General features: G+C 57.8%; 57 protein-coding genes and 1 pseudogene (2 of these 58 only partly in view). 29 read left to right on the top strand and 29 right to left on the bottom strand.

Translation table 11 applies throughout. The annotated features are described in order from the left end of the window. Positions 1-1065 carry the 3' portion of an alcohol dehydrogenase catalytic domain-containing protein gene (locus tag VQ830_RS10695; protein WP_337268084.1) on the top strand. Its footprint begins 21 nt before the window's first position, so 1065 of the gene's 1086 nt are visible here — the last part of the coding sequence; the start codon falls outside the window, past its left edge; it ends in the stop codon at positions 1063-1065. A gap of 114 nt (positions 1066-1179) precedes the next feature. Here the strand turns inward: VQ830_RS10695 and VQ830_RS10690 are convergent, their stop codons facing one another. Continuing rightward, entirely contained in the window at positions 1180-2079 is a 900-nt protein-coding gene (locus VQ830_RS10690) for a LysR family transcriptional regulator (RefSeq protein WP_337268170.1), read from the bottom strand. Here VQ830_RS10690 and VQ830_RS10685 point away from each other — a divergent pair. The 5 genes from VQ830_RS10685 to VQ830_RS10665 all read left to right on the top strand — a co-directional run bounded on the left by VQ830_RS10685 (position 1994) and on the right by VQ830_RS10665 (position 5055). Continuing rightward, on the top strand, positions 1994-2179 hold the full coding sequence (locus VQ830_RS10685; protein WP_337268182.1) for a hypothetical protein: 186 nt from the start codon (positions 1994-1996) through the stop codon (positions 2177-2179). The genes VQ830_RS10690 and VQ830_RS10685 overlap by 86 nt on opposite strands. 34 nt (positions 2180-2213) lie before the next feature. Further along, entirely contained in the window at positions 2214-2972 is a 759-nt protein-coding gene (locus tag VQ830_RS10680) for an SDR family oxidoreductase (protein WP_337268083.1), read from the top strand. Positions 2973-3077: 105 nt separating this feature from the next. Next, complete coding sequence (locus VQ830_RS10675; RefSeq protein WP_337268082.1) at positions 3078-3716, top strand: NADPH-dependent F420 reductase; 639 nt, start codon at positions 3078-3080, stop codon at positions 3714-3716. Positions 3717-3780: 64 nt separating this feature from the next. Further along, entirely contained in the window at positions 3781-4617 is an 837-nt protein-coding gene (locus VQ830_RS10670; protein WP_337268081.1) for an alpha/beta fold hydrolase, read from the top strand. 48 nt (positions 4618-4665) lie between these two features. Continuing rightward, positions 4666-5055: a limonene-1,2-epoxide hydrolase family protein gene (locus VQ830_RS10665; protein ID WP_337268080.1), complete on the top strand. Its 390-nt coding sequence runs from the start codon at positions 4666-4668 to the stop codon at positions 5053-5055. A 98-nt stretch (positions 5056-5153) separates the two neighbouring features. Here VQ830_RS10665 and guaA read toward each other — a convergent pair whose 3' ends face one another. The 3 genes from guaA to VQ830_RS10650 all read right to left on the bottom strand — a co-directional run bounded on the left by guaA (position 5154) and on the right by VQ830_RS10650 (position 7931). Then, positions 5154-6716 carry a glutamine-hydrolyzing GMP synthase gene (guaA, locus tag VQ830_RS10660; protein ID WP_337268079.1) on the bottom strand — a complete coding sequence of 521 codons (1563 nt, stop codon included), beginning with the start codon at positions 6714-6716 and terminating at the stop codon, positions 5154-5156. 130 nt (positions 6717-6846) lie between these two features. After that, a complete protein-coding gene (locus VQ830_RS10655) occupies positions 6847-7485 on the bottom strand; it encodes a 5'-methylthioadenosine/S-adenosylhomocysteine nucleosidase (protein ID WP_337268078.1) in 639 nt (212 codons plus the stop codon). Then, positions 7482-7931 carry a PaaI family thioesterase gene (locus VQ830_RS10650; RefSeq protein ID WP_337268077.1) on the bottom strand — a complete coding sequence of 150 codons (450 nt, stop codon included), beginning with the start codon at positions 7929-7931 and terminating at the stop codon, positions 7482-7484. Before VQ830_RS10650 ends, VQ830_RS10655 begins: the two co-directional genes overlap by 4 nt. A gap of 268 nt (positions 7932-8199) precedes the next feature. Between VQ830_RS10650 and VQ830_RS10645 the strand changes: the two genes are divergently transcribed. After that, positions 8200-8514 (top strand): DUF6074 family protein, encoded by a 315-nt coding sequence (locus VQ830_RS10645; protein WP_337268076.1) that lies wholly within the window; start codon positions 8200-8202, stop codon positions 8512-8514. A gap of 101 nt (positions 8515-8615) precedes the next feature. Here the strand turns inward: VQ830_RS10645 and VQ830_RS10640 are convergent, their stop codons facing one another. The 4 genes from VQ830_RS10640 to VQ830_RS10625 are packed head-to-tail and all read right to left on the bottom strand — an operon-like array spanning position 8616 to position 13674. Next, positions 8616-9713: a DUF1513 domain-containing protein gene (locus VQ830_RS10640; protein WP_337268075.1), complete on the bottom strand. Its 1098-nt coding sequence runs from the start codon at positions 9711-9713 to the stop codon at positions 8616-8618. A 3-nt stretch (positions 9714-9716) separates the two neighbouring features. Beyond that, on the bottom strand, positions 9717-10817 hold the full coding sequence (locus VQ830_RS10635; RefSeq protein ID WP_337268074.1) for an imelysin family protein: 1101 nt from the start codon (positions 10815-10817) through the stop codon (positions 9717-9719). Next, positions 10817-12352 carry a di-heme oxidoreductase family protein gene (locus VQ830_RS10630; RefSeq protein ID WP_337268073.1) on the bottom strand — a complete coding sequence of 512 codons (1536 nt, stop codon included), beginning with the start codon at positions 12350-12352 and terminating at the stop codon, positions 10817-10819. Before VQ830_RS10630 ends, VQ830_RS10635 begins: the two co-directional genes overlap by 1 nt. Positions 12353-12399: 47 nt before the next feature. Beyond that, complete coding sequence (locus VQ830_RS10625) at positions 12400-13674, bottom strand: imelysin family protein (RefSeq protein ID WP_337268072.1); 1275 nt, start codon at positions 13672-13674, stop codon at positions 12400-12402. Between the two features lie 205 nt (positions 13675-13879). On the opposite strand from VQ830_RS10625, the gene VQ830_RS10620 reads away from it, so the two are divergent. Next, the gene (locus VQ830_RS10620; protein ID WP_337268071.1) at positions 13880-14392 is read left to right on the top strand and encodes an HPP family protein; all 513 of its coding nucleotides are present in this window, start codon (positions 13880-13882) and stop codon (positions 14390-14392) included. A gap of 3 nt (positions 14393-14395) precedes the next feature. Here the strand turns inward: VQ830_RS10620 and VQ830_RS10615 are convergent, their stop codons facing one another. The 5 genes from VQ830_RS10615 to VQ830_RS10595 form a co-directional block, all read right to left on the bottom strand. Next, positions 14396-15685: an RsmB/NOP family class I SAM-dependent RNA methyltransferase gene (locus VQ830_RS10615; protein ID WP_337268070.1), complete on the bottom strand. Its 1290-nt coding sequence runs from the start codon at positions 15683-15685 to the stop codon at positions 14396-14398. A 132-nt stretch (positions 15686-15817) separates the two neighbouring features. Then, positions 15818-16180 carry a septal ring lytic transglycosylase RlpA family protein gene (locus VQ830_RS10610; protein WP_337268069.1) on the bottom strand — a complete coding sequence of 121 codons (363 nt, stop codon included), beginning with the start codon at positions 16178-16180 and terminating at the stop codon, positions 15818-15820. 398 nt (positions 16181-16578) lie between these two features. Beyond that, positions 16579-17460, bottom strand: coding sequence for an SDR family oxidoreductase (locus VQ830_RS10605; RefSeq protein WP_337268068.1), 882 nt, complete (start codon positions 17458-17460; stop codon positions 16579-16581). After that, positions 17457-18611, bottom strand: a complete 1155-nt coding sequence (queG, locus tag VQ830_RS10600) for a tRNA epoxyqueuosine(34) reductase QueG (RefSeq protein ID WP_337268067.1) — start codon at positions 18609-18611, stop codon at positions 17457-17459. The genes VQ830_RS10605 and queG overlap by 4 nt, the downstream gene beginning before the upstream one ends. 10 nt (positions 18612-18621) lie before the next feature. Next, positions 18622-19314: a glutathione S-transferase family protein gene (locus VQ830_RS10595; protein ID WP_337268066.1), complete on the bottom strand. Its 693-nt coding sequence runs from the start codon at positions 19312-19314 to the stop codon at positions 18622-18624. Positions 19315-19459: 145 nt separating this feature from the next. On the opposite strand from VQ830_RS10595, the gene VQ830_RS10590 reads away from it, so the two are divergent. Next, positions 19460-20260 carry an undecaprenyl-diphosphate phosphatase gene (locus VQ830_RS10590; protein WP_337268065.1) on the top strand — a complete coding sequence of 267 codons (801 nt, stop codon included), beginning with the start codon at positions 19460-19462 and terminating at the stop codon, positions 20258-20260. A 477-nt stretch (positions 20261-20737) separates the two neighbouring features. On the opposite strand, the gene VQ830_RS10585 is transcribed toward VQ830_RS10590, so the two are convergent. After that, positions 20738-21718, bottom strand: coding sequence for a complex I NDUFA9 subunit family protein (locus VQ830_RS10585; protein ID WP_337268064.1), 981 nt, complete (start codon positions 21716-21718; stop codon positions 20738-20740). A gap of 109 nt (positions 21719-21827) precedes the next feature. Beyond that, positions 21828-22115 (bottom strand): DUF1330 domain-containing protein, encoded by a 288-nt coding sequence (locus VQ830_RS10580; protein ID WP_337268063.1) that lies wholly within the window; start codon positions 22113-22115, stop codon positions 21828-21830. Between the two features lie 137 nt (positions 22116-22252). On the opposite strand from VQ830_RS10580, the gene VQ830_RS10575 reads away from it, so the two are divergent. The 6 genes from VQ830_RS10575 (at position 22253) to betC (ending at position 29791) form a co-directional block, all read left to right on the top strand. Then, entirely contained in the window at positions 22253-22930 is a 678-nt protein-coding gene (locus VQ830_RS10575) for a FadR/GntR family transcriptional regulator (protein WP_337268169.1), read from the top strand. After that, entirely contained in the window at positions 22927-24207 is a 1281-nt protein-coding gene (locus VQ830_RS10570) for a CynX/NimT family MFS transporter (RefSeq protein WP_337268062.1), read from the top strand. Before VQ830_RS10575 ends, VQ830_RS10570 begins: the two co-directional genes overlap by 4 nt. Positions 24208-24340: 133 nt before the next feature. Then, positions 24341-25852, top strand: a complete 1512-nt coding sequence (locus tag VQ830_RS10565; RefSeq protein WP_337268061.1) for a S10 family peptidase — start codon at positions 24341-24343, stop codon at positions 25850-25852. An 84-nt stretch (positions 25853-25936) separates the two neighbouring features. Then, positions 25937-26734, top strand: coding sequence for a trehalose-phosphatase (gene otsB / locus VQ830_RS10560; RefSeq protein ID WP_337268060.1), 798 nt, complete (start codon positions 25937-25939; stop codon positions 26732-26734). 32 nt (positions 26735-26766) lie between these two features. Continuing rightward, positions 26767-28143 carry an alpha,alpha-trehalose-phosphate synthase (UDP-forming) gene (otsA, locus tag VQ830_RS10555; RefSeq protein WP_337268059.1) on the top strand — a complete coding sequence of 459 codons (1377 nt, stop codon included), beginning with the start codon at positions 26767-26769 and terminating at the stop codon, positions 28141-28143. Positions 28144-28276: 133 nt separating this feature from the next. Then, a complete protein-coding gene (gene betC / locus VQ830_RS10550) occupies positions 28277-29791 on the top strand; it encodes a choline-sulfatase (protein ID WP_337268058.1) in 1515 nt (504 codons plus the stop codon). A 73-nt stretch (positions 29792-29864) separates the two neighbouring features. Here the strand turns inward: betC and VQ830_RS10545 are convergent, their stop codons facing one another. From VQ830_RS10545 to VQ830_RS10530, 4 genes are all read right to left on the bottom strand, one after another. Further along, on the bottom strand, positions 29865-30491 hold the full coding sequence (locus VQ830_RS10545) for a TlpA family protein disulfide reductase (protein ID WP_337268057.1): 627 nt from the start codon (positions 30489-30491) through the stop codon (positions 29865-29867). After that, positions 30484-30978 (bottom strand): DsrE family protein, encoded by a 495-nt coding sequence (locus VQ830_RS10540; RefSeq protein ID WP_337268056.1) that lies wholly within the window; start codon positions 30976-30978, stop codon positions 30484-30486. The genes VQ830_RS10545 and VQ830_RS10540 overlap by 8 nt, the downstream gene beginning before the upstream one ends. A gap of 195 nt (positions 30979-31173) precedes the next feature. Further along, on the bottom strand, positions 31174-31572 hold the full coding sequence (locus tag VQ830_RS10535) for a DoxX family protein (RefSeq protein ID WP_337268055.1): 399 nt from the start codon (positions 31570-31572) through the stop codon (positions 31174-31176). Between the two features lie 89 nt (positions 31573-31661). After that, positions 31662-32507: a DODA-type extradiol aromatic ring-opening family dioxygenase gene (locus tag VQ830_RS10530; protein WP_337268054.1), complete on the bottom strand. Its 846-nt coding sequence runs from the start codon at positions 32505-32507 to the stop codon at positions 31662-31664. Between the two features lie 109 nt (positions 32508-32616). On the opposite strand from VQ830_RS10530, the gene VQ830_RS10525 reads away from it, so the two are divergent. After that, the gene (locus VQ830_RS10525) at positions 32617-33537 is read left to right on the top strand and encodes a LysR family transcriptional regulator (protein WP_337268053.1); all 921 of its coding nucleotides are present in this window, start codon (positions 32617-32619) and stop codon (positions 33535-33537) included. A 55-nt stretch (positions 33538-33592) separates the two neighbouring features. Here VQ830_RS10525 and VQ830_RS10520 read toward each other — a convergent pair whose 3' ends face one another. Beyond that, the gene (locus VQ830_RS10520) at positions 33593-35176 is read right to left on the bottom strand and encodes a peptide chain release factor 3 (RefSeq protein ID WP_337268052.1); all 1584 of its coding nucleotides are present in this window, start codon (positions 35174-35176) and stop codon (positions 33593-33595) included. Positions 35177-35260: 84 nt separating this feature from the next. Between VQ830_RS10520 and dut the strand changes: the two genes are divergently transcribed. Beyond that, complete coding sequence (dut, locus tag VQ830_RS10515; protein WP_337268051.1) at positions 35261-35725, top strand: dUTP diphosphatase; 465 nt, start codon at positions 35261-35263, stop codon at positions 35723-35725. Positions 35726-35878: 153 nt separating this feature from the next. Continuing rightward, a complete protein-coding gene (gene cysK / locus VQ830_RS10510; RefSeq protein ID WP_337268050.1) occupies positions 35879-36841 on the top strand; it encodes a cysteine synthase A in 963 nt (320 codons plus the stop codon). A 52-nt stretch (positions 36842-36893) separates the two neighbouring features. Here the strand turns inward: cysK and VQ830_RS10505 are convergent. The 5 genes and pseudogenes from VQ830_RS10505 to rsmI form a co-directional block, all read right to left on the bottom strand. After that, a pseudogene (locus tag VQ830_RS10505) lies at positions 36894-38425 on the bottom strand (YifB family Mg chelatase-like AAA ATPase). A 145-nt stretch (positions 38426-38570) separates the two neighbouring features. Further along, positions 38571-39527 (bottom strand): glutathione synthase, encoded by a 957-nt coding sequence (gshB, locus tag VQ830_RS10500; protein ID WP_337268049.1) that lies wholly within the window; start codon positions 39525-39527, stop codon positions 38571-38573. 169 nt (positions 39528-39696) lie between these two features. Beyond that, positions 39697-40212 carry a cupin domain-containing protein gene (locus VQ830_RS10495; protein ID WP_337268048.1) on the bottom strand — a complete coding sequence of 172 codons (516 nt, stop codon included), beginning with the start codon at positions 40210-40212 and terminating at the stop codon, positions 39697-39699. A gap of 104 nt (positions 40213-40316) precedes the next feature. Further along, a complete protein-coding gene (locus tag VQ830_RS10490; RefSeq protein ID WP_337268047.1) occupies positions 40317-40700 on the bottom strand; it encodes a YraN family protein in 384 nt (127 codons plus the stop codon). After that, complete coding sequence (rsmI, locus tag VQ830_RS10485; protein WP_337268046.1) at positions 40693-41610, bottom strand: 16S rRNA (cytidine(1402)-2'-O)-methyltransferase; 918 nt, start codon at positions 41608-41610, stop codon at positions 40693-40695. The genes VQ830_RS10490 and rsmI overlap by 8 nt, the downstream gene beginning before the upstream one ends. Before the next feature lie 248 nt (positions 41611-41858). Here rsmI and dnaN point away from each other — a divergent pair, with 248 nt between their 5' ends. From dnaN to VQ830_RS10460, 5 genes are all read left to right on the top strand, one after another. Continuing rightward, positions 41859-42977, top strand: a complete 1119-nt coding sequence (gene dnaN, locus VQ830_RS10480) for a DNA polymerase III subunit beta (protein ID WP_337268045.1) — start codon at positions 41859-41861, stop codon at positions 42975-42977. Between the two features lie 114 nt (positions 42978-43091). Then, positions 43092-43685, top strand: coding sequence for a phospholipid N-methyltransferase PmtA (gene pmtA / locus VQ830_RS10475; protein ID WP_337268044.1), 594 nt, complete (start codon positions 43092-43094; stop codon positions 43683-43685). A gap of 3 nt (positions 43686-43688) precedes the next feature. Continuing rightward, positions 43689-44276: a histidine phosphatase family protein gene (locus tag VQ830_RS10470; protein ID WP_337268043.1), complete on the top strand. Its 588-nt coding sequence runs from the start codon at positions 43689-43691 to the stop codon at positions 44274-44276. A gap of 1 nt (position 44277) precedes the next feature. Beyond that, entirely contained in the window at positions 44278-44985 is a 708-nt protein-coding gene (gene pyrF, locus VQ830_RS10465; protein ID WP_337268042.1) for an orotidine-5'-phosphate decarboxylase, read from the top strand. 172 nt (positions 44986-45157) lie between these two features. Then, complete coding sequence (locus tag VQ830_RS10460; protein ID WP_337268041.1) at positions 45158-45961, top strand: class II glutamine amidotransferase; 804 nt, start codon at positions 45158-45160, stop codon at positions 45959-45961. On the opposite strand, the gene coaBC is transcribed toward VQ830_RS10460, so the two are convergent. Beyond that, positions 45951-47159, bottom strand: a complete 1209-nt coding sequence (gene coaBC / locus VQ830_RS10455) for a bifunctional phosphopantothenoylcysteine decarboxylase/phosphopantothenate--cysteine ligase CoaBC (protein ID WP_337268040.1) — start codon at positions 47157-47159, stop codon at positions 45951-45953. The genes VQ830_RS10460 and coaBC overlap by 11 nt on opposite strands. A 77-nt stretch (positions 47160-47236) precedes the next feature. Next, a complete protein-coding gene (locus tag VQ830_RS10450) occupies positions 47237-48109 on the bottom strand; it encodes a LysR family transcriptional regulator (RefSeq protein WP_337268039.1) in 873 nt (290 codons plus the stop codon). Between the two features lie 92 nt (positions 48110-48201). Here VQ830_RS10450 and VQ830_RS10445 point away from each other — a divergent pair, with 92 nt between their 5' ends. After that, positions 48202-49476: an MFS transporter gene (locus tag VQ830_RS10445; RefSeq protein WP_438617643.1), complete on the top strand. Its 1275-nt coding sequence runs from the start codon at positions 48202-48204 to the stop codon at positions 49474-49476. Positions 49477-49565: 89 nt separating this feature from the next. Here VQ830_RS10445 and ubiB read toward each other — a convergent pair whose 3' ends face one another. Next, on the bottom strand, positions 49566-51140 hold the full coding sequence (ubiB, locus tag VQ830_RS10440; RefSeq protein WP_337268038.1) for a 2-polyprenylphenol 6-hydroxylase: 1575 nt from the start codon (positions 51138-51140) through the stop codon (positions 49566-49568). Between the two features lie 64 nt (positions 51141-51204). Continuing rightward, positions 51205-51981, bottom strand: a complete 777-nt coding sequence (ubiE, locus tag VQ830_RS10435; RefSeq protein WP_337268037.1) for a bifunctional demethylmenaquinone methyltransferase/2-methoxy-6-polyprenyl-1,4-benzoquinol methylase UbiE — start codon at positions 51979-51981, stop codon at positions 51205-51207. 148 nt (positions 51982-52129) lie between these two features. On the opposite strand from ubiE, the gene mutM reads away from it, so the two are divergent. The 5 genes from mutM to dnaA form a co-directional block, all read left to right on the top strand. Then, positions 52130-53020 (top strand): bifunctional DNA-formamidopyrimidine glycosylase/DNA-(apurinic or apyrimidinic site) lyase, encoded by an 891-nt coding sequence (gene mutM, locus VQ830_RS10430; RefSeq protein ID WP_337268167.1) that lies wholly within the window; start codon positions 52130-52132, stop codon positions 53018-53020. Positions 53021-53035: 15 nt separating this feature from the next. After that, positions 53036-53809 carry an enoyl-CoA hydratase gene (locus tag VQ830_RS10425; protein ID WP_337268036.1) on the top strand — a complete coding sequence of 258 codons (774 nt, stop codon included), beginning with the start codon at positions 53036-53038 and terminating at the stop codon, positions 53807-53809. A gap of 116 nt (positions 53810-53925) precedes the next feature. Further along, the gene (locus VQ830_RS10420; protein WP_337268035.1) at positions 53926-54075 is read left to right on the top strand and encodes a hypothetical protein; all 150 of its coding nucleotides are present in this window, start codon (positions 53926-53928) and stop codon (positions 54073-54075) included. A 79-nt stretch (positions 54076-54154) separates the two neighbouring features. Continuing rightward, positions 54155-54433: a 30S ribosomal protein S20 gene (gene rpsT, locus VQ830_RS10415; protein ID WP_337268034.1), complete on the top strand. Its 279-nt coding sequence runs from the start codon at positions 54155-54157 to the stop codon at positions 54431-54433. Positions 54434-55267: 834 nt separating this feature from the next. Then, on the top strand, positions 55268-56031 hold the beginning of the coding sequence (dnaA, locus tag VQ830_RS10410; RefSeq protein WP_337268033.1) for a chromosomal replication initiator protein DnaA. It continues 790 nt past the right edge of the window; only the first 764 of its 1554 coding nucleotides appear in the window; its start codon is at positions 55268-55270; its stop codon lies beyond the right edge, outside the window.

The raw sequence follows: 56031 nt of genomic DNA, 5'->3' as shown, positions 1-56031 counted from the left end.
GATTTCGGATCACCGCTTGTGATCGAGGACATCGCTGATCCAAAGCTAGGCACGGGTGAGGTCATCGTCGATGTCGTCGCCGCCCCCGTCCTATCCTACGCGAACGAGGTATTCAGCGGCGCGCGTCAATATCTTCTTCCGACACCCGTCGTGCCAGGCTGCGGAGCCATCGGGCGCGTGCGCGAAGTCGGTCCCGATGCGACGCGATTGAAGATCGGCGATTGGGTTTTCTGTGACCCGACAGTGCGATCACGGGACAATGCTTTAATGCCGGACATTACCCTTCAGGGCTGGAGCGCCCGCGGAGACGGGGGCAAAAAGCTTCAGCAATATTTCAGGGATGGACCCTTTGCGGAGCGATTTCGTGTGCCCACCGAAAATGCCATTCCCATCGGTAACCTCGAACCAACGAATGCAGGTCACTGGTGCGCCATCAACACGCTCCTGATTGCTTACGGCGGGTTGCTCGCAATGGATTTCAAGGCCGGCGAGACGCTGCTTGTCAGCGGCGCTACAGGCAATTTCGGCAGCGCCACCATACTCACAGCACTGGCGATGGGGGCTCGAGCTGTCATTGCGCCCGGCCGAAACACACACATTTTGAGCGATCTGACGCGGCGTTTTGGCGAGAGAGTTATCCCCGTTCACCTGACGGGCGATCCGGTTGCCGACGGGAGTGCACTCATGCAGGCGTCTCCCGCCCCGATCGATGCAGTTCTTGATTTTCTACCTCCCTCCGTTCCGGCGTCGGTCGCCCGAACCGCAATCATGGCAGTGCGACCCTACGGGCGCGCAGTGTTAATGGGGGGCGTCGGGATGCTTGGCGGGGAAGACCTTGCACTGCCTTATCCTTGGATCATGCGAAATAACATCTCGATCCTCGGACAATGGATGTATCGGCCGGAGGCTGTCACGGGCATGGTCGGGCTCATCAGAAGCGGCCTCCTTGATCTTAGTCACTACGCATTGACGGAGTTCCCTCTCGAAAAGGCAAACGAAGCAGTCATCCATGCGGCAGCCAACCCTGGTCCATTCAAACTGACGACCGTGCGACCAACGCCATAAGGCTGCCGATCGACAGTATGCACGCTTTTGAAGCGAGTATCTGGTGCAGAGCAGGGCATTGCCTTCCACTGATGGAGATTGCGGGCAATGCTCGAGCTGGACCTTGGCTCAGAATTACCGGAGACTGCCGGCAAAGCGTTCTGCCAGACGTTGTGTCTTGAATGCTTCGGCAACCCAATCGACAAATACGCGCGTTTTCGCCGGAAGAAGCGTGCGGGAAGCATAGTAGATGGAAATTGCTCCGGCGTCGGCGTACCAGTTGGGAACGAGGCGGACCAATGCGCCCGTTTCCAATGCTGGCAGGACATCGGCACTTGCGGTCAAGGTGACACCGAGGCCAAGCAGCGCCGCTTCTCGCATCGCGACAGGATCGTTGACGACGAGTGTCGGCGTTACTTTTGCCGCCATCTCACGTCCGCTGACATCTCTCATCGTCCATTGCCGTATGCGCCCAACATCGATCGAACGCATGACAATGCCATCCAGATCGCGAAGGCCGCCGGGATCGAGCGGAGCCTTGCGTCCTTTCAAGTATGAGGGTGATGCAACTGCGATGATATGCGCCGGCGCAAGAGCGCGTGATATGATGCCGGCGGCCCGCTCGAAGCCGCCCCCGATCGCAACGTCGTACCCCTCGGCGATCAGATCTACTTGACGCGTCTCGAAGTGCCATTCCGGCCTGACGCGCGGATATCGGGATCGGAAACTCGGCAAAAGCGGAAGGATATACATCATTCCGACTGTCGGAGGCATACTCACTCTGAGGGTACCGGCAGGCTCGCCATCTTTCTTCTCGATCCCGGCAATCGCCGCCTGAATGCCTTCAAGATTGTCGGCGATTGCCAGGCGAAAGGCCTCGCCTTCCTCCGTCAGCGCCAATCGGCGCGTCGAACGCTGGAAAAGCCGCACACCGAGGTTCCGTTCAAGCATGGCAACGTTCCGGCTGACCGCGGCCGGTGTCAACGACAACCGTCTTGCTGCTGCGGAAAAGCTGCCATGCTCTGCGCTGCGTATAAAAGATTCAAGATTGGCAAGTGTTTCCATACCGCCTTTTAAAGCATTCATTGAAAATGAAACAAGCTATTCGACACTAAAACTGGCGAAAGGAATTTGACATCTTTGCTTCATGACAACGAGGAGTGAATACGATGTCTCTTACGATCCAACCTCTCGCCGGCAAGGTTGCTCTTGTAACCGGCGGTTCGCGCGGCATTGGCGCTGCCATCGTTCGGAGGCTTGCGCGGGAAGGCGCCGATATCGTCTTCAGCTACTCTTCGTCCAATCGACAGGCAGAAATTCTGGTTCGTGAAATCGAGGCCGTTGGGGCGCGCGCGGTTGCCATCAAAGCGGATCAGGCCCTCGCCGCGGAAGTGGCAGATCTTGTAACCAAGGCACATGCCGAGTTTGGTCGGCTCGATATCCTTGTTAACTCTGCCGGAGTTTTCGTGACCGGCATGGTGGGAGATAGCGGCGCCGATCTGGCCGCCTTTGACCGCCAGATCGATATCAACGTGAAAGGCGTAGTCGCTGCCGTACGCGCAGCGGTGACCCTGATGAGCGACGGCGGGCGCATCGTCTCGATCGGAACGACGGGTGCTGTCCACATTCCCTTCGCTGGTGCTGCCGACTACGTCGCAACCAAGGCGGCAGTCGCTGCGTATACCCGCGGCTGGGCGCGCGACCTTGGATCGCGCGGCATCACCGTAAATGTAATCCAGCCGGGTGCAATCAACACAGATATGAACCCGCAGGATGGTCCTTTTGCAGAGACGTTAAAAGGCCTTGCCGCGCTCGGCCGCTATGGCCAGCCGGACGATATCGCGGCGGCGGTCGCCTTTCTCGTCGGTCCGGATGCTGGTTACATCACGGGTGCCACGCTCAATGTCGATGGCGGACAGTCTGCCTGATCTGCTGCGCAATGCGCAACTTCACCCGAAGCCAACTAACGTCCCTGGCGACCACGCGAACAGTTACATCAATAATCTCAGGTGCAAGAGAAAGGCAGGCATGTCATGACGACAGAAAACACGCCACAACCCATCGACCGGCAGTCCAGCATCGGCATTATCGGCGCGGGTAACATCGGCCGCGCCATAGCCGAGGCACTTGCCCGCAACGGTATTGCAGCGACGCTATCTAATAGCCGCGGGCCTGAAAGCCTTCGAGAGCTGGTCGCCGCAATAGGACCAACCATCAAGGCAGGCACCCGCGAGGAGGCGGCCGCCAAAGACATTGTTTTCGTGGCTGTGAACTGGTCGAAACTGCCTGTTGCCCTTTCGGGCCTGCCGGACTTCGAGGGTCGGATCGTGATCGACACGAACAACCCGATCGAAGCGCCGCTCTTCAAGCCCTTTGATCTTGGTGGGAGGACATCATCGCAGATCGTTGCCGGTATGGTACCGGGGGCAAGGTTGATCAAAGCGTTCAACCATCTCTCTGCGACGCTTCTTAGCAGCGATCCTGCGCGGGAGGGCGGCAAGCGCGTCCTCTTTTACGCCGGCGACGATGCGGCAGCAAAGGCAGAGCTCGCTGCCCTGATCGGACGCCTCGGCTTTTTCGGTATCGATCTCGGAACGCTGGCAGTTGGTGCACCGCTTATTGAATTTCCCGGCGGCCCGTTGCCCGCGCTCAATCTCGGCAAATTCGACTAGCCATTGAGGTATCGCCGCCTCCACGCTTTATTGTCATTCGATATCAGCTGAAAGGAACGTCATCATGCCCTTCGTCACCACGACTGACAGCGTCGACATCTTTTACAAGGACTGGGGACCGAAAGATGCTCAGCCCATCATGTTCCACCATGGCTGGCCACTGTCGGCCGACGACTGGGATGCCCAACTGCTGTTCTTTCTCTCGAAAGGTTATCGCGTCGTCGCCCATGATCGTCGTGGGCATGGCCGCTCGGCTCAGGTCTCCGACGCGCATGATATGGATCATTACGCTGCGGACGCTTTCGCCGTCGTGCAAGCGCTGGATCTCAACCACGCGGTGCATATCGGTCATTCGACCGGCGGCGGCGAAGTTGCCCGCTATGTCGCCCGTCACGGAGAGCCGGCAGGTCGCGTCTCCAAGGCGGTGCTGGTTTCAGCGGTGACGCCGCTGATGCTGAAGACGCAGACCAATCCCGAAGGGCTGCCGATCGAGGTCTTCGATGGGCTTCGCGCCGGCACCGCATCAAATCGCGCCCAATTCTTCCAAGACGTTCCGGCGGGGCCGTTTTACGGCTTCAACCGCGAGGGCGCGACCGTACTGCCGGGTGTGGTTCAAAACTGGTGGCGGCAAGGAATGATGGGGAGCGCCAAGGCCCACTATGAGGGGATCAAAGCATTTTCCGAAACTGACCAAACCGAGGATCTTCGAGCCATCAGCGTACCGACGCTCGTCCTGCACGGCGAGGACGATCAAATCGTGCCTTACCAGGATGCCGCACTCAAAAGCATCAAACTGCTGAAGAATGGCACGTTGAAGACCTATCCCGGCTTCCCGCATGGGATGCTGACAATCAATGCCGACCAGTTGAATGCGGACCTCCTCGCCTTCATCGAAGCGTGAACCTCTCACGCCAGGCGCTCAATGAGCGCGCAGCAACAGGAAACGATCATGCATCCCGAACCCATCGACGTCGCCACCACATTCTTTGCCCATTGGAACGCTAACCGCATCGATGAAGCCATCGCCATGCTGTCGCAGGACGTGCTTTACGATAATGTACCTCTGCCGGATATCATCGGGCGTGAAAATGTCCGCAAATTTCATGCTGACTTTGGTCTTGGCACCGTTTTTACCGTCGACTGGAAAGTAACAGCCATTGCCGCGAGCGGCGATGTCGTGCTGAACGAACGGGTAGACGTTTTCAAACACGAGAGCGGTGCCACCATCACCCTTCCCGTGATGGGAACGATTACCGTCGAAAGGGGCGCAATCACGGTCTGGCGCGATTACTTCGATGCTGACGACTTTGACCGTCAACTCTCACAGATCAAGCGTTGATGCTTCGCCAGGGGAGTGAGGCAGCATAAAAACACCGATACAGGTTGCGGCTCGTGTTCCACAGCCGCAGCCGTGCTGTCTATGCAGCACGAGCCTCTTTACTCCCACTCAATGGTGCCGGGCGGCTTGCTTGTGACGTCGTAGACCACCCGGTTGATGCCGCGCACTTCGTTGATGATTCGGGTTGCTGCGCGACCGAGAAATTCCATGTCGTAGTGATAGAAATCCGCTGTCATGCCGTCGACCGAGGTCACGGCACGCAGGGCGCAGACAAACTCGTAAGTGCGGCCATCGCCCATGACGCCGACCGTCTGCACGGGCAGCAAGACCGCAAACGCCTGCCAGATGGCGTCGTAAAGACCTGCCTTGCGAATCTCGTCAAGATAGATCGCATCAGCCTCCCGCAAAATCTCAAGCTTTTCGCGGGTAATGCCACCTGGGCAGCGGATAGCAAGACCGGGGCCGGGGAAGGGATGGCGGCCGATGAAGCTGTCCGGCAGGCCGAGTTCTCGCCCAAGGACGCGCACTTCATCCTTGAAGAGTTCGCGCAATGGCTCGATCAGCTTCATGTTCATGCGGTCCGGCAGGCCGCCGACATTGTGGTGCGACTTGATCGTAACGGATGGGCCGCCGCTGAAGGAGACGCTTTCGATGACATCGGGATAGAGCGTGCCTTGGCCGAGGAAATCGGCACCGCCCAGCTTCTTGGCTTCTTCTTCGAAGGTCTCGATGAAGAGGCGGCCGATGATCTTGCGCTTGGTTTCGGGATCGCTGACGCCTTCGAGTTCGCCGATGAACTTGTCGGATGCATCGACGTGCAGCAGATGCAGATTGTAGTGCTCGCGGAACATCGCAACGACATTTGCGGCTTCGTCTTTGCGCATCAGGCCGTGATCGACCAAAATGCAGGTCAGCTGGTCGCCGACGGCTTCATGAATCAGCAGCGCAGCCACGGAGGAATCGACACCGCCGGACAGCGCACAGATGACGCGCTTGTCGCCGACTTGCTTGCGGATATCCTCGACGGCCTTTTGCCGATAGGCAGACATCGTCCAGTCGCCTTCGATGCCGGCGATCTTGTGCACGAAATTGGCGATCAGCCGTGCGCCGTCTGGCGTGTGAACGACTTCTGGATGGAATTGGACAGCATAGTAGCGGCGCTTTTCATCGGCGATAAAAGCAAAAGGCGCGTTTGGCGATGTTGCGACGACCTCAAAACCTTCCGGAAGGGACGTGACGCGATCGCCATGGCTCATCCAGACCTGATGGCGCGAGCCCTTCGACCAGAGCCCTTCGAAGAGTGGGCACTCCTTCTCGACATCGAGAAAGGCACGGCCGAATTCACGATGATGGCCGCTTTCGACTCGTCCGCCGAGCTGCATACACATGGTCTGCTGGCCATAACAGATGCCAAAGACCGGAATGCCGCTATCGAAAACGATCTGCGGTGCACGCGGCGAGCCCTCGTCAACGGTGGAAGCGGGGCTGCCTGAAAGGATGACCGCTTTCGGCTTGATCCGGTGAAAACCTTCTTCCGCGGATTGGAACGGGACGATCTCGCAATAAACACCAGCTTCGCGCACGCGGCGCGCGATCAGCTGCGTTACCTGGCTGCCGAAATCGATGATGAGAACATTGTCTGGGTGCGCTGTCTGGGTCATGGCGAGCCTTTAAAGAAAAGCGCCCATTCTGGCAATTGCCGAAACTAAGCGCAGCCGGATTTTATTGTGCCGATTGTCACTGCAAAATGCGTTCTGAAACGATGACCGCCCGTCAGAACCGCCGCTTTGTCTAGAACCAGAAAACCCCGTCCTCAAGCGCGGTCAGAAGGCTGTCGACTGCGTAAGCCAGTTTACGGTCGATCACATGCAGATATTCGGTCCAATCGCTGATCTGACGGAGTTCTTTCGCCCCATCGGAAATGCCCCGTAGCCCAATCAACGGCAGATCGAAACTCTGGCAGGCGCGTAGAACGGCGAAGCTTTCCATATCGACCATATCGGCATCGATGCTGGAATAGGCATCGCCCGAGACGATATTTGCGCCGGTCGACAGGCTTGCTGTCGGCATTGCCGGAATGCGAAGCGGCAACTCCACCACGGCAGGCAGGTCAAGGAAAGGCGTCTTTCCCTTTTCAAAACCGATCGGCGAGGCATCCATGTCGCGATAGGAGATTGACGAGACCTGATAGACCTCCGTCTGTTCTAGCTTTGGAGAACCGGCCGATCCAAGGGAGACGACAAGCTGCGGCAAGTCTCCTGCACTGTCCAGCGTCGTCAGTGTGCGCGTCAGCGAAACCGCCGCCTCGACCGGACCGACACCCGTGAACAGCGGGTCGAAGCGTGAGCGTTGGAACGGCCCATATTCGGCCTCGGCCGCCATGACGAACAGGATGGATTTGCCGGCAACCGACTTTAGTTCGAATGTCATCCGCTGATGCCCTCTCGTCCGCGAACCACCATCATCGTGCTCGTCATGGAGGCGATCAGCTTGGCCGGGCCGTCTCCGATGGCATAGGCCCGACCATCGGCAACGATGATGTTGGAACCGGGTTTTGTGATGTCTCCACGAAACAGGAAGCGGTCTCCGCGTCCGGGAGACATCAGATTGACCTTGAATTCGATGGTCAGCACGGAGGCATCCGGATCGATCAGCGTATAGGCGGCAAAGCCGCAGGCCGAATCGAGCGCGGCGGAAATAACGCCTGCATGCAAGATGCCGTGCTGCTGGGTAAGCTTTACGTCGAAAGGCAGTTCGATTTCTGTCGAGCCGTGCTCGATGCGCGTCAGTTCGGCACCGATCGTATGCAAGGCTGCCTGCTTGGCAAAATTTTCGTGGATCCTCTCACGAAAATTGCCGCTGTTTATCTCGTTCATGCCTATCCCCTTCAGTTGGCGCGAAAGTGGCATGGCGCGCCATTTTGGACAAGAATGCTCGCCGGAAAAAGCAAGATGGTCTCTTCTCAATACCCTTCGCGAAACCGTGCAGCGCTTTTGCAGCATCGGCACACCTTTCCGCAAGGTCTCACGAGCGCAAAAATGTTCGGAAACTCGTTGCGCATGCCGCAAAAGGCGCCGTGCGAGGAAAGCATTAACCAACTGCGCCTAACCATGGCGTGCAGCAAGGACTGATTCGATGGTGTTGATGAGTAACAGGCGTTTGGGTGCGATGAAGAAAAGCGAAATCGTCATATTTCCCGTGGCGCGCCGGACAGGCGATATCGAGCGCTGCGCGGCGGAACTGGATAGGCTGAACGGCGAAGCGGCGGTCACCTATTGGAAGACGGAATGCCGCCGCCTCGCGGCCGAACTGAGTGAAAGAGGCATGCCGGAAGAGGCAGTCCGACAGGAAGTGCTTGATTTTCAGGCCTCCGTTCAGGTGGAACTGCTGCGTCGCCATCAATCGCGGGCGATCGCCGAAAGCAGGGAAAAACGCAAGGATCACCAGCGCCCACATTGAGCATGTCCTGCCGAAGTGAATTTTTGCTTCGACGTTGGACAGTGTCGGATGGCTATCATCTGATGGAAGGGTGCTTGCTCCGGGAAACGGAAGAGCACTTGTTAACCCGTCTGCTCGGAGGCAAGGCGAACGATATGCTGGTCCCAAGCGACAGCACTTCGTTCGGATAGAAAATCTCCTTGATAAGAGGAGACTGCAAAGTCGCGGCGTGCGGGCGCAATGCCGGCAGCCTCTGCGACAGCTTGTTCTTTGATCACATGGCCGGATGCTGCATCGATCATCACAAAAGCACCGCCTTTCGGAGACGTCACACCGACAAGGCCCTGATGCCGATTGACGGCGATTGCACCCACATAATTGGCAAGCCGCCGCGTTGTTTCGGCTGGCAATGCGACGAAGGATAGATCTTCGCCTTTGCCAAAAGAGCCGATCAGTGGCGGCAGATCGTTACGATGGCCCTCATACTGACAAGCAAACCAGATCCGTCCGCTCGCATCGATATCGACATGGCGGGTGGAAAGCTGAGACCATCGTTCCGGCAAAACATGCTTTTCGATCAGCGCGCCCGTTGCCGCATCGATAAGGGCCAGCGACGGTTGCATGGCGTTAAGATTAAGCTTGGTACGCCCAAAATCCGGATGAGTTTCGATGCCGCCATTGGCGACGATGAGCATTTTTCCATCATCGGAGACCGTCATGTCATGCGGTCCTACGCCGAAGGTCTCGAACTCTCCGATCCGCTCGAACCGGTTTGTGCCATCGTAAAGCCCGATGACGCCACGTTGCCCGTCAAAGTCGTTCTCGCTGGCGTAAAGCAGTTTGCCATCGGGCGAAAACGCACCGTGGCCGTAGAAATGACGCCCGGACGGAGAGGTGATGACGATCGGATCTGCCCGGTGCTGATGATCGAATATCATTGCGAAGGTGCCCGGCCGGCGGGCGAAGGCTACGGTCCTGCCCGTGGCGAGACTGTGTGCCATGCCATGGGCCCGCGCCGGAAGGCCGATCGTATCTATGATTTCGCCGCGTTCGCCGACGGTGGCGACCGCAAAGGAGCCATTCGCGCGCTTGATGCCAGATGCGAAGACCGCATCGCTGCGCTGCAGCGCCGCCGCACCCCTCGGGCTAAGCGTCGCCAGGAAGCCGAGGCCGGCAGCCTTGACGAAGTCGCGCCGGTCTACGGCCTTGCTCCTCCACATCAATCAGTCTCCGTCGGAGAAGGAAAAGCCTGCGGAGAGCCCGATCGCCTTACCGTAATCGTCGCTGATCTGCGTGATCAGGTCACGCGAGCGCTGCAAAACCGCATCAAGTTTCGGTCGTTCAGCCTCACTGGTCGCCACATCGATATCCGGATTGAGCTTGGAGACCATATCGATCAGGGCTTTAAAATTGGCATCGATGTTGGCGGACACAGCCTTTCGATCCGGTGGCATCAGGTCTCCCATCGCCGTCTTCTGCCAAAGCGTTCTGAGCCCCTGCAGATTGCCGGCCATCGACTTCCAGGTATTTTTCGATCGCCAGTAGATGGCAAGGTGTGGACGCGGCTCGGAATCCTTGCCCTTGTAGAACTGTTCCAGTCGCTGATCCCGCAGGGTCTCAGCGCCGTGGACGAGAATGCCGAGAAGAGCGGTCAGCGCTTCTTGGCCATCCATGAATTCGCTGTTGCCGGGGCCTGGATGTTTCCAGCTTGCCTGAACGCCATCGGGCTTTTCCCAGGCGGCGACGACCTCTCCCGCCTCGCGCAGCACGTTGCCGGCCACGGCAGCGCCATACTGGCAGCGAAAGCCGTTCTTCTGCTGCGTGAGCGCATTAGACCCATCGCCGTAAAGGACATATTCGAGAGCCGTCAGTCCCTGCAACGCGACGCTTTTCTTGGAAATTGCATCGACGGTGGCATCCTGTGGATCACCTTTGGCAATCAATGCCTGGACCTGTTTGAGGCCCAATCCCTTTCGATCCGGATAAAACAGGATGTGCTCGAAGAGATTATCCTCGATGACTGGTCCGGTCTGGACGATTTCGACCATCGACCAATAGCGGATTGTATCGTCGAAGGCCGATTTGGCCTTGTCGAGCGAGGGCTGGCTGGCATCGTTGCAGAGATCTTTCATGGCCGTGGTGAGGCGCGCTGCCGATTGCTGAGCATTGCGGTAACCGGGTCGGATGACCTCATCGACCGCGCGCTGCATCACGCTTTGGACGGCCTGATCGTTCAACTGCGGCGCTGACGGCGCTGGTGCCTCTTGGGCAAGAGCCGGCGAGGCAAGGGCAAGGCTGAGGATCAGGGGGCACCAAAGGCGCATCACAAGGACTCCAAGAACGTTATCAACGCCTGCCGCTGGTCTTTCGGCAGGGCAGCAAAAGCGGACCGCGCTTTTTCCGCCTCTCCGCCATGCCATAAAATCGCTTCTGTGAGATTTCGGGCACGGCCGTCATGGAGGAAAAATCTGTGGCCGTTAACAGTCTGCGTCAGTCCTATACCCCATAGAGGCGGCGTGCGCCATTCACTACCGCTCGCCACGCCGACTTCTTGTCCATCGGCGAGAGCGCTGCCCATGTCGTGCAACAGAAAATCGGAATAAGGCCAGATCAACTGAAACGCTGAGGCCGGGTTGGCTGCGTCCCGCCGTGTGACGTATTTCGGAACATGGCAGGCGGCACAGCCGCTTTCATAAAAGGTCTTTTTTCCCGCCAGAATATCCGGCCGGTTGGTGCCGCTGCGTGCCGGAACAGCCAGGTTCGCCGAGTAGAAAGTCACCAGCTTGAGAACCGGATCAGGCGCTTCTACATCTCCCAGGCGTTTTTGGACGCCTGTCGGCATAGTCAGGCATCGGCTTTCCGCTACGGTGCAATCGCCATAAGGATCCGGCCTGTCGGGCGTTGAAATGCCGATATCGGCTGAAAAGGCGTCGGCGCTCTGGTCCCGGATGTCAGCATTTTGCGCTTTCCAGCCGAAACGGCCGATCGCCAGCTTGCCTGTTCGATGATCCCTCACCAACGCGACTTTGCCTCTTATGCCATCGCCGTTCTGGTCGTCGGGGTCGGCATGAGCCAGAAGATCCGCATCCGAGATCGCTTCGATAAGGCCGAGCCCGATCATCGGAGGCGCAATACGTGGTGAGATCGTCGTTGTCGGCCCAAGTGGTCCATACGCCATGCCGTGGAGGGTATAGATGGGCTGGCGCAGCGAGACGCTCTCGCCGTCAGGCAGCATCACAGCTTTTTCCACATAATGGATGGAGACTTTTCCCTCCGTCGCCAACCCCGGCACCGCAAGCTCCTGCAGCTGGTGACCGTAGACCGTATCGGGGAAGTTTAGCACCTCATGGGCCGCAAGCTTGCGCTGTTCCTCGGAGCTTTCTGGCGGACGGGCAAGGCGCATCAACATGGAATTTTGAGGTTCGACGCCATCTGCTGGCCTGCCCCGACCGTCATTGACGTGACAGCTCATGCAGGATCGGGCGTTGAATAGCGGTCCAAGTCCATCGGAGGCCTGCGTGGAGGAGGGGGCCGAGACCCAGAGCTTTTTGAACAGCGCCTTGCCGAGGTTGAAATCCTGCCTCTCCTCGAACGGGATATTGGCGGAAGGATGCGAAAAGGCGTCATCATCGGCCGCAGCGCGCGATGTCGAAGCGCCGCCCGGCATTCCCTCATAGACCTCGCTGCGCGAAAAATCCGTTGCGGGGGCAGTCACCGCCGTGACCCGCTTGATATCCTGCGGCGAAAGATCCGTGCGCCTCTTTTCGAACCCGTCGGTGGCGCGATCCGCATTGGCTGCAATGGCGGCAGAGCCTATGAGAATAAGGGCAAGAAGAAAGACTGGCGGATATTTGAACATGGGTAAAATGATCGGGCCGCGACATCAGCCGCGGCCCGCCTAAGCTGTTACTTGAAGACCTTGCTGGGGTCGTCGAGGCTGTCGGAACCTTCCAGTTTGACGGTGCCAAGATCAAGTCCTGCAACGACGCGCTGAATGGTTTTGGTTTGGTCAACGAGGCCGTCGATCGCCTTTTGGACAACGGCGTTGCCTTCCTTGTTTCCTTCGGCGATCATCTGGTCGTATTTCTCGACGGTTTCTCCGCGTTTGACCATCACAGTCATCGCATCCATGGTCTTGTCGAGCTTGGCCATCATTTCCTTGTCGAGCTTTTTGTTCTTGGCTGCGACGAGATCTTGAAGGGAAGGGCCGGTCATCTTGGTGCCGTCCACCCGAGTATAATCACCGGTATAGGCAGACTTGATGCCAAGCGCGTCGTTGTAATGCGAATTATAGGTATTGTCGGAGAAGCAATCATGTTCTTCTTCCGGATCATGCAGGATGAGGCCGAGCTTCATCCGCTCGCCGGCGAGTTCGCCATAGGACAGCGATCCCATGCCGGTCAAGATAGCGGTGATCCCCGCTTTGGGATCGGCTTCGACATGCTTTGTCGCTTCGCCGTCCGGCGTCCACTTTTCGGTCATGTCCTTAAGGTCAGAAACCAAAAGGGTCGACGCCGACTTCAGATATTCGGCTCTGCGGTCGCAGTTGCCATGCGTGCAATTCTTCAGATCGTAGTCTGAGGCAGGCCGCTCGCCTGCGCCCGGTCCCGTCCCGTGAAGGTCCTGCCCCCACAACAAAAACTCGATGGCGTGATAACCGGTGGCAACGTTGGCTTCGACACCGCCCGCTTCGTGCAGCGTACCGGATAGGAATTCCGGCGTCAGCTTTGACGCGTCGACATCCTTGCCGTTGATCTTGATCGTCTTGTTGGCGATGACATTGGCGACATAAAGCGTGTTTTCATCGCTCTCGGTGCCATAGGAGGCATCGACATAGTCGATCAGCCCTTCATCCAAGGGCCATGCATTGACCTTGCCTTCCCACTCGTCGACAGCAGGGTTGCCGAACCGATAGACTTCCGACTGCTGGTAGGGCACGCGCGCCTTGATCCACGCATCGCGGGCCGCTTTCAACGTCGTATCGTTCGGATTGGCGAGCAGCGCATCAATCGCCTTATCGAGGGCCTGCGCCGTGACCAGCGAATCCTCATACTTCGCATGGGCAAGTTCAGCATAATGCTTAAGCACGTCGGCCTGCTTGGTCGCTGCAAAGGCCGGAGCTGCCAGGAGCAGCGCAGTGGTGACGACAAGCGCCGTTCGAGCATGTTTCAAGATACTCATGGATCCCTCTCTTGTGACGGAAGCCCGTCGGAAATAGCGGTTTGTCTTGGCGCAAATTTAAACTGGTGTCAAATAATCTAGTTTAGAGCGATTTTAAGAAGAGATTTCCTTTAAATGCTTTGCATGGGAATGCGTTTTGCTTGGAATTTAATCACAAGATGCTCTATTAGCGGGCAATTGATGATTTTCTGACCGAGAGTCCTTCATGCGTCGTCACCTAAGGCACTTCATTCATCGGCATGAGCCCAAGGGCGATACCCATGCTCATTTAAAATCTGGCTTGGGCGCTGTAATCGGCATGCTTTCGGTTGGTGGCCTGACGGCAGCGACCGGCATTCCGCTTCTCATCGCGCCATTCGGCGCGACGGCCGTTCTTTTGTTTGGCCAGCCTAAAAGCCCGTTGGCGCAGCCGGCCAACGTGATCGGCGGTTACATCTTGGCAGCGCTTGTCGGCACCTTTGCTCTTTTTCTTCTTCCCGGTGTCTGGTGGGTGGCGGCTGTTGCGGTCGGCGTTTCAATTGCCGCTATGCTGCTGCTCAGGGTAACCCACCCCCCGGCGGGAGCGGTACCACTGGTTGCCTTCGGCTCGCATTTGGGCGGCCTCACCCTGTTTTTGATTGTGCTTTGCGGCAGCATTCTGTTGGTTTTGCTAGCTGTGCTGCATCACCTTCTTCCGCCGCGCCACCCCTATCCGCTGCGTGCGCCCGAAGCGCCATAACGGTCAGGACGAGCGTTTCAGCTTACAAAAGAAAAAGCCGTCCGTATCTGTTGACGCCGGTGTCAGCGTGAGGCTCTTGCCGTCGAGCGAGCGAGGAGCCGGCGCGTCGCTGCCAAAAAGCCCATTCCAGCTTTCAAAAGCGTTCACGATGCTGAACTGCGGGTTCTGTTCAACGAAGCGCTCCATCTGCTTTTCGTTTTCTTCCGTCAGCATGGAGCAGGTGACGTAAATCAGCTTGCCGCCCGGGCGCACATAGGTGCTGGCCTGCAGCAATGCTTCCTGCTGCTGGGCAACGCGTTCATCAAGATTACGCTGGGTGAGCCGCCATTTGGTATCAGGCCGGCGCCGCCATGTTCCAGAACCCGTGCAAGGCGCATCGACCAGAACCTTGTCGCAGCGTCCGACAAGCGCGTTTAAACCTTGAAGCTCGTCATGCACCTGGACGTTGCGGGTGCCGGCGCGTTTAAGGCGTTCGATGATCGGCGCGAGACGCTTTCTGTCTGCGTCATAGGCGTGAATCTGCCCCTTGTTGTTCATGGCGGCTGCCATCGCCAGCGTCTTGCCGCCACCGCCGGCGCAGTAATCCAGTACTTGGTCGCCCTCAGCCGGTTGCACGAGATCTGCAACAATCTGTGAACCTTCGTCCTGAACTTCGAACCAACCTTTTTGGAACGATAGCTCAGCTGTGACGTTGGGTAGACGAGAGGCTGCCTCGCCAGCAGGAATGCGAACGCCATTGCGCGCGATACGCGCGGGGGACGCTCCGGCTCTTGAAAGGGCCGAGACAACCTTATCGCGGTTCGCCTTCAAGGTATTGGCCCGAAGGTCGAGCGTCGGACGTCCGGCAAGACCAACTGCTTCGGACAACCAGTCGTCTCGGAACGCGTTTTGAAAGGAAGGGAGAACCCATTCTGGAATATCGCCCTGAACATGATCGGGAGCAGTGCGAAGATCGCGGGACAAGAACGCAGCAAGCTGTTCCTCAGAAAGGGAAGGCGGAGCGAACTTGTCGTCCAGCAGTTCGGCAGACAGCGTTTCCGGCGTAAAACCCCATTGGCGGAACAGAACGGCATAGGCAATCGACGCGGGTCGGTCATCATCCATAAGCCATGCATGAGATTGTCTCATGCGAAGCGCGTCATAGACGATGTTCCCAACGGCCGCCCGGTCGCCGGATCCTGCGAAGCGATGCGAAAGGCCCCAATCCTTGAGTGCATCAGCGACGGGTCTTCTGCGAACGTCAATGTCCGCAAGTACCGAAATAGCTGCCTCGAGCCGGCCGCCCAATCGCATTATCTGTCTCCTGTCTGCACTTACTAATTCACGGGGTCCGCGCATGACGCGAAAATTACGCGTTGCGCGAGGTCGGTCCTAACCGTGATCGGCAGCAAGAGCAAGTAAATGATAAAGCGGCGTACGGTAGGTTTAGCCTAGCACCTCGTAGCAGACTTTTGCGGTACCGGAAGAGACCATGCCGATATTTTGCGCGGCAGCGCGTGACAGATCGAGCACGCGACCGCGGATGAACGGACCGCGGTCGTTTACCCTCACCACAACGGTACGGCCATTGTTGCGATTGGTGACTTTGATACGGGTTCCGAACGCCAGCGAACGATGAGCGGCGGTCATAACGGCTGGGTTCATTCGTTCACCCGATGCAGTTTTGGAACGAAGTGCATACCATGAAGCGCCCCCGCAACTGTCGCCGGCGAAGCTCTCCGAAGGAACAGCAAGAACGGCAATGACAATCGATGCGGCCGCAACCACAGAATAGCAAATTTTTCTCAAAACGTTTGGTCCCTCGATTATTGAACTCGCGCCCTCAGGAGGCGGACGGGGTTAAATCGGGCCAAAAATGGCGAAAAAGTGCCGATGGTTATCACGGAACGTTACACTCTGTAACAATTCCGGCTTTGGGGGACTTGAGTAAATTTTTTTACGTTTTGAAAAAAAGAAAAAATATATAGGAAAAACAATTAAAAATGGAACGATTATTCCGAGTGAGGGGCGCGTTCAACCAATCGCTCCTCGATCACGAAAAAAATTTTTCGACTTTGCCCTATTCTTTGCCCAAATTGCGCAAATTAAGGGGCCATTAACCATAAATGGCGCGAAAATTAGATTCACAAACTAAGGAAGTAGGAAATTCCTACCACTTACAGGTTATATCGGGCGCCATTGGCGGCTTATTCCTCGCCCTTCCAGCTACCGGTACGCCATAGCTGCGAAAGCGATTGAGGATAATCCGGGTAGAGAAAACGGAAGCCTGCTGACTTCAGTTTCTCGTTCGATACCCTTTTGTTTTCGCCATAGAAGGAACGCGCCATGGGGCTGAGCTCAGCCGTCTCGAATTGCTGCTCAGGCGGTGGCTCGACACCCATCAAGCGGGCTGCCTCGACTATCACGTCCTGAGGCGGGGCAGGATTATCGTCCGTGACATTATAAATGCCGCCCAACTGCCGTTCCGATAGAAACACAGTTGCCTCTGCAATATCTTCTGCACGGATACGATTGAAGACCTGATCCTTCTTGATCAGGCGCCTGGCCGTTCCGGCTGCGAGATTGCAAAAGGCGTTGCGGCCGGGGCCATAAATGCCAGAAAGCCTCAGGATGGCAACAGAACATCCAGAAGTTTTAGAAAAGTCGATCCAGCCGTCTTCTGCCTCCCGGCGCTCTCTCGATCGGGCCGACACGGGTTTGCAGGGTGTCTCTTCGCTCACCCACGCGCCGTCATGGTTGCCGTAAACACCGATCGTGGAAAGATAGCCCATCCAGCGAAGGTTCGGCATCATCTTCCTGAGGTGTTCATAACCGAGATTGAGAAGGGGATCGCCGCTGTCGCCTGGGGCTATGGATTGCACGAGGATATCAGCCTTCGCCACAGCCTTCAGCACGTCATCGCCGAATGTCATGCCGTCGAAGACAAGTGGCTTTACGCCCTCTTCTTCAAGACGCAGTGCCTTCGGCTCGGAGCGTGTCGTGCCCCATACCTCACAATTCTGCTTCAGAAATGCGCGCGCAATGGCCAGCCCCGAAAAGCCGCAGCCGAAAATTACAACATTGCTCATGCCGCTCCCGCAAGCCTCCACTCTCTCAAAACGTCTTCATCCAGCTCTTGCACGGCACCAGCCGCAAGCAAGGTAAATTCTTGCCCTGTCATCAACTGAGACAAGGCCCATACCGCCATTCCGCGGACGTCCGGCGAGGCATCATCCAACAGGCGTCTGCAAGGATCTATCAGCTGTCTCCGCCCGGAATTTCCCGCAGCAATTAAAGTGTTGCGGATAAAGCGGTCGCGGCCGATGCGCTTGACGGGCGAGCCGGAAAAGAAGGTTCGGAATGCCTGATCGTCCAACTGCAGCAGCATTGCGATATCTGGCTCCAGAAGATCCTCGCGTGCCTTCAGCTTCATCTCAGAAGCTGCTGCCGCGAATTTATTCCAGGGACAGACCGCCAAGCAATCGTCGCATCCATAGATACGATTGCTCATGGCCCGCCTGAACTCAAGGTCTATGGGACCCTTATGCTCGATGGTCAGGTAGGAGATACAGCGTCGGGCATCGATCTGATAGGGCGCAGGAAAGGCTGCTGTTGGGCATGCATCGAGACAGGCGCGACACGATCCGCAATGATCGGTCTCGGGAAGATCGATGAAAAGATCCGCTGTCGTGAACAGAGCGCCGAGGAAGAGCCAGGACCCGTAGTCGCGGCTGACAAGGTTCGTATGTTTGCCCTGCCAGCCAAGGCCCGCGGCAGCCGCAAGCGGCTTTTCCATCACCGGGGCGGTATCGACGAAGACTTTGACGTCTTCCCCGGCCCGCGCGGCAAAGCGCGTCGCCAACTCTTTCAACTTGCCCTTGATGACTTCATGGTAGTCGCGATTGCGGGCATAGACGGAAATGGCGGCTTTATCGGGCTTGGCAAGGATCGAGCGAGGGTCTTCCTCCGGTCCGTAATTCATGCCGAGCATGACGATCGAACGGACCTCGGGCCAGAGCGCGCGAGGCGCACTTCGCCTGTCGCGGGTCTCGGCCATCCAGGCCATCGTCGCGTGCCGCCCTGCTTCCAGAAACGCGGCAAGCTTTTCGGCGGCATCAGGTATGGAGTCTGGCGGGGCGATCCGACAAAGATCGAAACCGAGTGCCGTCGCTTCGCTTTTGACAAAGTCGGTCAGCTTGCGACGGCGCTTTTCATCTCTCTGTCGGTCGTCGTCGGGCATGGCACCTTTGCTAGAAATCCAGATCTGCGTAATGCGAGACGGGCGTCAGGCCGCGCACGCGCTCGGTCAAAAGCGGCCGGAAGGAGGGCCGGGACTTCAGTCTCTGATACCAGTCTTTTGCGACAGAAGATTCCGCCCAATCGATTTCGCCAAGATAATCGAGAATAGAGACAGAGGCAGCCGCGGCAAGATCGGCATAGCTCATGCGCTCGCCGGCCAGCCACTGGCGCGATCCTGCGAGCCAGGTCACATATTTCATATGTTGACGAATATTGGCACGGGCCGTTCGCAAAATCTTCGAGTCGGGAGCCCCGCCACCTTGTTCGGCCGTCATTTGCAGCTTGTAGACGCGTTCGCGCGCAAGCGGCCGTGTGACATCGGTTTCCATCTTATGCAGGAACCAGTCGGTCAGCCGGCGAATTTCGGCGCGCTGAAACGGATCTTCGGCAAGAAGACGGCGGTCGCGCTTCAATACCCCGTGTGTTTCGTCGAGATATTCTGAAATGACGGAAGCACCGCACAGTGCACGCATGCTGTCATCGACATAGACGGGAAGCGTGCCTGCGGGATTGAGCGCCAGGAAGTCGCGGCGTTTCTCCCAGACCTGTTCCTCAATCAAATCCGCCTTGAAGCCGTATTCGCTGAGGATCAGCCGGACGAAACGTGAGGCCGACGACATCGGGTGGTGATAAAGCGTGGGCATTGCTACTCGCAACGTTGGTGATCAAAAACAGATGGTTAAATAGGGCCGGCCGAAGCCCTAGCCAGGAGTCAGTGGTTGCAGCTATAGGAGTTTGGCTCCCGCAAGACAAGGGAATCGCATTCTTACCTCTCGCAAGGAACACTATATGGCAGATATCATAAACGCGTTGATCCTGGGCCTCATCGAAGGCCTGACGGAATTCATCCCTGTATCGTCCACCGCCCATGTGCTTTTGGTCGAAAAGCTTCTCGGATTTCATCCCGCAGGCAATTCCTTTGCAGTGCTCATCCAGCTCGGCGCTATTCTTGCCATTCTTCTTGTTTACTTCCAGCGGCTGATTTCCATAGCCGTCAGCCTTCCGACCAGCCAGCGCTCCCGTCATTTCGTCATCGCCGTTCTGCTTGGCTTTCTGCCGGCTGCAGTGATCGGCGCGCTTGCACACGACTTCATTAAGACGGTGCTGTTTGAGTCCCCGATCGCAATCTGCATCGCGCTGATCGTTGGCGGCTTTATTCTTCTTGCCGTCGACCGCGTCAGCTTCAAGCCCCGCTATACCGATGCCATGGAGTTCTCCTGGCCGATGGCGATCGGGATCGGCTTTTTCCAATGCCTTGCCATGATCCCTGGGACATCGAGATCCGGCGCGACCATCGTCGGCGCGTTGCTTTTAGGCGCCGACAAGCGCTCGGCCGCGGAATTCTCATTCTTCCTGGCCATGCCAACCATGGTGGGCGCCTTTGCGCTCGATCTCTACAAAACGCGGAACGAACTGAACGCCAATGACGGCCTTCTCATCGTCATTGGCTTTGTCGCTGCCTTCGTCACCGCACTCTTCGTGGTCCGCTCGCTGCTCGACTTCGTTTCCAAGCGCGGCTATGCGCCTTTTGCTTGGTGGAGAATCTTCGTCGGAGCCGTCGGGTTGATGGCGATATCGATGTTCGGATGAAGCAGAAAGGAAAAGCCGGTTCTCAAAGGGCCGGCTTTTTTGTCAGTGGCTGATGGAGCCGGTTTCGCAGGGATCTACGCCATAAGCAGGCGAGCACTGACCTTTAACGGCTGCAACCGAGCCGGGAGCCACAAAAGAGCCCGCTAGAATGACCAGCGCCGCACACGCAAACAAAAGTGCGATAGACTTGCCCATCGAAAATGCCTTTCACCGTATCTAAAGAGCGATCCGTGGCGGGGTGCAACTGCCGGAACGCGGGCTTTCGTTAGTCCCACCAATGATAAATAGCAAATAAATGTTCCTGTTAAATTTCGGGTTAATTCGACTTGTTTTTCAGTGCGTCTTTTGTGCAACGCACGTCAATCCGCGGTTGCTTTTTTGCAACGCCTGGCGAATTGCAAAACTATAGTGAACAAAATGCTAAATAAAAAACCGCCGGCGACGCGCCGGCGGTTCGAAGACTTCCAAAAACAAGAATCAGGCAGCTTTACCGCTATTGGTATACTGGCCATGCGGACGGAACTGCACGAGGTAATTCGGGACCACCGCAAGGGCGAGTGTCGGCTCGATGCCCAGACCCTTCAATGTGCGGCCTTCCGCCTCCGCTTCTTTCGAAACCACATTATCCTTCTGCAGCAATTTCACCTGATCGGCGGTGATGGGCGGGGTGATGATCGGGACGAGAGATGCCACGCTGCCAAGCAGGGAGGCAAAGCTGAACGGCAGCGAAACGATGGGCTTCTTTCTGGCCGTTGCCATTAAAACAAGCTCAAGACAGTCACGGAAGGTCATGACTTCAGGCCCACCCAGTTCGTAGATACGGCCGGGCTGAACCTTCCCGTCGACCGCCCGTGCGATGGCTTCCGCCACATCAGCCACGTAAACCGGCTGCAGCTTGGTCTTTCCGCCACCAATGGCCGGCAGGGCCGGGGCAAGGCGCGCCATCTGGCCGAACTTGTTGAAGAATTGATCCTCGGGACCGAAAACAACCGATGGGCGGAAGATGATGGCATCAGGATCGGCAGCCATGATCGCTGCTTCCGCCTTGCCCTTCGTACGTCCGTAGCCTGTGTCCGAGGAGTCGTCAGCGCCGATGGCCGACACATGGATCAGGCGTGCGCCCGCCTTCTTGGCCGATTCCGCAACGGCACGTCCACCAAAGTCCTGCACGGCTTCAAAGGTGTTGCGTCCCTGTTCGAAGAGAAGGCCGACGCAATTGATGACCGCGTCCGATCCTGCCACGGCCCGGTCAATGGAATCTCGGTAGCGCAGATTGGCCTGCGTGAAATAAATTTGTCCGACATTGCCAAGCGGCTGCAGAAAGCCGGCAAGATCGGGACGGCGAACGGCGACACGGATGCGGTAGCCGCGCTTGGCAAGCGCGCGCACCACATACCTGCCGATAAAGCCCGATCCTCCGAACACGGTTACGAGCGGCGGCAGATTTGCGAGTGGCATGGCGTTTCCTCGAAAGGCTTGAAATGTGACTTTTCTGTTTCGTCTTAGCCGAAAGGCGAGGCGACGGAAAGAGCGATTGCGCCTGCTGCTGCACGCGCCTTCCGCTGCGTCATACGCCCTCGACCACCACCATTTCTGCCGTTGCATATTTCTGGCGGATAGCCGCTGCTGCTTGGTACTCGGCAGAGTTATAGCAATCGACCGCCGCCTGCATGGACGGAAATTCTATGACGACATTGCGTGCGCGTGCCTGACCTTCCAGGGGTGTGATGGCCCCGCCCCGTGCCAAGAATTGCGCGCCGAAGCGTTCGAAGGCGGGTTTGGCGGTGGCGACGTAGTCTTTGTACCCTTCAGGATCGTGCACATCGACGCGAGCAATCCAATAACCCTTCGGCATGTCAGTCTCCTTTACGTTTGGCGTCGTCTCTCTTCGGCCAGTTCGCGCCAGGCGTCAATATCGGTTTACGTGTTGCAATTGACAGATAGCGACGTCCTCATATACATCAAGTCATCCGATGATTTGACCTATTGAAGATGAAACCAGTTTCGCGATCGAACCTTTCCGATAACGCCTTCGAAGCGATCCGCGCTGAGATTGTCGCGCGGCGCTGGACGATTGGCGAGCGACTGCCCAACGAGGCGGAGCTTGCCGCCATGCTGTCGGTGAGCCGCGGCACCGTGCGCGAGGCGGTCCGCGCGCTGGTCGCGCAAGGCTACCTGGAAACGCGGCAGGGGTCTGGAACCTACGTGCTATCCGCTGTCGATGCTGGCGCGGCTTTGACAGCCGCGCGGCGCGCGAGCCTGCGCGATCGCTTCGAAGCGCGATGCGCGCTCGATGTGGAAGGGGCTCGTCTTGCGGCACTCCGCGCCCGGCCGGGGGTGATAAAGCGGCTCCGCGTGCTGCTGGATGCCCGCGGCGAATATGACGGTATGGACAAAAAGGGTTTCGTCGAAAGAGATTTTGCGTTCCACAAGGCCGTGATTGAAGCCTCGGAAAACAGGGCAATGGCCGAGATCTACGATTTTTTCTCGAACTCCATCGCTGAGACCATCGAGGCGACGATCGGGCAAGAAGTGCCCGAACCGGATATGGCAGCGCACCGGGCGATCGTCGATGCGATTGAAACAGGCGATCCGCAAAAGGCGGAAGCGGCAGTGCGCCAGTTCATGGCGCCGGTATTTGCCGCCCTTGATCGAAAGACAATGTCATGATGCAACAAGATCAACGCAACGCGCAAAACCATCAGGTCCTCGAAGACCAGCTGGTCGATGTCGAGGATCTTGGAGCGCCAGCAGTATCGCCGCCGACTGTTCGCGGTGGGCGTCTCCTTTTGGGTGCCAGTCTCGTTCTCATCGCCTTCAATCTCCGTCCGCTCTTTTCGAGCGCTTCGACGCTGCTGCCGGAAATTCGCGATCACCTTGCGTTGTCCGCCGTCGGTGCAAGTCTTCTGACAACGCTGCCGGTCGTCTGTCTTGGCGCATTCTCTCCCCTCGCGCCGCGCCTTGCACAGCGCTTTGGGGCTGAACGTGTTTTGCTGGGCGTCCTTTTGCTGCTCGCTCTGGGAACTGGTTTGCGCGGGCTTTCTTCGGTTTCGATGCTGTTTATGGGAACAGCGTTAGCCGGTGCGTGTATTGCAATTGGCAATGTTCTTCTGCCTGGTGTCGTCAAGCGCGACTTTGCCGATAAGGCTGCGGTGATGACAGGTTTTTACACGATGGCGCTTTGCGCCGGTGCAGCCAGCGCGGCAGGCCTCACACTGCCCATCGAACGCGCCCTCGACGGCTCGATGTCAGGGGCGCTTGCTATCTGGGGCGCGGTCGCTCTCATTGTTGCGGTGATATGGCTGCCCCAGGTTCTGTTCGTCAAAAAGGTGGAGCGGCGCGGCGTATTTCGTGTTGAGGGTCTTTGGCGCGATCCGATTGCCTGGCAGGTGACGCTGTTTATGGGATTGCAGTCGGCGCTCGCTTATTGCGTGTTCGGCTGGTTGGTGCCGATTTTGCGCGAGAGGGGAATGGATGGCGTCACGGCGGGCGCCATCGTGTCGATGTCTGTCATGGTGCAAGCCGCCGCCTGTCTCGTTGCGCCTCAAATTGCAGTGCGCGGCAAGGATCAGCGCATCATCAATGTGGCGCTGTGCGTGATTGCCGTGACCGCGCTTCTCGGCCTGCTCTTTGCGCCGCTTTGGACGGTGTGGTTCTGGGCTGTCCTTCAAGGCATAGGGCAAGGCGGTCTGATTGCGGTCGCATTGACGGTCATTGTACTGCGCTCGCCAAATCCGCATGTGGCAGCCCACCTGTCCGGCATGGCGCAATGTGTCGGCTATCTTCTTGCCTCCGTTGGCCCGCTGATCGTGGGGCTTATCCGCGGCTGGACCGGAAGTTTTGCATGGTGCGCCTTGCTGTTTGTCGCTGTTGGAGCCGTTGCGGCTGTAAATGGCTGGCATGCCGGGCGTAACCGCTTTGTGGCGGCGACCACCACGGAACGTTGAGCAGCGGTTCCGATCACAATTGCTTGCCTGTCATCATGGCTCTTCCATTTGTGCCCTATCTCTGCGGTTGCAGAAGCTTGCATCGCCAGCGCTGGAGCGCAAGCGTGTAGAAATAGCATAGAGAGGGATCATCTTGACGTTACGTCGCCTGATTATTGCCGCCCTTGCCGTTGTCCTGCTCCCCGCTTTTGGCCAAGCGGAACAGCCGGCTGACGCCCATGAAGCAGTCCGGCCGGTGCGCGAGGGGGTCCTGAAGTTGTTGCCGATGGAGTCGGTCACCGATCACCAGATTACCCTGGGCGGTCGGTCGCTCTCCTATCAGGCGACTGCCGGCACGCTCGACATCTTTGGCAAGGACGGTAATCCGGTCGGCGCGCTTTATTACACCGCCTATGTCGCCAAAGACGGCGGCCCCAACCGTCCGATTACCTTTGCCTTTAATGGAGGGCCGGGCGCAGCCTCCGCCTATCTTCATCTCGGTCTGGTCGGACCGAAGATCCTTGACTTCGGCAGCGGACGGCCTGATGGCGCAACGGCCAAGCTGGTCGACAACCCGCAGAGTTGGATTGCCTTTACCGACCTCGTTCTCATCGATCCCATCGGAACCGGATGGAGCCGCACCGTAAAGGCCGACGATGCCGAGGGCTTTTACAAGAGTGACGCAGATGCCCAAGTCATGGCCAAGGCGATCGCGCTTTACACCGCACGCAATCACCGCTCGGTCTCACCCAAATATTTGCTCGGCGAAAGCTATGGCGGCTTTCGCGCCGTGAAGGTCGCATCCGCGCTCAAGGACGACCAGGGCATCATTCTTTCGGGTGCCGTCATGCTCTCGCCATTTCTGGATGGCCGCCTCTTGTTCGATGCCAATGAGTTCCCGCTTGGCGCAGCGCTTGAACTGCCGTCGCTCGCAGCTGCCCAGATGGAACGACAAGGCAAATTCGATGAAGCGCGTCAACGGGAAGCCGAGCAGTTCGCCTTGGGCGAATATCTCACGACCCTTGCAGGCGCGCCGCCGGTTGGAGAAGCGGCCAGCCGTTTTTACGAGAAGGTATCTGAATGGTCAGGCTTGCCGGTCTCCGTTGTGGAGAAGAACAGCGGCTTTCTTGCCAACGCCTATGCCAAACAGAGATCGGAAAGCGGCTCTCCCGTGGTCGCAAGTGCCTACGATGCTGCGTTCTTAACCCCCGATCCTTTTCCCGAGGTTGCCTGGCAGCGAAGCGATGACGCAATTCTTGACGGCTTTACCCGTGCCTATGGGGGCGCCTTTGCCGATTATGCGCGCAACGAGCTCAACTTTCGCACTGATATGACCTACTCCCTGCTCGATGGTGATATCAGCCGCAAATGGGAATGGGGAAGGCACAAAGGCGGATCCATACAGGATGCCAGCGTCACCAGTGAACTGCGAGAACTGCTGGCGATCAATCCCTCGTTCCGCGTCCTGATCGCGCATGGCTATAGCGACGTCGTCACCCCTTACAGTGCCAGCCGTTATATCGTCGATCACCTTCCAGCTTCCCTGAATGGCGGCCGCGTTGCGCTGAAGCTCTATCGCGGCGGGCATATGTTCTACACCCACGATGCTGAACGGGCCGCTTTTGCAAAGGATGCCGAAGGGTTTTTCACTGCCGGTCAGCCGTGACCTGACGCTGTGAAGGAAGTTCGCAGCTCGCCTTCCGCGTGCTGCGGTCTTGTCTCGCAGACACCCCGCTATAGATAGGTGCTCATGTCGTCAGAACCGAAACCTACTTCCGCCGCCGAGGCCGGATCAGTTTCCGGCCGTAAGGCTCTCACGGAAATTCTTCTCTCCCGCCCCCGCGAATACGCTCTTTTTCTCGATATCGATGGCACGCTTCTCGATCTTGCCAGCACCCCTGATGGGATCGAGGTGCCTGACGAGCTTCCTGCGGTCTTGAACGCGGTGTCCGCTCGCCTTGGTGGCGCGCTCGCGCTCGTAACGGGCCGTGGCCTTGCCTATGCAGAAAAGCTTTTTCTTCCCTTCTCGTTTCCGGTTGCCGGACTGCATGGCGCCGAGAGGCGCGATGCGGATGGCAATGTCGAAAAGCTGCAAATCCCCGATGCCTTCCTCGGTGTGAAAAGGCAGATGGCGGCTGTTAGCGACAAGCGCGATGGCATTCTCTTTGAGGATAAGGGCGCAGCTGCGGCTCTTCATTACCGTCTCGCTCCCGATTGCAAGGACGAGCTGGAACAGATGATGGAGGCTGCAGTTCGGCAGCTCGGAAGCGAGTTCAAACTGCAGAGAGGCAAGATGGTGTTCGAGATTCGTCCGGCTTTGGCCGACAAGGGCCATGCCATGGAAGCCTTTCTTGAAAAGCCGCCTTTTGCCGGAAGGCTGCCCGTCACCGTCGGCGACGATGTGACGGATGAGGCAATGTTTGGTGCTGCTTTGCATCGCGGCGGTCTTGCCATTCGGGTTGGGGATCTAACAAGCGCAACAAAGGCGCAAATGAATATCGGTTCGGCGGCCGAGCTGCGTGAAATTCTGCAGGCTGCCGTTCGCTAAGTGCATGTTTTTGTTGAAGAGAGGAATGTGACGTGAGCCGTCTAGTGATCGTTTCGAACCGGGTTCCTGTACCGGACAAGACCGGCGCAGCATCTGCGGGCGGTCTTGCGGTGGCCCTTCAGGCCGCGCTCGAAAAGCGCGGCGGTATCTGGATGGGATGGTCCGGAAATTCGAGCGACACAGAAGAGCCGGGGCCACTTGCCCTGCAGCAACAGGGCAATATCACCTATGCGCTCACCGACCTGACGGGCAAGGATGTCGAGGAATATTACTACGGATTCGCCAACCGCGTTCTCTGGCCCATCTGCCACTACCGGCTCGACCTTGCCGAATATGGTCGCAAGGAAATGGCAGGATATTTCCGCGTCAACCGCTTCTTTGCGCAACGGCTTATGCCCTTGATCGAGCCGGATGATACAATCTGGGTGCACGACTATCATCTCATTCCCCTGGCTGCCGAATTGCGACAGATGGGGCTGAAGAACAAAATCGGCTTCTTCCTGCATATTCCCTGGCCGCCAGCCGATGTGCTGTACGCCATGCCGGTTCATGAAGAGATCATGCGTGGGCTTGCATCTTACGACCTGGTCGGCTTCCAGACCGATCATGACCTCGAAAATTTCGCCGGTTGTCTGCGCCGTGAAGAAATGGGCGATGCAATCGGACCGAAGCTCTTTCGCGCCAACGACCGCACTTTTAAAGGCGGCGCATACGGCATCAGCATCGAAACGGAAGCCTTCGCCAAATTCGCGCGCAAGGCGTCTGCGCACAACATGGTTTCGAAAGCCCGCGCCAGCCTTGAAAACCGTGATCTGATCATCGGCGTCGACCGGCTCGACTACTCCAAAGGCATCACCCAGCGCATCGATGCCTTCGAGAAGTTCATTACCAGCAACCCGGTGCACCAAGGCAAGGTGACCTATCTTCAGATCACGCCGAAGAGCCGGTCCGAAGTGCCCGAATACGAGCAGATGCAGCGCATGGTCGCCGAGCAGGCCGGCCGTGTGAACGGGGCGCTCGGCGCGGTAGACTGGGTACCAATCCGCTACATCAATAAATCGGTCAGCCGGCCGATCCTTGCCGGGCTTTACCGTATCGCCAAGGTCGGCTTGGTCACTCCGCTGCGTGACGGGATGAACCTCGTTGCCAAGGAATACATCGCCGCACAAGATCCGGAAAACCCTGGCGTCCTCGTTCTCTCGCGTTTTGCCGGTGCCGCTCGCGAGCTGAAGGGCGCGCTGCTCGTCAATCCCTATGATATCGAAGGCACGGCCAATGCCATCGCAAGGGGACTGAACATGCCGCTTGAAGAGCGTCAGCAGCGCTGGCAGATCATGATGGATTTTCTGATGGAGAACGACGTGATGCGCTGGTGTGACGATTTCCTCAAGGATCTTCTGGAAGACTGACAGCCCGTCGCAGATACTCATGAAAAAGGCCGCAGGCGTCTCAGCGTCTAGCGGCTTTTCCATGTAAGAAAACCGCGGTAATCAGCCTTATGCGCCTTTGCCAAGATAAGGCTCCATTTGCGGGAATAAACGGATGACGCGCCCCAATATCCTCATTCTGATGGTCGATCAGTTGAATGGAACCTTTTTTCCAGATGGACCGGCTCCGTTTCTGCACGCGCCCAATTTGCGCAAACTCGCGGCGCGCTCCGTTCGTTTCGCCAATACCTACACGGCAAGTCCGCTCTGTGCGCCGGCGCGCGCTTCCTTCATGTCCGGCCAGCTGCCGAGCCGAACGCGCGTCTACGACAACGCCGCCGAATTTGCCTCCGATATCCCGACCTTCGCTCACCACCTGAGGGCAGCGGGCTACCATACCGCACTGTCGGGAAAGATGCATTTCGTCGGCCCCGATCAACTTCATGGGTTTGAAGAGCGTCTGACGACCGACATCTATCCCGCCGATTTCGGCTGGACGCCGGATTATACGAAGCCTGGCGAGCGCATTGACTGGTGGTATCATAATCTCGGCTCCGTTACCGGGGCAGGAGTTGCGGAAATCACCAACCAGCTCGAATATGACGACGAGGTTGCGTATCACGCAACGCGCAAACTTTATGATCTTTCGCGGCGTCTGGACGATCGGCCTTGGTGCCTAACGGTGAGCTTTACACATCCGCACGATCCCTATGTGGCGCGCCGCAAATATTGGGATCTTTACGAAGACTGCGCGGCGCTCGATCCGAAGGTCGGCGCGTTTGCCTTCGATGAGCAGGATGCTCATTCGCAGCGATTGCTGAGAGCCTGCGATCACGAGGCTTTCGACATCAGCCAGGAACAGATCAGGCGCGCCCGCCGCGGATACTTCGCCAACATTTCCTATATCGACGACAAGGTCGGCGAGCTTCTGGATGTGCTGGAAAAGGGCCGCATGGCCGAAGATACGATTATTGTCTTCGCTTCCGATCATGGCGATATGCTCGGTGAGCGCGGTCTGTGGTTCAAGATGTGCTTTTACGAGGGATCGGCGCGCGTGCCCATGATGATCGCCGCGCCAGGCTGGCAGCCAAAATGCATAGATCAGCCGGTCTCTACGCTGGATGTCACCCCGACGCTTGCCTCTCTTGCCGGTATCGACATTGCCAAAGTGGCTCCCTGGACGGACGGTGAAAATCTTGCGGACCTTGCGACTGGACGGGGCAGCCGAAGCAGCGTCCCGATGGAATACGCGGCGGAAGGTTCGATTGCACCGCTGGTCTGCCTGCGCGATGACCGCTACAAACTGACGCTCTGCGAAGCCGATCCGCCGCTTCTTCACGACCTGCAAGAGGATCCCCTTGAACTTCGGAACTTGGCCGATGATCCTGCCTATGGCGATGTGCTGGCCCGTCTTCGTTCAAAGATGCAGTCGCGCTGGAACCTTTCAAGCTATGACGCGGCTGTGCGCGAAAGCCAGGCAAGACGCTGGGTGGTCTATGCCGCGCTGCGCAACGGTGCCTATTATCCGTGGGATTACCAGCCGCTGCAAAAAGCCTCCGAGCGCTATATGCGAAACCACATGGATCTCAACGTCCTGGAGGAAAACCAGCGTTTCCCGCGCGGGGAATGATGAAATCCTCGCGGCGGGGCGACGACCGGGGCATCATGTCTAACGTGTCGCCCTGACGGCAGATTTGTTTTGATCAACGCTGCGCATAGTAGGACAGAAGGTTTTGTCCCTCGGGGCTTTGCCAATCTGCGAGGCCGAGCATATAGCCGGCAACCACGCAGGAAGGTTGGATGAGATAAGTGACGGGCATTCCGGCTCTCAAAGAGAAGGGCGCTTTGATATCGGATGACGAGGATCCAAGCCTGCCGTCCGGGTCGAGGTAGATCGGAAGTTTTTTGATCTTCAAGTCGTCGAGGAAAGGCTCGATCTTCGAGCGGTCTTCATGGCTGTCCGTGGACACCGCTGCGACAGCCACACCCTCTCCCATGACTTCAGAGAAGCGTTCCAGCATGGGAAGATCCGTACGGCAGGCGGGACACCATGTTGCCCAGAAGTTCAACAGCATGACCTTGCCCTTGGCGGGCCCGAGCACCTTGGCGCGTCCCGTCCTATCGGCCAAAGAAACGGCTGGCATCACGAAGGCCGGTTCGATCATCGTAAACTGATGACGAATGGTGGAGAAAACCGGAGGATTGTTGTGTTCGGCGGCATGAGCTCCGACGAAACGCAGCGGAACCGCTCCCATGACAAGCAGCATTTTGAGAATGGCTCTGCGATGCGTCTGCGTCGCCTCAATGCGTTTATCCGAGTCATCATGCATGGATAAAGGTCCATCCCTTTTCTTGAAGCTCGACCACCCGGCCAATACCGAAAGGCACAAGGCGTGCGCCGGAGATCAGGTCGATCTTGTGTCCTTCGCGCTGTTCGGCAATCTCCTTGGAAGAATTGCACATGCTCAAGTTAATATCGGAAAAACTCTGCTGCAGCGCGCTGAGCTCTTGTTGAAGTGGAGAGCGATCGGCACGAAAAAGCACGATACCTGATCCGTTGGCGACGATCTCGATGGCGACGCGTTCGTTTTTCGTAGCGAAGTACCGGTTGAGATTGACGGAATAGCCGATGGCGTGACCCATGATCTTCTCATCGTCCGAATCCACCAGGATGACGACATGATGCGTTTGGGGCACTTGCGGTTTTGCCAGTGCGGCAGCGCCCGTTCCCAAAGCAATTGCGACGATCAAAAGCGCAATTCCCGCGCGAGCATGCGCTCCAGCAAGGTCCTTCCAGGTGCGGTATATGTTCAGCATGGTAATGCCTGTGTTCCACAAGGATGAGGTTTGGAAAGGCAGTGCCAGCTGCCCTGCATCACCGGCCATGAAAGCGGCGTCGAGTTTGCCAGCGGGATGCGTAGTTCTCGGATCTAGCGCGTCATTCGTGCATCTTTCGCTGAAAAGACGCGCTAGAAAAGGCAGAGTTAAGGTTAGACCGTGTTTGCTGAAGGCTCAGGCTAAAGCCGGCCGGCGGGCCGTATCGAGCGCCCAGGCACCGGCGCCGGCAACGCTGATATAGAGGAAAATGAAGCAGAACATGATCGCGGCTTCGCCCATGTTCACCGCCGGCCAGAAGCTCTTAGGAAAGTGGGCCATAAAATAGGCGGCCGCCATTTCTCCCGAAGCGATGAATGCTGCGACACGTGTGTAGAAGCCGACGGTCATCATCAAGCCCGTGACCAATTCGATGACGCCGGCAACGACGATGATCATCGGCAATGGAGACGGCAGGCCAGGGGTTGCGGCAGGAAACTGAAAGAACTTCATCGTCGCGTGCTCGATGAACAAAAGCGCTGTAACGATACGCAGAACGGCCAATAGTCTTGGGGTCCAGATCTCATAATTTGGCATGATATGTCTCCGTGGTAAGGGTATTGATAAGCTGCCGGCATCGCCGGATCAGGGTTGGGCAATAAATTCTGGCGGCACACTGAGTGCCCTTAAGCAACACTGAGTATGTCGGTTGACAATTGCGGCGGAGAGCCAAACCGGAAGCTCGAGGCCGTCAGCCCGCCGAAGAAATCCGTCTGGTGATAGGTGGTGGTGGCTGGTTCATCCCATGCCGCGCCGACTGTCACCATCAGCGGCAGAAGGTGATCTTCATGCGGATGGGCAAGACGCGCCATGGGCGCTTCCTCCCAGCGCAAAAGATGCCGCTCGCGATCGTCAGGGGAGGCTTCCAGCAAGACGTTCCTCAGCCACGCGTCGAACTGACGGGACGGTTCGTGACCTTCGCTCGAACGAATGATCCGCAGGTTATGGAAGCTGAACCCGCTCCCGATAATGAGGACGCCTTCCTCTCGAAGCGGCGCGAGCGCCTTTCCAACACGAAGATGCAGCGCAGGGTCCATCCCCGCGTCGAGCGAGAGTTGCACCACCGGAATATCCTCGTTGGGATAAAGCGGTTTCATGATGCTGAACGTGCCGTGATCGAAGCCGCGCGTCGGGTTGAGGGTCGCATCGATCCGGTCAGCAGACAGCAGCGACTGAACGCGCTGCGCGAGTTCAGGAGAGCCGGGCGCGGCATATTTGATCTGATAGAGATAGTCCGCAAACCCATGATAGTCATAGACCATACCCGGATGGACACCGGAGGAAATCTGAAATCCTTGCTCTTCCCAATGGCCGGAAACCACCAGGACCGCCTTTGGCGCGTCGCCGAGCTCCAAACGCATATTTTTCAGGGACTGCTCAAGCTGCTGAAACTGATTGCGGAATTCACCTGACATATAAGGCCATGGGCCGCCACCATGGCTTACGAAATACGTCGGTAATCTATCGGCCATGGCACTTGTCCTCGAGCATTTCGTTCTGTCGAGCATAGCCTTCTCGCTTTTTCGTCGGTTGATCAATAATCTATCTGTTGAAGTATCGTTTCCTGCAGGTTGAAGATCGATGGACAGAATGACTAGCTTGCGCGTCTTTTGCGCAGTCGCTGAGTTGAAGAGTTTTTCCGGCGCTGGTCGCCGCCTCGGGCTGTCGCCGGCTATGGTCAGCAAACACGTCCTTCATCTTGAGAGCAGGCTCGGCAACCGCCTGCTGAATAGAACGAGCCGTCATGTCAGCCTGACGGAAACAGGGATGCTGTATTTCAATCAAGCGCGGCAAATACTCGATGGACTGGATGAGGTGGAGGCGGCGATCAGCAATACGGTCATATCGCCACGCGGAACTCTAAGATTAAGCGCCCCGGTCTGGATCGCCAGTCCCTATTTTGTCGAGAAGTTTGAGCGCTTCAATCAACGCTTTCCGAATATTTCTCTCGATATCGACTTGAGCGGGCGCATCGTGAACCTTGTTGACGAAGGCTTCGATCTGGCTTTGCGTGCGACATCGTCGGAGCGTCTGGACCCTGGTATCGTTGCCCGCCCATTGATGCCGGTCGAATTCAACCTTCTTGCGTCCCCCGGCTACCTTGATCGGACCGGGCGGCCCCAACGTATCGAAGATCTACAAGGTCATGCGCTTTTGCGCTTCAGCGGCATGGGCACGGATGACGAGTTTTCGATCCCGGGAACGGGCGGACGCGATAAGGTCAAAATGCGCACGGTCATTCGAAGTGAGAACGAGACCATTCTTCACCTTGCGGCGCTGCAGGGAATGGGTCTTGTCTTCCTGCCGAAATGGATGGCGCTATCGGACCTGGAAGCGGGGCGGCTGGAGTTTGTCTTGCCAGGCCAGTTTCCCTTTTCCACGACGCTTTATGCGGTCTATCCAAGCCGCAAATATCTTTCCGGGAAGGTCCGGGTCTTCATCGACTTCATGACAGCCGAGGGACGCAGCAAGGATGCGGCATTAGGCAGGGAAGGGCTGTGAGGGACAAAGGCGCGGCTGATCTTGACTGCCGCGCCGCCGGACAAACACCCAGCGCTTATGCCGCCTTTGCGACCTGATATTCCTTGATCGCCACCATTTTGATCGCTGGGAAACGCTCTGCTTCATAGCGCAGCGAGAAACCGTCCTGCGCCAGAAAGACGGGGTCGCCGTCGAGGTCGCGGGCGATATCGCCGCGTTTGACCGTCAAAAACTTCTCGAGTTCCGCCGGTTGGTCAGATGAAACCCAGCGGCAAACCGAAAACCGCGACATTTCGAAAGAAACAGGCAGGCTGTATTCCGCCGAAAGCCGTTCCTTGAGCACGTCGAGCTGCAAAGCGCCGACGACGCCAACGATTGCGGGTGATCCGTCTTCCGGGGAAAACAGCTGGACGACGCCTTCCTCGGCCATCTGCTGGAGAGCTTCCTTCAGCTTCTTGGCTTTCATGGCATCTTCCAGACGCACGCGGCGCAGGATTTCGGGCGAAAAGTTTGGAACGCCCTGAAAAACCAGCGCTTCGCCTTCCGTCAAGGTATCGCCGATACGCAGCGTGCCGTGATTGGGAATGCCCACCACATCACCGGCATAGGCCGTGTCGGCCAGCTGGCGCTGAGAGGCAAAGAAAAATTGCGGTGCGGTCAGGCCAAGCTGCTTGCCGGTGCGCGAAAGCCTTGCCTTCATGCCGCGCTCCAGCTTGCCGGAGCAAATACGGGCAAAGGCAATGCGGTCGCGATGGTTCGGGTCCATGTTGGCCTGTATTTTGAAAACGAAGGCCGTCATCTTGTTTTCGGCCGCATGCACCGTTCTCGTATCGGCGACCTGATCGCGCGGCGGAGGAGCAAAAGCGCCGAGTGCATTGATAAGATCGCGAACGCCGAAATTGCGCAGAGCCGATCCGAAGAACACCGGCGTCAAATGACCCTCAAGGAATGCCTTGCGGTCGAAAGGCCGGCACGCCTCGATCGCGAGTCCCAATTCCTCGATGAAGACCTGCCGCTCGTTCTCGGGCAGGCGATCAGCGACGCTTTGCGCCCCATTGACCGGCGTCGGCGTGACCTCGTTGTCGGATCCGCGGAAGGTGCTGTTCGCCAGATTGTAAGAGCCGCAGAAGGTCTTGGAACGCCCGACAGGCCATGTGATCGGGGCTGTGTCGAGCGCGAGCTTTTCTTCGACCTCATCCAGGATTTCGAAAGGATCACGGCTTTCGCGGTCCATCTTGTTGATGAAGGTGATGATCGGAATGTCGCGCATGCGGCAAACTTCGAAAAGCTTCAGCGTCCGCGGTTCGATACCCTTGGCGGCATCGATCACCATCACGGCCGCATCGACGGCGGTCAGCGTGCGATAGGTATCGTCGGCAAAGTCTTCGTGACCGGGCGTGTCGAGAATATTGAAGACATTGCCTTCATATTCGAAGGTCATGACGGAGGTGACGACCGAGATACCGCGCTCACGCTCGATCTTCATCCAGTCCGAGCGAGTCTGGATGCGGTCTTTCTTGGCCTTGACCTCGCCAGCGAGCTGAATAGCGCCGCCGAACAGCAACAGTTTTTCCGTCAACGTGGTTTTGCCGGCGTCCGGGTGCGCGATAATAGCAAAGGTACGGCGGCGGGAAACCGCCTCGGCGAGATTGTCGGCCATGTGAGAAATTCCTTTTCGTCGGCCGTTATCTAGCGATTTGGCAAGGGATATGCAATTGACGATCGAAAAACGAGGGAGACTTGCATGCAAGAGGTTCTAGGGCCGCAGCTGAAGCTGGTGCGTTTGCCAAATGGAGCGGGGATCGATCTGCCGGCCTATGAAAGCCGCGGCGCGGCCGGTATGGACCTGCGCGCGGCGATCGAGGCCGATAGCGTGTTGACGCTTGAGCCGATGCAGCGGGTCCTCGTGCCCACAGGCTTCATCTTCGAAATTCCCGAGGGTTTCGAAGGTCAGGTGAGGCCGCGCTCGGGTTTGGCGGCCAAACACGGCATCACCTGCCTCAATACACCCGGCACGGTCGATAGCGACTATCGCGGCGAGGTAAAGGTCATCCTGATCAATCTGGGCGATCAGCCCTTCGAGATCACCCGCGGCATGCGCATTGCACAGATGGTCGTCGCGCCGGCGATCCAGGCGCGCGTTTTGGAAGCTGATGTTGCAAGCGAAACGGCGCGCGGTGTTGGCGGGTTTGGATCGACGGGCGTTTAGGTTCAGATCCTCTTTTGGAAAAAACATCCGCCGGGCGGGCGCCCGGCGATATGATTTCCTGCCAATCGCGGGCGAGACCTGCCTTCGCCACCTAGGCGGCGGCCGCAATTATGCGTATCTTCCAACGCGGTATTTGCATCAGGGGAGAACGACATGTCCAGGAAGCCCGGCCGCGGCCGCATCTATTCCTCCATCACCGAAACCATCGGTGATACGCCGATCGTGCGGCTGGACAAGCTGGCGAAAGAACAGGGCGTCAAGGCCAATCTTCTGGCAAAGCTCGAATTTTTCAACCCGATTTCCTCCGTCAAGGATCGTATCGGCGTTGCGATGCTCGAGGCCCTGGAGGCACAAGGAAAGATTTCTCCCGGCAAGACGACGCTCGTTGAGCCAACCTCGGGCAATACAGGCATTGCTCTTGCCTTTGCCGCTGCCGCAAAGGGCTATCATCTGATCCTGACCATGCCGGAGACAATGTCGATCGAGCGCCGCAAGATGCTGGCCCTCCTCGGCGCGGAACTTGTTCTGACCGAGGGCGCCAAGGGCATGAAGGGCGCGATTGCCAAGGCCGAAGAGCTTGCCGCCACACTGCCCGACGCGGTCATTCCTCAGCAGTTCGAAAATCCGGCCAATCCCGAAATCCACCGGCAGACGACGGCCGAGGAAATCTGGAACGACACCGAAGGCAAGATCGATATCTTCGTTGCAGGCATCGGCACCGGTGGCACGATTACCGGTGTTGGCCAGGTGCTGAAGTCCCGCAATCCGTCGATCCGCATTGTGGCTGTGGAACCGGCGGAATCGCCGGTCCTTTCCGGCGGCCAACCCGGCCCGCACAAGATCCAGGGTATCGGTGCCGGCTTTGCGCCCGCTATTCTCGACACCGGAATCTACGACGAAATCGTCACGGTCAACAGTTCAGACGCGCTCGAAACGTCGCGGCATGTCGCAAGGCTTGAGGGCGTTCCTGTTGGCATCTCCTCCGGCGCAGCGCTGAAAGCGGCAATCGAAGTCGGCCGCCGGGAGGAAAATGCCGGCAAGACCATTGTCGTCATCATTCCCTCTTTCGCCGAGCGCTATCTTTCGACGGCCCTGTTCGAAGGTTTGGGGAGTTAGGCAGGCAGCAAGCCTTCGCCTAAGAGTATCGAAGACAGGGGTCGGTGCCGGCCTAAGCCGGCGCCAGCAACCGTTCGCCAGCGATGCGGTAGGAAATGGCTTCTGCGAGATGTAGGCGACCAACCCTGGCGGCGCCATCGAGATCAGCCAGAGTACGGGAAACCTTGAGAATGCGGTGATAGCCGCGCGCCGAAAGCTTCAGCTTTTCAGCGGCGTCGCGCAGCAGCTGGAGGCCCGCCGCATCTGGTTCGGCGATCTTTTCAATGAGCGCCGTCGAACAGCGGGCATTGGTGCCAACCATGCTTTCACCGGCTTGTCTGAAGCGATCCTGCTGCAGGCTGCGCGCCTTAGCGACGCGAGCTGCCACATCGACACTCTTTTCCGACGTGCCGGGACGAATGAGGTCGGCGGCGGAGACCGCCGGTACGTCAATCCTAATGTCGATGCGGTCCATCAGTGGTCCCGAGACACGGCCCTGGTATTCGCTGGCACAGCGTGGCCCGCGTGCGCAGCGATGCCCCGGCTCGCCCGCCATGCCGCATCGGCAAGGATTCATTGCTGCAATAAGCTGAATATTGGCAGGATAGGACACGCGATGATTGGCCCGCGCTATCACGCATTCGCCGCTTTCCAGGGGCTGGCGAAGTGCATCGAGCGCCTGAGGCGTGAACTCCGGCAGTTCATCAAGGAAAAGAACGCCATGGTGGGCAAGCGATGCTTCGCCGGGCCGGGCACGCAGGCCCCCGCCGACCAACGCGGCCATCGTGGCGGAATGGTGTGGGGCTCGAAACGGCCTGCGATCGGACAGCTTGCCGTCCGCCAGGGCGCCGGCAATTGAATGGATCATCGACACTTCGAGGAGCTCACTGGGCGAAAGCGGTGGCAAGATGGAGCCGAGGCGCGAAGCCAGCATCGACTTGCCCGAACCGGGAGGTCCAACCATCAGCAAATTATGCCCGCCAGCCGCGGCCACCTCCAGCGCCCGCTTGGCGCTTTCCTGTCCCTTGATGTCGGCAAGATCCGGCCCGCCGATAGCCAAAGCACGTGCCGAGGGCTCAGGGCGCGACAGCACCTGTGTGCCGCGAAAATGGTTCGCAAGGGCAATCAGGCTGCGCGGTGCGAGGATTTCGACATCGCCGCCCGCCCAGGCCGCTTCAGGCCCACTCTCTGCCGGGCAGATCAAACCTTTGCCGACGCTGTTGGCTGCCATGGCCGCAGGCAAAGCGCCTGCGACCGCGGCAATCGTGCCATCGAGATTGAGCTCACCGATAACGACGAAGTTGCTAAGCGCGTCCGCGGGAATGGCCCCAAGTGCGGCCATCAGGCCAAGGGCAATGGCGAGATCGAAGCATGTCCTTCTTTTGGAAGATCGGCCGGTGCAAGGTTGACGGTGATTTTCTTGGCCGGCAGAGAAAGACCAGAGGCATGCAAAGCCGCATGGACGCGTTCGCGGCTTTCCGCAACGGCCTTATCGGGCAGGCCGACGATCTGCGTTGCGACCCGGCCGGGTGCCACCATCACCTGCACTTCGACAGGAACGCCTTCTATGCCTTGAAACGCAACCGTACTGATGCGCGCGACCATCCCCAGCCCTCTGCGGCAAGCTCCTGCGGACCTTTCTTATAAAGGTCGCCTCTTCTTCTCGTTGCATTTTGCACGGTTTGAAGAATTAAACAAGAACAAGAGGCGAACAAATAACGATTAGCCGGGCGGTAGTCTGAAGAATGCGTTAAGCGGCCCAGCCTCGTCTTGCTTCGACAGCATCCCACATCAAGGCGGCAGCGTCGACGCCGCCGAATTTCTTGATTTCGCGAATGCCGGTCGGCGAGGTGACGTTGATCTCGGTAAGGTAGTCGCCGATGACGTCGATGCCGACGAAAATGAAGCCACGCTCGCGCAGGGCTGGACCGATGCGCCGGCAGATTTCCTTTTCGCGATCCGTCAGTTCCGTGGCCTCAGCGCGTCCGCCCACATGCATATTCGAGCGGCTGTCATGCTCGGCTGGCACACGGTTGATAGCACCGACCGGTTCGCCCTCGACAAGGATGATACGCTTGTCGCCTTTGCGCACTGCTGGCAGGTATTCCTGTGCGATATAGGGTTCGCGGAAGAGCTGGCCGAACATTTCCAGAAGCGAGGAAAGATTGCGGTCGTCGCGCGTGGAATGGAACACGCCGGCCCCGCCATTTCCGTAAAGGGGCTTCAAGATCATATCGCCCATTTCTTCGCGGAAGCGGCGGATCTCGGCGGGGTCGCGCGAAATCAGCGTTTTCGGCATCAGATCGGCAAATTCGGTCACAAATATCTTTTCCGGCGAATTGCGCACCCAGGCCGGATCGTTGACGACCAATGTTGCGGGATGGATCCTCTCAAGGAGATGGGTCGAGGTGATGTAGGACATGTCGAAGGGCGGGTCCTGGCGCAGCAGCACGACGTCCATCGTTGATAGATCGATACGCTCCGGTGCGCCAAGTTCGAAATGATCGCCCTTCACGTCGCGCAGTTTCATTGGCTCGGCCGTAGCAAAGATCTTGCCGTCGCGCATGCTCAGCCGATCGGGCGTGTAGTGAAAAAGGTTGTAGCCGCGCACCTGGGCCTCAAGGCCCATAGCGAACGTAGAATCGCCCGCAATATTGATTCCGGCGACATGATCCATCTGGATCGCTACGTTCTTGATCTGCGCCATGTCCGTACCTCTTTGAAGCATGTCGCGCCGGATCTTTGGATTCGACCAAGCGACACCCATCATGTCAATGTTAAACGGGCGCACCTCTTTTCGATCTGCGCCCTTCAAGATGCCGGACAGATGTATGCTGCGTCGTGCGCAAAGGCAATGTCTACGCCAACCTGGTTGATCAGGCGGCCATAGAACTTCCTGATGTGCCGCGCATTCTTTTGCGCAAGCGGTAAGCGAAGGCGATCGGCCGTGGAAACGGCCGGCGCAGGAAGGCGACTTTGCGGACATAAGTCTCGACATTCCAGACTGCGCTGGTGCCGCCGGGGAAAAACGCCACGTCGCCTGTGCGCAGGGTGCGTTCAGAGCCATCCTCGCCCGTGACGTGGACCTCGCCTTCCAGAATAGTGACGGTTTCGTCCCAATCGAAATGCCAGCGGAATTTGCCGGCGGTGCAGTCCCAGATCGCCGTGACTGCGGCATCGTCGTGACCACGAGAATGCTCCGCGCAGCGGGCAACCGGATTGCCGCTGATAATCCAGTCCGCGTTGATCGGTGCATCCTTGAGGGGCAAGCCGTTGCTCGCATGTGCCACGAAAGGAGACTGCGAGGCTGGCTCGGCTGGAAGAGCCATCAGCGCAGCAGTATTGCGCAAGGTCATCGCCGCCATGCTTGCCAGCATCATCTTCAAGCTCATGAAGTCCCCCAACGTCAACTTTGTGAAAAATCCCCTTCTGCGTCTAACAGACAAGCGTAAGCGTCTGGTGTTTTTCAAAGCTCAAAGTTTAACGATCGGACTGCTTAAAAAGCGTTCTTGATGTGCCTTGGCAGGCGGAACGGCATGACGGCGATAATGTCGTACCGCATTGAAAGGCGTGCCTGATCCGGCTGTCGCGACAGCCAGAAATCGCTCGCGGCTCGGATACGTCGCTCTGCTGTCGACGAAACCGCATAAATGGCGGCCATCTCATCCCGGCGGGCCTTAACCTCGATGAAGATAGCAAGCTCGCCCTTGCGGGCAATGATATCGATCTCGCCAACCTTGGTCCGGTAACGCAGCGTGACGATCCTGTAGCCTTTGAGCATGAGGAAGAAGGCAGCGACATATTCTGATAGCTGACCGCGCCGGTGTGCGCGTCGACGCTGCGCCTTCAACCTAGCCGGCAAAGGGCCTTCGTCAGGCATCGGAGCCCTTCAGGTCGAGCAGCTTTCGATAAAGTTCCTTTCGCGGCAGGCCGGTCATCCGGGCCGCTTCCGTGGCTGCCTGTGCCGTCGGGAGTTCTCCAGCAAGCTTTGCGAGAAGCGCGTCGACATCGGATGCGTCCGGTGCCTTTTCCTCAGGCGGCCCGATCACCAATACGATTTCGCCTTTGACATTCTCCACATCGGCATAATGCAGGGAAAGCTCGGCCAGCGTTCCACGCCGAAATTCTTCATATGCCTTCGTCAGTTCACGGCAAACAGCGGCCTGCCGGTTCGCTCCCAGAACGTCATGCGCTGCGTGAAGCGTTGCGGCAATGCGATGCGGGGATTCAAAAAAGATCAGCGTTGAGGCAGTTTGTGCAAGACTTTGCAGACGGTCCCGCCTCGCCTTGTCCTTGGTGGGCAGAAATCCGGCGAAAAGGAAGCTGTCATTCGGCAATCCGGATCCGACAAGAGCCGCGAGCGGCGCAGAGGCACCCGGCACCGGCACGACGCGGTAGCCCGCCTTGATCGCCTTCTGCGCAAGGCGATAACCCGGATCCGAAACGAGAGGCGTTCCGGCATCAGATACGAGCGCCACGGATCGGCCCGCTTCCAGCGCGGCCAGAAGCCGGGGGCCGGCTTCGTCGGCATTGTGTTCATGATAGCTGAAGGGACGGTTGTCGATCCCGAAACGATCCAGCAGGACCCGCGTCACCCGCGTATCCTCGCAGGCCAGCACGTCCGCGCCCGCAAGCGTTTCCAGCGCGCGAAGAGTGATATCGCCAAGATTGCCGATCGGCGTAGCCACGAGATAGAGCGCTGGCTCCATCGGACGGGCCGCAATTGTCGTGTCGTGCAGGCGAAAACTTCGCCGTCTGCCGGTCTCGCCGTTTTTCTCGTCTGAACTCACGGAGCTTTCGATGCCTCTTTTGTTCGGTCTTTATGGGCGAGCGCGCCTGCTTCGGCAAGTGCACGCCGGTTTTCTTTGTGTGGCTTGTGGCAAACAACGAATTTGACGGCATCGAGAGGCGTTACGCACTTGCATTGGTCCGTAGTAATCTGCCATTTTGCGTGTCCACTCGTCCGGCCCATGGTCGGCAAAGCAGGTTCCGCACGCCGTCTGGCGAGCGAGCGTAAAGGTCGAAAGCGGTAGCATCCATGCGTATTACGATTGAGCGTTCCAACCTCCTGAAGTCGCTGAACCACGTTCATCGCGTGGTGGAACGCCGAAACACGATCCCGATCTTGTCGAACATTTTGCTGCGCGCCGACGGGCAGCGCCTCGATATGAAGGCGACCGACCTCGACCTCGAAGTGACGGAGGCTACCGCTGCCAACGTGGAGCAGGCGGGCGCAACCACCGTGCCGGCTCATCTTCTTTACGACATCGTCAGAAAGCTGCCCGACGGCGCTGAGATTCTTCTGTCCACTTCCAGCGATGGCGGCTCGATGGCGGTTCAATCCGGCCGTTCGAAGTTTTCGTTGCAATGCCTGCCGGAATCGGACTTCCCGGATCTAACGACTGGCGCTTTCACCCATTCGTTCCGACTAAAAGCGACGGATCTCAAAATGCTGATCGATCGCACGCAGTTTGCGATCTCGACAGAAGAGACCCGGTATTATCTGAACGGCATTTTCCTGCACACGATCGAGAGCAAGGGCAATCTGAAGCTGCGTGCCGTCGCCACCGACGGGCATCGCCTTGCGCGCGCCGATGTCGAGGCGCCGTCCGGTTCGGAAGGTATGCCTGGCATCATCATTCCGCGCAAGACGGTTGGCGAAGTGCAGAAGCTGGTGGATGATCCAGAAGCTTTCGTGACCGTTGAGGTGTCCGACGCGAAAATCCGTTTTTCGATCGGCTCCATCGTCATGACCTCGAAACTCATCGATGGCACCTTCCCAGATTACCAGCGGGTCATCCCGACTGGTAACGACCGCGAAATGCGCGTTGATTGTGCCAGCTTTGCCCAGGCCGTCGACCGCGTTTCGACAATTTCCTCGGAGCGGGGACGCGCCGTGAAGCTTTCGCTTTCAGAAGGCCAGCTTCTTTTGACTGTCAACAATCCGGACTCTGGCAGCGCAACGGAAGAAGTTGCTGTCGGTTATGAGACAGAAGCGATGGAGATCGGCTTCAACGCGAAATATCTTCTCGATATCACTGGCCAGTTGTCTGGCGAGGAAGCAGTATTCCTCTTTGCCGATGCGGGATCGCCCACGCTTGTGCGCGATACGGCAGGTGAAGATGCTCTTTATGTTTTGATGCCAATGCGCGTTTAACGCGCATTCGGCCTCGTCTTTTTTTATGCCTTAAACTGTTTGCGACATTTTATCTTGTTTTTGCGGCAGTGCTTTGACATTTTGCGATCAAGTCATCAATGCGAGGAGGACGGCATGGCAATGCGCCTGAAGGAACGGCTGGGGAAAAAATTCGATGAAGAGATCCGTTTCTTCAAAGGAATGATGCAAGGCCCTAAGACCGTCGCCTCCATCGTGCCAACCTCGTCGGTGACGGCGCGACGCATGGCAAGCGTCATCGATCTGCATTCGGATCTGCCTGTGCTGGAGCTTGGACCCGGCACCGGCGCGATCACCAAGGCAATCCTTGCCCGCGGCGTCAAACCTGAAGATCTTGTCGCAATCGAGTATTCGAGCGTCTTCTACAACGATCTGGTCAAGCTCTACCCAGGCGTCAACTTCATCAATGGCGACGCATTCGATCTCGACAAAACGCTTGGCGTGCTGCGGGGACAGAAGTTCGACAGCGTCATTTCCGCCCTGCCGCTCCTCAATTTTCCGATGCAGGCTCGTGTTTCATTGCTGGAAAGCCTCTTGGAGCGTCTGCCGCCGGGCCGTCCTGTCATGCAGATTACCTACGGTCCAATTTCACCGATCATCGCAAAGCCCGACAGCTACCATATCCAGCATTACGACTTTGTGGTGCGCAACATACCTCCGGCTCAACTCTGGATCTATCGGCGCGGCTGAAGCGTGTTCGCCCTTTATATCACCCACCCTCAGGTAAAGATCGATCCACTGGTTGAGGTGCCGCGTTGGGGTCTTTCCGACCTCGGAGCAAAGCGTGCCCGCGTGGCAGCACGCCTGCCGTGGGCGCAACAACTGCAGCGGATCATCTCCAGCGATGAAACCAAGGCCATCGAGACGGCCGAAATACTCGCCTCTGCCTCTGATACCGAGGTTGAGGTTGTCGAAGGCATGCATGAGAATGACCGCTCTGCGATCGGTTTTCTGCCGCCGGATGCATTCGAAGCGGCTGCCGACTGGTTTTTTGCCTATCCCGACGAGAGCTTCAAGGGCTGGGAACGCGCCGTGGACGCCCAGCAAAGGATCGTTTCTGCCGTCGACACGGTCCTAAGCACTCAAGATCCGTCTCGGCCCATCGCTTTTATCGGGCATGGTGGTGTCGGAACGCTGCTCTTCTGCCATCTGACGGGACAGCCGATCCACCGTTCCAAAGACCAGATGCCGGGCGGCGGAAATCTCTACTGCTTTGCTCTTGCGGATCGTCACGTGACATGCAACTGGACGCCCATGGACGAATGGCAGGGATGGCGCTGACATGGATGCACGCGAAAAACTGATCGTTGGACTGGATGTCGCGACGGTAGGCGAAGCGGAAAAGATCGTTACAACGCTCGCCGACGACATTGTTTTCTACAAGATCGGCTATCAGCTGGCCTTTGCCGGCGGCCTGGAGTTTGCGCGCGAACTGGCCCAATCCGGCAAAAAGATCTTCCTCGACATGAAGCTTCTCGATATCGACAACACGGTTGCTTCCGGAGTTGAAAACATCGCGAAAATGGGCATGTCGATGCTGACTTTGCATGCTTATCCGAAAGCAATGCGAGCGGCCGTAGCGGCGGCGCGTGGCTCCGGGCTTTGCCTCCTCGGTGTCACCGTTCTGACTTCCATGGACGGCGAGGACCTGAAGGAGGCGGGCTACGCGGACGATCCCCGCGCACTCGTGCTTCGCCGTGCGGCGCAGGCGCGGGAAGCCGAAATGGGCGGTATCGTTTGCTCGGCCGAAGAGGCTGAGGCCGTCAGAGAGATCGTCGGCCCCGATCTTGCCGTCGTCACCCCGGGGATTCGTCCGACGGGCGCCGATAGGGGCGACCAGAAGCGCGTTATGACGCCCTTTGATGCACTAAAGGCTGGTGCGTCGCATCTTGTTGTCGCGCGACCTGTCGTGCGCGCAGAAGACCCAAGGGCGGCCGCACAGGCCATTCTAGACGAAATGATCAAGGCGAGCTGGCCTGCCAATCGCTAGGCGGATTCAATGACGCAACTGAATGCTGCGTTGCAAAAAGTTGATCACGCATCTGGCCTCTTTTGAGGTTTTGCTCTTGCCGAACAGGGCTCCGTTAAGCTTTCATTAGTGATAATTATCAAAAATGATTTGATGTCCGGAGCGGGCAGCCGGCATCTGCGGAGTTTATGGAATGTGTCGTTGGGCAGCTTATCGCGGTGATCCTCTGTATATCGAAGAAATCGTATCTTCGCCTGCCCATTCGCTGATCGAACAATCGCATTGCGCGACACGCGCCAAGACACCCACCAATGGCGATGGTTTCGGCATCGCCTGGTACGGTGACAGGCCGGAGCCCGGTCGCTATCGCGATATCCTGCCAGCATGGTCCGATTGCAATTTGCGAAGCCTGGCCCGCCAGATCCGTTCGCCGCTTTTCCTCGGCCACGTCCGTGCCGCGACGGGTGGTGCGACGCGCCGCGACAATTGCCATCCCTTCGTGCAAGGCATCTGGTCCTTCATGCACAATGGGCAGATCGCCGGGTTTGAGCGCCTGCGACGGGCCATGGAATCCATGTTGGATGACGAGCTTTTCGATGCGCGTGCCGGGACGACCGACTCCGAACTCATGTTTCTTCTGGCGCTGCAGTTCGGCCTGACGCAAAACCCGTTTTCAGCCATGTCCGACATGTTGAGCTTCATCGAGGGCTTGTCGCATAAGCTCACTGGCTCGGCGCTTATCCGCTTTACAGCCGCTTTTTCCGACGGCAAGACGCTGCATGCCATCCGTTACGCCACGGACCAATTTGCGCCGACGCTTTACGCCGCTCCGCTTGGAAAAGGCTATTGCCTTGTTTCCGAACCGTTGAATGATGATGTCGATGCATGGATGGAAATACCGCCCGGCAGCGCCGTGACGCTGGATGATGACGGCGTCAGCATCAATGCGTTCAAGCCAGAGGGCATCAAGGAAGCCGCGCGCGCCGTTATGGCTTAAGACGCTCCGCAACCAGAGCGGCTAAACGGGCTGCCACTTCATCTTTATCAAGATCAGGCCAAGCTTCCACGCCGTCATGGCCAATCAGTTTCACCTGATTTCGCGCTCCGCCCATCACACCCGTGGCGGGAGAGACGTCATTGGCGACAATCAGATCGGCGCCTTTTCGCTCCAGTTTCGCGCGTCCATTCTTTTCGATATCCTGGGTTTCCGCTGCAAATCCGATAACGATCTTTGGCCGCAGCTTATGATGACCTACGGTCGAAAGAATATCGGGATTTTCTGCAAGCGCGAGCGTCGGGATCGATTGGCCCGGTTGCTTTTTGATTTTCTGGTCGGATGCGGAGGCGACACGCCAATCGGCCACCGCGGCTACCATGATCGCGATATCGGCAGGCAGGGCAGCCATCACAGCCTGCATCATTTCCTCGGCGCGCTCCACATGGATCGTGTTGACGCCGTGCGGATCCGGTATAGTGACGGGCCCCGAGACGAGCGTCACCTTTGCACCGAGATCGCGCAGCGCTGCCGCAATGGCGTGACCCTGCTTTCCGGAGGACCGATTGGCGATATAGCGCACCGGATCGATCGGCTCATGCGTCGGTCCTGAGGTAACGATTGCGCTGCGACCGGCGAGCGGCTTCGGCTTCTCATCGAAGTGTAGTTCGATGGCTGCAACGATGTCCAAAACCTCAGCCATCCGGCCGGTGCCAGCCTCGCCGCGCTCTGCCATCTCGCCTTTGGCCGGACCAACGAAGGAGACGCCATCCGTCTGCAGCGTTGCAATATTACGGCGCGTAGCAGCATTGTCCCACATTTTAGGGTTCATCGCAGGGGCAGTCAGGATCGGCCGGTCTGTGGCCAGAAGAATGGTTGATGCCAAGTCATCAGCCAGGCCATGCGCCATTTTGGCCAGTAAAGACGCCGTTGCCGGCGCGATGACGACGATGTCGCAATCGCGCGCCAGCCGGATATGGCCGACATCCTGCTCGTCCTCACGCGAAAAGAGCTCTGTAAAGACATGGTCGGCAGCCAGCGCTCCGACGGCAAGCGGCGTAATGAACTTCTGCGCGCCGTCGGTCATAACCGGGCGCACGGACGCACCGCGTTCGCGAAGGCGCCGAATGAGATCGAGGCTTTTATATGCCGCAATGCCGCCTGAGATGATGAGCAAAACGCGTTTGCCGGTAAGAGCCATTTCATATTCTCATTGTTGCTCGAGTAGATGCCAGACTAAAGCAAGTCGTCGAAAAGGGGGAGGGCTTTCGATCGACCTCAAACGAGGCCAAGGATGTTTGTCACGATAGGAGAACGGTTGAGTTTGAGGGCTGCTAGACCAAGCCTTGCAGTCAGGGGCGGCCCCTCGATCGGACGATAGGCAACGCCTTCGATCGCGATCTGAGACACCGAAATCGGAACGATGGAAACGCCGAGGTCGGCAGCCACAAGATTGACCACAGAGGGAATCTGCGGCGCCTCCTGCGTGACGTTCAGCTCAAAGCCGGCTTCACGGCAGCCTGCAACGATATCGTCATAGAGGCTTAAGCCCACAGTACGCGGAAACAGAATGAAAGGTTCGCCCTCTAAGGCCTGCAGCGGCACAGCCTTGCGACGCGCCAGCCGATGGTGACTGGGCAGCGCGACAAGCAGAGGTTCATCAGGCAGGCGCTTTAAAACGACGTCCTTCGGATTTTCAAGGCCGGGGCGAATAAAGGCGGCATCGATTTCTTCGCGCAGAAGTTTTTCCATCAGCCAGTTGCTGTTCATCTCGGTAAGAGACAGAGCGATATCCGGCCATTGTCGGCGAAACCGCCGGATCGTGCCGGTAACGGCCGTGTTGAAGGCAGACGAGGCCGTAAAGCCCAGCGTCAAGCGGCCGCTCTCGCCGCGTGTTGCCCGGCGCGCTGCAAGCTTTGCCCTTTCGGATGATGCAAGCGCTGCTTGGGCTTCCGGCAAAAACGCCATGCCAGCCTCAGTAAGTTCAGCACCATGCGGAACACGATGAAACAGGCGTGCGCCGATTTCCGTTTCCAGATCGCGGATCTGCTGACTGAGCGGCGGCTGACCAATTCCAAGTTTCACGGCTGCGCGCGTAAAATTCCCAGCCTCGGCGACGGCGAGAAAATACCTGATATGCCGCAACTCCACTGGTATCTCCAAAACAGATCAAGAATGCCACATCCATATATTGGACAGATGATACGGACTTGACTAGATCAGAAGCGAGAAAGGCTTGCATTATGTCCAATATGTCCCGCAATGATGTTCGTGTGGCACCTGAAAAAGGTCCCTCGCTACGGCTCGTCAGCAATAGCGATGCACAGCCTGCCGTCTTCCTGATGCGGGGAACCGGGGAGTATAAGCGAGCCAGCTTGGCCCTTTTCCTCTCCGGCTTTGCAACATTCTCGCTGCTTTACTGCGTTCAGCCGTTGATGCCACTGTTTTCGCAAGACTTTGCGGTGACACCCGCCGAGAGCTCACTTTCGCTGTCGCTTTCCACCGGCTTTCTTGCCGTCGCGATCTTCCTGGCCGCCGCCGTTTCCGAGCGCTTTGGCAGGCGGAGCCTGATGTTCGCCTCCTTGATGGGAGCGGCGCTCTGTACGATCGCATGCGGCGTCGTACCGAACTGGCATCTTTTGCTGGTCGCACGTGCGCTCGAGGGGCTCCTTCTTGGCGGAGTTCCTGCCGTTGCCATGAGTTATCTCTCGGAAGAGATCGATCCGCGCGGCCTTGGCGCGTCTATGGGCCTTAATATTGCTGGCAACGCCTTTGGTGGCATGGCTGGACGCGTGATCACAGGCATGCTTGCCGAACTTCTAAACTGGAAGCTGGCGCTCGGCGTCGTGGGCACGATGGGTCTCGCCGCCGCTCTGGGCTTCTTTGTCCTTTTGCCACCGTCACGCAATTTCGTTCCTCGCCGCGGTGCCGGCCTCGGCTTTCATCTCAAGGCCTGGGGCGGGCATCTCAGCGACCCGGCGCTCCCTTTTCTTTTTCTGATCGCGGGCCTTTTGATGGGCTCGTTCGTGACGATCTACAATTATGCCGGCTACCGGCTGGTGGGCGCGCCCTACAATCTGAACCAGACGGAACTCGGCCTGATTTTCACCGTCTATATCTTTGGAATCGCAGCTTCCTGGGCAGGTGGCCTCTTGGGCGATCGCTTCGGTCACTTTGCAATATTGCCGATCGGGATTGCCAGCGCAGCGCTTGGCGTTGCGGTCACACTATCGTCTTCACTTGCCGCGATCATAATCGGCATCGTCCTTTTGACCATCGGCTTTTTCATGGCCCATTCCGTCGCGAGCTCTCTTGTCGGCCGCTTGGCGAAACGCTCAAAAGGCCATGCATCCTCGCTTTACCTCCTGTCCTACTACATCGGCTCGAGCGTAGCAGGATCGGTCGGCGGTTATTTCTGGGCAGCTGACGGCTGGTGGGCTGTGGTCGCCTTCACGTTTGCGCTGCTGGCAATCGCAATGATCTGCGCTTACGGCGCCGCTCGTCTTGCTCGCCGCTAAAACAGATCCCTGACCGGCCGTTCTCTCGCATAGAGTATTTTCCCTGTCGCTGCAGACCAGGCGAGCAGCCGCTCGCGAAAAGCGACAGATCAGTGCAAAGCCCAGGCGATGTAGAGCAGAGTAAGGGCGATGATCCAGAGCGCGATGCGGCCGGAGCGGCTGTGGCGCGCCTCCGACTTGCCGATAGCTTCGGCTGTCTGGCTGTCAAAACGTAGGCCTTCCTCGCTCATCCGCAGAAGCTCGCGATGGAACTTTTCGGTTTTCGCGGCAATTTCCGGTGCGGCTTCCGCAAGCTTTACGGCAGCCCTCAGGCCGCTTTGCATATCGACAAGGATCCGGCGTGGGCCAAGATTGGCGCGGATCCATTCGCCCACGACAGGCTCTGCCGCCTTCCACATGTTGAAACGCGGATTGAGCATGCGCGATACGCCCTCGACCACGACCATGGTTTTCTGCAGCATCACCAGTTCTGGTCTCGTCTCCATATCGAAAAGCTCGGTCACTTCGAACAGAAGTGTCAGTAGCTTGCCCATCGAGATTGTTTCCGCGGGCTGGCCGTGGATCGGTTCGCCAATTGCCCGGATGGCCTGAGCGAAGCTTTTCACATTGTGCCGGGAAGGCACATAGCCGGCTTCGAAATGCACTTCCGCGACGCGAACATAATCACGGGTGATAAAGCCGTAGAGGATCTCTGCCAAAAAGCGTCGTTCCTTTTGGCCAAGCCGCCCGACAATGCCCATGTCGACAGCCACGATTGTCCCTGCCGCATCGACGAAGAGGTTCCCGGGGTGCATATCCGCATGGAAAAAGCCATCCCGGAGCGTATGGCGCAAAAAGGATTGGATCAGCGTGTCTGCCAAGGCGTTAAGATCGTGGCCGGCCGCATTCAGCGCCTCGACATCCGACATCTTGATGCCATCGATCCATTCCATGGTGATGACATCGCGGCCTGTGCGTTCCCAATCGACAGCAGGCACCCGAAAGCCGGGATCGTCCTTGGTGTTTTCCGCGATTTCCGAAAGGGCTGCAGCTTCCAAGCGCAGGTCCATCTCAACCTTTGTGGTCTGCTCCAGCGTCTTCGTGACTTCCACAGGTCTCAGCCGCCGGCTGGAGGGCATGAAGCGTTCTTGTAGATGCGCCACCAGATACATGGCTTCGATATCGCGGGTGAAGCGCTGCCGCACGCCGGGCCTGCAAACCTTCACTGCTACCTTGCGAACCGTCCCGCCCTGTCTGACCTCGGCGGGGTGAACCTGGGCAATCGAGGCCGCCGCTATAGGGGCGCCGAAGCTGACATAAAGATCGTCAAGGCTTCGCCCTATCGATCCTTCGATATTGGCCTTGGCGTGCTCGGTGGGAAAGAACGCCATCCGATCCTGAAGCTGCGACAGGTCGTTGGCGAATTCGATACCGACCACGTCCGGACGCGTAGCCAGGAACTGGCCGATCTTCACATAGGAAGGCCCGAGACGCTCGACCGCTTGCGATAGCCGATCGCTTCGCTTTTGATGTTTTGCGCGCTTTCTTTCGAAAACCGGAACAAAGGATTTGGCAAGCGCGACGGACGGCGGCAATCCGTCCGATGGAAGGGCCGAAATGACGCCTTCCCGCACAAGGATCCAACCGACGCGCCAAAGCCGGAAATAGGCGCCGAAAGCACTCATCGTGTCTGCCGCTCTTGCAAGATGAATTGATACGGATGCTTCACTATCAACAGGAAACCAGCTCTCAAAGCTTCCAGCCGGAATGAAGTGCGGCGATGCCGCCGGTGTAATTGGTGTAGTTCACCCTGGAAAAACCGGCCTTCTGAATCATGGCCGCAAAATTTTCCTGATTGGGGAACTTGCGGATCGATTCAACCAGATATTGATACGGCTCGGCATCCCCCGTGATGGCCTTGCCAAACCGCGGTATCGCATTGAACGACCAGGCATCGTAAATCTTGTCGAGCCCGGCGATCTCCACCTCAGAAAATTCCAGCACAAGAAGCCGGCCGCCGCGCTTCAGGACGCGATAGGCTTCAGAAAGGGCGACGTCGATGCGCGGAACGTTGCGAATACCGAAAGCGATGGTATAGGCGTCGAAGCTCGCGTCCTCGAACGGCAGGCTTTCCGCATTGGCTTCGACAAAGGTTAGGTTATCGGAAAGCTTCTTCGATGCGGCGCGCTCTTCCCCGACCCCCAGCATGGATGCATTGATATCGAGCACCGTGACATGCGCGAGGCGCCCTGACGCCTCGACGATGCGGAAGGCGATATCGCCCGTGCCACCGGCAACGTCCAGAACCCGGTATCCCGATTCCTTTTTAGGGTTAAGGGCCGAGATCATCGCATCCTTCCAGACGCGGTGTAGCCCCATGGACATCATGTCGTTCATGATGTCGTAGCGCTTGGCAACTTTGTGGAAGACATCATTGACGAGGCTCTGCTTTTCGCCGTTTCCAACCTCCCGAAAGCCATATGAGGTTTCCATGCCGCCGTCGGCGGAGGTCCGTCTTTCAGACATCAATTTGCTCCGTTTCCAAAAATCGCTACAGGCGGCCGTGGCAATCTGCCTGCCGCAACGCTATCTGTGGCCGGCGGCCGTGCATGCGGTAAGCCGCTATAGCGCACATCGCCGGCCGTTGAAACACGTTATCTATAGATGGGTGAAGATGCCGGAATTGCCAGAAGTCGAAACGGTAAGGCTTGGTCTTGCTCCTGCAATGGAGGGAAGGCTGATCGACAGCCTGGAGCTGCGCCGGCCGGATCTACGCTTTCCTTTGCCAAAGGGCCTTGCGCAGGAAGCGGCGGGCAGGCGGATCGTTGCACTGGGGCGTCGCGCAAAATATCTTCTAATCGACCTCGACAATGGGCGCACCATCATTTCTCACCTCGGCATGTCGGGATCGTTTCGGATCGAAACCGAAAAGGAAGGGGCAACGCCGGGTATCTTTCACCACGAACGATCGAAGGACGAGCGCCACGACCACGTCGTTTTCCATCTTTCTTCGGCGGGCGAAAAACTGCGCGTCATCTATAACGATCCTCGCCGGTTCGGCTTTATGGATATTGCGGATCGTGCCAGTCTCGACGAGGTGGCGTTTTTCAAGGACATGGGGCCAGAGCCGACGGGAAATGCCCTGAGCAGCGCATACCTGGCGACCCGCTTCAGGGACAAAACCCAGCCTTTGAAAACCGCGCTTCTTGATCAAAGGCTGATCGCTGGCCTCGGCAATATATACGTCTGCGAAGCCCTATGGCGTTCTCAGCTTTCGCCGCTGCGCAAGGCAAGAACGCTGGTGGCAAAAAACGGCCGCGCGTTGCCGAGGCTCGCTGAGCTCGAAGAAGCGATCCGCGCCGTTATCAGTGATGCGATCGCCGCTGGCGGGTCATCCCTGCGCGATCACATCCGCACCGACGGCTCGCTCGGCTATTTCCAGCACTCTTTTTCAGTCTATGATCGCGAGGAGGCGCCTTGCCCTAGGCAAAGTTGCACAGGTATCGTGAGACGGATCGTTCAGGCTGGGCGTTCGACCTTTTACTGTCCAGTCTGCCAGAAATAGGAGACGGAGGCGGCTATGACTTACGAAACCTTGCTGGTCGAAAAGCGAAGCGGATATGCCATAGTCACGTTGAATCGCCCAAAAGCGCTCAATGCTCTGAATTCGACACTTCTGAAAGAGCTTCGCGAGGCCTATCGCGAGCTTCACCAGGATGAAGCGATTAGCGCTATTATCCTGACGGGATCGGAACGCGCCTTTGCGGCGGGTGCCGATATCAAGGAAATGCAGCCGCTTGAATTCGCCGCTATCTATAAGGATGACTTTCTATCCGGTTGGGAAGAGGTGGCGGCGGCACGCAAGCCAATTGTGGCTGCCGTCAACGGGTTTGCACTCGGCGGCGGATGCGAGCTTGTCATGATGTGCGACATTGTAATTGCCGCAGAGACGGCAAAGTTTGGCCAGCCGGAAATCACCCTTGGGATTATACCTGGAATGGGTGGAAGCCAGCGCCTGACGCGGGCGGTGGGCAAAGCGAAGGCCATGGATCTCGTTTTGACCGGACGGATGATGGACGCGCTCGAGGCCGAACGCTGTGGCCTTGTGTCTCGTATTGTTGCACCTGACCGGCTCATGGAGGAGGCGATCGCAGTCGCTGAGAAGATTGCCTCCCTATCAATGCCATCGATCCTGATGGCTAAGGAAGCGGTGAACCGCTCTGCCGAGGTCAGTTTGGCCGAAGGCTTGCGTTTTGAGCGCAGGCTGTTTCAAAGCCTCTTTGCGATGGAGGATCAAAAGGAGGGCATGACGGCCTTTGTCGAAAAGAGGAAGCCTGACTTCAAGAACCGCTAGTCCCTCGGCACGCGCAGTTTCGGTTCGAAAATCGACACGTAGCGCGAGCTATCTGGTGAAAGACGTCGCTGAAAATCATTGGGCCGTTGCTGTGGAGCAGAAGCCTGAAAGACTTGATGCATTGTTTGCCAATGGATCAAAAGCTCTACATTCGCGCCATGGCGCGCGGCAACAACGCGAAATCCCTGAAAAAGCGCGTTGACGCAACCCGCCATTGGGAGTATATGCCCGCCCACGGTTCGGAAAGCCGTTCTGGCATTCCGTGATTGCTCCCTTATTACTCGATAGGTGGCCTTGGGCCCGCGGTGATGGCGGAGTTTGTTCGAATTTGTGAGAGAGGCATACATGGCCAATACAACTTCGGCGAAGAAGGCGACCCGCAAGATCGCTCGCCGCACCGCCGTCAATAAGGCGCGCCGTTCGCGCGTCCGTACCTACGTTCGCCAGGTCGAAGAAGCACTGGCATCGGGTGATGCAGCCAAGGCAAAGGAAGCTTTCCTGGTGGCTGAACCTGAGCTTGCTCGCGCTGCCAGCAAGGGCGTTCTTCATGCCAACACGGCATCACGTAAAGTGTCTCGCCTTGCTGCCCGCTTGAAGGCTCTTTCGACGTCTGTGAACGCGTAATTTTCGTCTACAAATTGCTGCGAAATTTTAGCCCGGTAACTTTACCGGGCTTTTTGCATTTTGCGCATACGACAATTTCATTGACTCATCAGCGTTATTTTCATGTCAGAGGCGTGACAAAAATTTTGTTTTTTTATCAATGTCTTACGGAAGGATATTGCGGTTCGGTAATGTTCTGAGGGTCGCCTTTTTGACCGAAAGAGAGTCAAGTCGTTTTTATTTTTTTTTGTTTTCGACCGTGGCAGTTTTGCAATTTTCGTGAATCCCCTTGATTCAACAGCGATTCTTTTTTGACGCTTGCGTGACGCCCGAAAACCCAGCTTAGAGTCAATGGCCGGCGCTTAATTTTGCGTAAAATTCATCGTTGATCTCCGAACACGATCCTGCGTAAATGACTTCCAACAGGGACGCCAATCTCACCTGCATGGTTGAGGCAAGACCACTGCCACGTCGGCAGGGCGTAGATTTCGTGTCCTTCTGTTCGGGGGCGGACTTGCTTTCGAGTTCATCATTCAAGACGGCGATTTGAGCCGTGGCCTTTGCCGCGGTGAAGGTATCGTTGTGCGTTTTTTTTGAAGTGATGCAATTAGGGCGTGTGAGGAGGGAAAAGCGTAGATCGGGCGGCAAACGTCCAAAGGGTACTGACGAGGGCCCGGCAGACATGGAAGGCGGAAGCGACAAACCTCAAAGGTGAGTTCTTCACCCGATTTTGCCAAACATAGTATTTGCGTGAACCGATAGGATAGCTCCATGAAGAGGCGGTCCTGTCATAACGGATAAATAATCGGGCGAAGCGCTAAAGCTGACGCCCGAGGGAAATTGGAAGGCGGCATAATGCAGTTGGAATCGATGGCGGCGGAAGCTTTGGATAATGACCAGGTTTCCGTGATTGGCTCTATTTGCCTTGAAGCGGCGGGGGAAAAGAGAGACATGAAGCAAGGCGTACTGTTCGAACGCGTCAGCGCTCGTCTGAAGGCACAAGTTGGCCCGGACGTCTATGCAAGCTGGTTCCAGCGTATGAAACTGCACTCCATATCGAAAAGTGTTGTTCGACTGTCGGTTCCGACAACCTTCCTGAAGGCATGGATCAACAACCGTTATCTCGATATCATCACCAGCCTGTTCCAGGCAGAAGATCCGGAAATTCTAAAGGTTGAAATTCTCGTTCGTACTGCCGCTCGGCCAATGCTGAAGCCGGTGGAAGAGCCGGCAACACAGTCCGAGCCGGTCACCGTCAACCTTGCCCAACGCCGTCAGAGTTTGCAGTCCGCTGGCCAGTTCACACAAAACGTGGTTGCTGCCGCCGCGACGAACCGTCCAGCGGCGCCGACCTCCGGCCAGCCGCTCTTCGGTTCTCCGCTCGATCCCCGTTATACGTTCGATAGTTTCGTAGAGGGCAGCTCCAACCGCGTTGCGTTGGCAGCTGCCAAGACGATTGCCGAGGCTGGCCAAGGCGCAGTACGTTTTAATCCGCTCTTCGTGCATGCCAGCGTCGGGCTTGGGAAGTCGCACTTGCTGCAGGCGGTTGCCAATGCAGCCGTTGCCAATCCCCGGAGCCTTCGCGTCGTTTATCTGACCGCCGAATATTTCATGTGGCG

The organism is Oryzifoliimicrobium ureilyticum (assembly GCF_037199735.1).
GTDB lineage: Bacteria > Pseudomonadota > Alphaproteobacteria > Rhizobiales > Rhizobiaceae > Rhizobium > Rhizobium ureilyticus.
Note: the sequence above shows the minus strand (reverse complement) of the source record. Positions and strands in the feature narration are given on the sequence as shown.

Excerpts from the sequence above, each read along its gene's own strand:
- rpsT (WP_337268034.1), top strand. The coding sequence starts at position 54,155 with ATGGCCAATACAACTTCGGCGAAGAAGGCGACCCGCAAGATCGCTCGC.
- VQ830_RS10525 (WP_337268053.1), top strand. The coding sequence starts at position 32,617 with ATGGACAGAATGACTAGCTTGCGCGTCTTTTGCGCAGTCGCTGAGTTG.
- VQ830_RS10580 (WP_337268063.1), bottom strand. The coding sequence starts at position 22,115 with ATGCCGAAGGGTTATTGGATTGCTCGCGTCGATGTGCACGATCCTGAA.
- VQ830_RS10545 (WP_337268057.1), bottom strand. The coding sequence starts at position 30,491 with ATGCATGATGACTCGGATAAACGCATTGAGGCGACGCAGACGCATCGC.
- VQ830_RS10615 (WP_337268070.1), bottom strand. The coding sequence starts at position 15,685 with ATGCGATTGGGCGGCCGGCTCGAGGCAGCTATTTCGGTACTTGCGGAC.
- VQ830_RS10640 (WP_337268075.1), bottom strand. The coding sequence starts at position 9,713 with ATGTGGAGGAGCAAGGCCGTAGACCGGCGCGACTTCGTCAAGGCTGCC.
- dnaN (WP_337268045.1), top strand. The coding sequence starts at position 41,859 with ATGCGTATTACGATTGAGCGTTCCAACCTCCTGAAGTCGCTGAACCAC.
- VQ830_RS10595 (WP_337268066.1), bottom strand. The coding sequence starts at position 19,314 with ATGCCCACGCTTTATCACCACCCGATGTCGTCGGCCTCACGTTTCGTC.
- ubiB (WP_337268038.1), bottom strand. The coding sequence starts at position 51,140 with ATGAGTGCTTTCGGCGCCTATTTCCGGCTTTGGCGCGTCGGTTGGATC.
- VQ830_RS10535 (WP_337268055.1), bottom strand. The coding sequence starts at position 31,572 with ATGCCAAATTATGAGATCTGGACCCCAAGACTATTGGCCGTTCTGCGT.
- guaA (WP_337268079.1), bottom strand. The coding sequence starts at position 6,716 with ATGACCCAGACAGCGCACCCAGACAATGTTCTCATCATCGATTTCGGC.
- VQ830_RS10635 (WP_337268074.1), bottom strand. The coding sequence starts at position 10,817 with ATGCGCCTTTGGTGCCCCCTGATCCTCAGCCTTGCCCTTGCCTCGCCG.
- VQ830_RS10540 (WP_337268056.1), bottom strand. The coding sequence starts at position 30,978 with ATGCTGAACATATACCGCACCTGGAAGGACCTTGCTGGAGCGCATGCT.
- dut (WP_337268051.1), top strand. The coding sequence starts at position 35,261 with ATGCAAGAGGTTCTAGGGCCGCAGCTGAAGCTGGTGCGTTTGCCAAAT.
- VQ830_RS10420 (WP_337268035.1), top strand. The coding sequence starts at position 53,926 with ATGCATTGTTTGCCAATGGATCAAAAGCTCTACATTCGCGCCATGGCG.
- gshB (WP_337268049.1), bottom strand. The coding sequence starts at position 39,527 with ATGGCGCAGATCAAGAACGTAGCGATCCAGATGGATCATGTCGCCGGA.
- ubiE (WP_337268037.1), bottom strand. The coding sequence starts at position 51,981 with ATGTCTGAAAGACGGACCTCCGCCGACGGCGGCATGGAAACCTCATAT.
- VQ830_RS10620 (WP_337268071.1), top strand. The coding sequence starts at position 13,880 with ATGCGTCGTCACCTAAGGCACTTCATTCATCGGCATGAGCCCAAGGGC.
- VQ830_RS10520 (WP_337268052.1), bottom strand. The coding sequence starts at position 35,176 with ATGGCCGACAATCTCGCCGAGGCGGTTTCCCGCCGCCGTACCTTTGCT.
- VQ830_RS10650 (WP_337268077.1), bottom strand. The coding sequence starts at position 7,931 with ATGAACGAGATAAACAGCGGCAATTTTCGTGAGAGGATCCACGAAAAT.
- VQ830_RS10665 (WP_337268080.1), top strand. The coding sequence starts at position 4,666 with ATGCATCCCGAACCCATCGACGTCGCCACCACATTCTTTGCCCATTGG.
- VQ830_RS10670 (WP_337268081.1), top strand. The coding sequence starts at position 3,781 with ATGCCCTTCGTCACCACGACTGACAGCGTCGACATCTTTTACAAGGAC.
- mutM (WP_337268167.1), top strand. The coding sequence starts at position 52,130 with ATGCCGGAATTGCCAGAAGTCGAAACGGTAAGGCTTGGTCTTGCTCCT.
- VQ830_RS10445 (WP_438617643.1), top strand. The coding sequence starts at position 48,202 with ATGTCCAATATGTCCCGCAATGATGTTCGTGTGGCACCTGAAAAAGGT.
- VQ830_RS10490 (WP_337268047.1), bottom strand. The coding sequence starts at position 40,700 with ATGCCTGACGAAGGCCCTTTGCCGGCTAGGTTGAAGGCGCAGCGTCGA.
- VQ830_RS10645 (WP_337268076.1), top strand. The coding sequence starts at position 8,200 with ATGAGTAACAGGCGTTTGGGTGCGATGAAGAAAAGCGAAATCGTCATA.
- VQ830_RS10680 (WP_337268083.1), top strand. The coding sequence starts at position 2,214 with ATGTCTCTTACGATCCAACCTCTCGCCGGCAAGGTTGCTCTTGTAACC.
- VQ830_RS10570 (WP_337268062.1), top strand. The coding sequence starts at position 22,927 with ATGATGCAACAAGATCAACGCAACGCGCAAAACCATCAGGTCCTCGAA.
- VQ830_RS10590 (WP_337268065.1), top strand. The coding sequence starts at position 19,460 with ATGGCAGATATCATAAACGCGTTGATCCTGGGCCTCATCGAAGGCCTG.
- pmtA (WP_337268044.1), top strand. The coding sequence starts at position 43,092 with ATGGCAATGCGCCTGAAGGAACGGCTGGGGAAAAAATTCGATGAAGAG.
- VQ830_RS10655 (WP_337268078.1), bottom strand. The coding sequence starts at position 7,485 with ATGACATTCGAACTAAAGTCGGTTGCCGGCAAATCCATCCTGTTCGTC.
- VQ830_RS10425 (WP_337268036.1), top strand. The coding sequence starts at position 53,036 with ATGACTTACGAAACCTTGCTGGTCGAAAAGCGAAGCGGATATGCCATA.
- betC (WP_337268058.1), top strand. The coding sequence starts at position 28,277 with ATGACGCGCCCCAATATCCTCATTCTGATGGTCGATCAGTTGAATGGA.
- coaBC (WP_337268040.1), bottom strand. The coding sequence starts at position 47,159 with ATGGCTCTTACCGGCAAACGCGTTTTGCTCATCATCTCAGGCGGCATT.
- otsB (WP_337268060.1), top strand. The coding sequence starts at position 25,937 with ATGTCGTCAGAACCGAAACCTACTTCCGCCGCCGAGGCCGGATCAGTT.
- VQ830_RS10605 (WP_337268068.1), bottom strand. The coding sequence starts at position 17,460 with ATGAGCAATGTTGTAATTTTCGGCTGCGGCTTTTCGGGGCTGGCCATT.
- cysK (WP_337268050.1), top strand. The coding sequence starts at position 35,879 with ATGTCCAGGAAGCCCGGCCGCGGCCGCATCTATTCCTCCATCACCGAA.
- VQ830_RS10630 (WP_337268073.1), bottom strand. The coding sequence starts at position 12,352 with ATGTTCAAATATCCGCCAGTCTTTCTTCTTGCCCTTATTCTCATAGGC.
- VQ830_RS10460 (WP_337268041.1), top strand. The coding sequence starts at position 45,158 with ATGTGTCGTTGGGCAGCTTATCGCGGTGATCCTCTGTATATCGAAGAA.
- queG (WP_337268067.1), bottom strand. The coding sequence starts at position 18,611 with ATGCCCGACGACGACCGACAGAGAGATGAAAAGCGCCGTCGCAAGCTG.
- VQ830_RS10625 (WP_337268072.1), bottom strand. The coding sequence starts at position 13,674 with ATGAGTATCTTGAAACATGCTCGAACGGCGCTTGTCGTCACCACTGCG.
- VQ830_RS10575 (WP_337268169.1), top strand. The coding sequence starts at position 22,253 with ATGAAACCAGTTTCGCGATCGAACCTTTCCGATAACGCCTTCGAAGCG.
- VQ830_RS10495 (WP_337268048.1), bottom strand. The coding sequence starts at position 40,212 with ATGAGCTTGAAGATGATGCTGGCAAGCATGGCGGCGATGACCTTGCGC.
- VQ830_RS10675 (WP_337268082.1), top strand. The coding sequence starts at position 3,078 with ATGACGACAGAAAACACGCCACAACCCATCGACCGGCAGTCCAGCATC.
- pyrF (WP_337268042.1), top strand. The coding sequence starts at position 44,278 with ATGGATGCACGCGAAAAACTGATCGTTGGACTGGATGTCGCGACGGTA.
- VQ830_RS10585 (WP_337268064.1), bottom strand. The coding sequence starts at position 21,718 with ATGCCACTCGCAAATCTGCCGCCGCTCGTAACCGTGTTCGGAGGATCG.
- VQ830_RS10685 (WP_337268182.1), top strand. The coding sequence starts at position 1,994 with ATGGCAACGTTCCGGCTGACCGCGGCCGGTGTCAACGACAACCGTCTT.
- VQ830_RS10530 (WP_337268054.1), bottom strand. The coding sequence starts at position 32,507 with ATGGCCGATAGATTACCGACGTATTTCGTAAGCCATGGTGGCGGCCCA.